39 protein-coding genes are annotated in these 53,545 nt (G+C 48.2%); 17 read left to right on the forward strand and 22 right to left on the reverse strand.

The window, feature by feature from the left end; translation table 11 throughout:
* Positions 1-199 precede the first annotated feature (199 nt).
* The 3 genes from JFC05_RS09700 to JFC05_RS09710 form a co-directional block, all read right to left on the reverse strand.
* Entirely contained in the window at positions 200-1,381 is a 1,182-nt protein-coding gene (locus JFC05_RS09700) for a thiolase family protein (RefSeq protein WP_192994417.1), read from the reverse strand.
* A 90-nt stretch (positions 1,382-1,471) separates the two neighbouring features.
* The gene (locus tag JFC05_RS09705) at positions 1,472-2,815 is read right to left on the reverse strand and encodes a homoserine dehydrogenase (RefSeq protein WP_198336751.1); all 1,344 of its coding nucleotides are present in this window, start codon (positions 2,813-2,815) and stop codon (positions 1,472-1,474) included.
* A gap of 272 nt (positions 2,816-3,087) precedes the next feature.
* The gene (locus JFC05_RS09710) at positions 3,088-3,939 is read right to left on the reverse strand and encodes a DsbC family protein (protein WP_198336752.1); all 852 of its coding nucleotides are present in this window, start codon (positions 3,937-3,939) and stop codon (positions 3,088-3,090) included.
* Between the two features lie 662 nt (positions 3,940-4,601).
* Here JFC05_RS09710 and JFC05_RS09715 point away from each other — a divergent pair.
* Entirely contained in the window at positions 4,602-5,528 is a 927-nt protein-coding gene (locus JFC05_RS09715) for a DUF808 domain-containing protein (protein WP_198336753.1), read from the forward strand.
* Positions 5,529-5,674: 146 nt separating this feature from the next.
* Here the strand turns inward: JFC05_RS09715 and JFC05_RS09720 are convergent, their stop codons facing one another.
* Positions 5,675-9,784, reverse strand: coding sequence for an Rne/Rng family ribonuclease (locus JFC05_RS09720; protein ID WP_198336754.1), 4,110 nt, complete (start codon positions 9,782-9,784; stop codon positions 5,675-5,677).
* Between the two features lie 523 nt (positions 9,785-10,307).
* Complete coding sequence (locus JFC05_RS09725; protein WP_172953039.1) at positions 10,308-10,475, reverse strand: hypothetical protein; 168 nt, start codon at positions 10,473-10,475, stop codon at positions 10,308-10,310.
* Positions 10,476-10,936: 461 nt separating this feature from the next.
* Here JFC05_RS09725 and JFC05_RS09730 point away from each other — a divergent pair, with 461 nt between their 5' ends.
* Positions 10,937-11,962: an RluA family pseudouridine synthase gene (locus JFC05_RS09730; protein ID WP_198336755.1), complete on the forward strand. Its 1,026-nt coding sequence runs from the start codon at positions 10,937-10,939 to the stop codon at positions 11,960-11,962.
* A gap of 278 nt (positions 11,963-12,240) precedes the next feature.
* On the forward strand, positions 12,241-12,981 hold the full coding sequence (locus JFC05_RS09735) for an HAD family hydrolase (RefSeq protein WP_198336756.1): 741 nt from the start codon (positions 12,241-12,243) through the stop codon (positions 12,979-12,981).
* Positions 12,982-13,303: 322 nt separating this feature from the next.
* Here JFC05_RS09735 and yihA read toward each other — a convergent pair whose 3' ends face one another.
* A complete protein-coding gene (yihA, locus tag JFC05_RS09740) occupies positions 13,304-14,068 on the reverse strand; it encodes a ribosome biogenesis GTP-binding protein YihA/YsxC (RefSeq protein WP_198336757.1) in 765 nt (254 codons plus the stop codon).
* A 386-nt stretch (positions 14,069-14,454) separates the two neighbouring features.
* On the opposite strand from yihA, the gene JFC05_RS09745 reads away from it, so the two are divergent.
* The 4 genes from JFC05_RS09745 (at position 14,455) to JFC05_RS09760 (ending at position 17,664) form a co-directional block, all read left to right on the forward strand.
* Entirely contained in the window at positions 14,455-14,787 is a 333-nt protein-coding gene (locus JFC05_RS09745) for a c-type cytochrome (RefSeq protein ID WP_198336758.1), read from the forward strand.
* Between the two features lie 317 nt (positions 14,788-15,104).
* Complete coding sequence (locus JFC05_RS09750) at positions 15,105-15,773, forward strand: c-type cytochrome (protein ID WP_192994403.1); 669 nt, start codon at positions 15,105-15,107, stop codon at positions 15,771-15,773.
* Positions 15,774-16,201: 428 nt separating this feature from the next.
* Positions 16,202-17,344 carry a hypothetical protein gene (locus JFC05_RS09755; protein WP_198336759.1) on the forward strand — a complete coding sequence of 381 codons (1,143 nt, stop codon included), beginning with the start codon at positions 16,202-16,204 and terminating at the stop codon, positions 17,342-17,344.
* The gene (locus tag JFC05_RS09760; protein ID WP_227679961.1) at positions 17,332-17,664 is read left to right on the forward strand and encodes an RnfH family protein; all 333 of its coding nucleotides are present in this window, start codon (positions 17,332-17,334) and stop codon (positions 17,662-17,664) included. The genes JFC05_RS09755 and JFC05_RS09760 overlap by 13 nt, the downstream gene beginning before the upstream one ends.
* Positions 17,665-17,683: 19 nt before the next feature.
* Here the strand turns inward: JFC05_RS09760 and JFC05_RS09765 are convergent, their stop codons facing one another.
* Positions 17,684-18,103: an outer membrane protein assembly factor BamE gene (locus JFC05_RS09765; protein WP_083608584.1), complete on the reverse strand. Its 420-nt coding sequence runs from the start codon at positions 18,101-18,103 to the stop codon at positions 17,684-17,686.
* 362 nt (positions 18,104-18,465) lie between these two features.
* Here JFC05_RS09765 and fur point away from each other — a divergent pair, with 362 nt between their 5' ends.
* Complete coding sequence (gene fur / locus JFC05_RS09770; protein ID WP_105244744.1) at positions 18,466-18,900, forward strand: ferric iron uptake transcriptional regulator; 435 nt, start codon at positions 18,466-18,468, stop codon at positions 18,898-18,900.
* Positions 18,901-19,054: 154 nt separating this feature from the next.
* Here the strand turns inward: fur and JFC05_RS09775 are convergent, their stop codons facing one another.
* Positions 19,055-20,176, reverse strand: coding sequence for a PilT/PilU family type 4a pilus ATPase (locus JFC05_RS09775; RefSeq protein WP_075101772.1), 1,122 nt, complete (start codon positions 20,174-20,176; stop codon positions 19,055-19,057).
* A 124-nt stretch (positions 20,177-20,300) separates the two neighbouring features.
* Positions 20,301-21,356, reverse strand: coding sequence for a type IV pilus twitching motility protein PilT (locus JFC05_RS09780; protein WP_198336760.1), 1,056 nt, complete (start codon positions 21,354-21,356; stop codon positions 20,301-20,303).
* 351 nt (positions 21,357-21,707) lie between these two features.
* Between JFC05_RS09780 and JFC05_RS09785 the strand changes: the two genes are divergently transcribed.
* Positions 21,708-22,403 carry a YggS family pyridoxal phosphate-dependent enzyme gene (locus JFC05_RS09785; RefSeq protein ID WP_198336761.1) on the forward strand — a complete coding sequence of 232 codons (696 nt, stop codon included), beginning with the start codon at positions 21,708-21,710 and terminating at the stop codon, positions 22,401-22,403.
* 34 nt (positions 22,404-22,437) lie between these two features.
* Here the strand turns inward: JFC05_RS09785 and paeA are convergent, their stop codons facing one another.
* The gene (paeA, locus tag JFC05_RS09790) at positions 22,438-23,712 is read right to left on the reverse strand and encodes a polyamine export protein PaeA (RefSeq protein ID WP_198336762.1); all 1,275 of its coding nucleotides are present in this window, start codon (positions 23,710-23,712) and stop codon (positions 22,438-22,440) included.
* A gap of 219 nt (positions 23,713-23,931) precedes the next feature.
* Positions 23,932-25,623, reverse strand: a complete 1,692-nt coding sequence (locus JFC05_RS09795) for an NAD+ synthase (protein ID WP_227697514.1) — start codon at positions 25,621-25,623, stop codon at positions 23,932-23,934.
* A gap of 835 nt (positions 25,624-26,458) precedes the next feature.
* On the opposite strand from JFC05_RS09795, the gene JFC05_RS09800 reads away from it, so the two are divergent.
* From JFC05_RS09800 to epmA, 3 genes are read left to right on the forward strand one after another with little or no spacing between them, the layout of a single operon-like run.
* Positions 26,459-27,586 carry an AI-2E family transporter gene (locus JFC05_RS09800; protein WP_105244748.1) on the forward strand — a complete coding sequence of 376 codons (1,128 nt, stop codon included), beginning with the start codon at positions 26,459-26,461 and terminating at the stop codon, positions 27,584-27,586.
* A gap of 39 nt (positions 27,587-27,625) precedes the next feature.
* Positions 27,626-28,801 carry a 4-phosphoerythronate dehydrogenase gene (locus tag JFC05_RS09805; RefSeq protein ID WP_198336777.1) on the forward strand — a complete coding sequence of 392 codons (1,176 nt, stop codon included), beginning with the start codon at positions 27,626-27,628 and terminating at the stop codon, positions 28,799-28,801.
* A gap of 43 nt (positions 28,802-28,844) precedes the next feature.
* Positions 28,845-29,903 (forward strand): EF-P lysine aminoacylase EpmA, encoded by a 1,059-nt coding sequence (epmA, locus tag JFC05_RS09810; protein ID WP_198336763.1) that lies wholly within the window; start codon positions 28,845-28,847, stop codon positions 29,901-29,903.
* Between the two features lie 131 nt (positions 29,904-30,034).
* On the opposite strand, the gene JFC05_RS09815 is transcribed toward epmA, so the two are convergent.
* The 6 genes from JFC05_RS09815 to JFC05_RS09840 all read right to left on the reverse strand — a co-directional run bounded on the left by JFC05_RS09815 (position 30,035) and on the right by JFC05_RS09840 (position 35,565).
* The gene (locus tag JFC05_RS09815; protein WP_198336764.1) at positions 30,035-30,673 is read right to left on the reverse strand and encodes an NAD(P)H-binding protein; all 639 of its coding nucleotides are present in this window, start codon (positions 30,671-30,673) and stop codon (positions 30,035-30,037) included.
* 452 nt (positions 30,674-31,125) lie between these two features.
* On the reverse strand, positions 31,126-31,575 hold the full coding sequence (locus JFC05_RS09820; RefSeq protein ID WP_198336765.1) for a YaiI/YqxD family protein: 450 nt from the start codon (positions 31,573-31,575) through the stop codon (positions 31,126-31,128).
* Positions 31,575-32,957 carry a 5-(carboxyamino)imidazole ribonucleotide synthase gene (locus tag JFC05_RS09825; RefSeq protein ID WP_198336766.1) on the reverse strand — a complete coding sequence of 461 codons (1,383 nt, stop codon included), beginning with the start codon at positions 32,955-32,957 and terminating at the stop codon, positions 31,575-31,577. The genes JFC05_RS09820 and JFC05_RS09825 overlap by 1 nt, the downstream gene beginning before the upstream one ends.
* 213 nt (positions 32,958-33,170) lie before the next feature.
* Complete coding sequence (purE, locus tag JFC05_RS09830) at positions 33,171-33,725, reverse strand: 5-(carboxyamino)imidazole ribonucleotide mutase (protein WP_105244753.1); 555 nt, start codon at positions 33,723-33,725, stop codon at positions 33,171-33,173.
* Positions 33,726-33,867: 142 nt separating this feature from the next.
* On the reverse strand, positions 33,868-34,818 hold the full coding sequence (locus JFC05_RS09835; RefSeq protein ID WP_198336767.1) for a metallophosphoesterase: 951 nt from the start codon (positions 34,816-34,818) through the stop codon (positions 33,868-33,870).
* 138 nt (positions 34,819-34,956) lie between these two features.
* Positions 34,957-35,565, reverse strand: coding sequence for a rhomboid family intramembrane serine protease (locus JFC05_RS09840; RefSeq protein ID WP_075101761.1), 609 nt, complete (start codon positions 35,563-35,565; stop codon positions 34,957-34,959).
* A gap of 679 nt (positions 35,566-36,244) precedes the next feature.
* On the opposite strand from JFC05_RS09840, the gene JFC05_RS09845 reads away from it, so the two are divergent.
* Both JFC05_RS09845 and JFC05_RS09850 read left to right on the forward strand, forming a co-directional pair.
* The gene (locus tag JFC05_RS09845) at positions 36,245-37,765 is read left to right on the forward strand and encodes a hypothetical protein (RefSeq protein WP_198336768.1); all 1,521 of its coding nucleotides are present in this window, start codon (positions 36,245-36,247) and stop codon (positions 37,763-37,765) included.
* 304 nt (positions 37,766-38,069) lie between these two features.
* Positions 38,070-39,662: an OmpA family protein gene (locus JFC05_RS09850; RefSeq protein ID WP_198336769.1), complete on the forward strand. Its 1,593-nt coding sequence runs from the start codon at positions 38,070-38,072 to the stop codon at positions 39,660-39,662.
* 135 nt (positions 39,663-39,797) lie between these two features.
* Here the strand turns inward: JFC05_RS09850 and nagZ are convergent, their stop codons facing one another.
* Positions 39,798-40,880, reverse strand: a complete 1,083-nt coding sequence (gene nagZ / locus JFC05_RS09855; RefSeq protein ID WP_198336770.1) for a beta-N-acetylhexosaminidase — start codon at positions 40,878-40,880, stop codon at positions 39,798-39,800.
* A 620-nt stretch (positions 40,881-41,500) separates the two neighbouring features.
* Here nagZ and JFC05_RS09860 point away from each other — a divergent pair.
* Positions 41,501-43,717 carry a carboxy terminal-processing peptidase gene (locus JFC05_RS09860; protein WP_198336778.1) on the forward strand — a complete coding sequence of 739 codons (2,217 nt, stop codon included), beginning with the start codon at positions 41,501-41,503 and terminating at the stop codon, positions 43,715-43,717.
* A 550-nt stretch (positions 43,718-44,267) separates the two neighbouring features.
* On the opposite strand, the gene JFC05_RS09865 is transcribed toward JFC05_RS09860, so the two are convergent.
* Positions 44,268-44,753 carry an FKBP-type peptidyl-prolyl cis-trans isomerase gene (locus JFC05_RS09865; protein WP_198336771.1) on the reverse strand — a complete coding sequence of 162 codons (486 nt, stop codon included), beginning with the start codon at positions 44,751-44,753 and terminating at the stop codon, positions 44,268-44,270.
* Positions 44,754-45,099: 346 nt separating this feature from the next.
* Between JFC05_RS09865 and JFC05_RS09870 the strand changes: the two genes are divergently transcribed.
* Positions 45,100-47,112 carry a M61 family metallopeptidase gene (locus JFC05_RS09870; protein ID WP_198336772.1) on the forward strand — a complete coding sequence of 671 codons (2,013 nt, stop codon included), beginning with the start codon at positions 45,100-45,102 and terminating at the stop codon, positions 47,110-47,112.
* Positions 47,113-47,222: 110 nt separating this feature from the next.
* Here the strand turns inward: JFC05_RS09870 and copM are convergent, their stop codons facing one another.
* Together copM and JFC05_RS09880 are read right to left on the reverse strand one after the other, a co-directional pair.
* Positions 47,223-48,092: a CopM family metallochaperone gene (gene copM, locus JFC05_RS09875; protein WP_198336773.1), complete on the reverse strand. Its 870-nt coding sequence runs from the start codon at positions 48,090-48,092 to the stop codon at positions 47,223-47,225.
* 107 nt (positions 48,093-48,199) lie between these two features.
* Positions 48,200-48,832: a pseudouridine synthase gene (locus JFC05_RS09880; protein WP_198336774.1), complete on the reverse strand. Its 633-nt coding sequence runs from the start codon at positions 48,830-48,832 to the stop codon at positions 48,200-48,202.
* Between the two features lie 507 nt (positions 48,833-49,339).
* Here JFC05_RS09880 and icd point away from each other — a divergent pair.
* On the forward strand, positions 49,340-50,599 hold the full coding sequence (icd, locus tag JFC05_RS09885) for an NADP-dependent isocitrate dehydrogenase (protein WP_100748861.1): 1,260 nt from the start codon (positions 49,340-49,342) through the stop codon (positions 50,597-50,599).
* Positions 50,600-50,781: 182 nt separating this feature from the next.
* Here icd and JFC05_RS09890 read toward each other — a convergent pair whose 3' ends face one another.
* Positions 50,782-53,001: an NADP-dependent isocitrate dehydrogenase gene (locus JFC05_RS09890; protein WP_198336775.1), complete on the reverse strand. Its 2,220-nt coding sequence runs from the start codon at positions 52,999-53,001 to the stop codon at positions 50,782-50,784.
* Between the last annotated feature and the right edge of the window lie 544 nt (positions 53,002-53,545).

Consider the following 53,545-nt stretch of genomic DNA (forward strand, 5'->3'; position numbering starts at 1 on the left):
ATAGACAGTATATAGCGTTAGACCATACGCCAGCATGAAAAATGTCCATTACACCACAGACATAAAAAAAACCGCAGAGCATATCGCCGTGCGGTTTTGATACATTTAAGAGCTTGATATATTAAAGAATAAGCAGCCTGACTGCTATTAAGGCTTATATTAATCTAAATAGGTACCTTATTAATCAGGCAACTGCTGATTAAGCAAGCTCAATGGCTACCGCCACGGCTTCGCCGCCACCGATACATAAGGTCGCCACGCCTTTTTTGCCGCCTGTACGCTTAAGTGAATTGATCAAAGTGACCAATATACGCGCGCCAGAGCATCCAACTGGATGACCAAGAGCACAAGCACCGCCTTCGACGTTGACTTTGGCATGGTCGATATTTAGCTCATCCATCGCCGCCATCGTGACCATAGCAAAGGCTTCATTGATCTCCCAAAGATCGACGTCAGCGATCGACCAGCCAGCATTAGCAAGGACTTTTTCGATGGCGCCAATCGGTGCAATGGTAAACTCGCTTGGATGACGAGAGTTAGATGCGGTGGCGATGATACGTGCTTGATAGTCACGACCTTCTTCTTTGGCTTGTGATTCTTTCATCAACACGACTGCTGCTGCACCGTCTGAGATTGAGCTGGCGTTTGCGGCGGTAATGGTACCGTCTTTGGCAAATGCTGGGCGCAGGGCAGGGATGCGCTCGGCGTTGGCCAGACCTGGCTGCTCATCGGTATCGACCGTTTGCTCGCCTTTGCGGGTTTTAAAAGTAACGGGTTCGATCTCATCTTTAAAGTGATCGTCTTTGATTGCTGTCAGCGCACGATTGAGCGATTCGATGGCAAACTCGTCCATTTGCTCACGTGTATAGCCTTTTTCGTCAGCCATTTCTTGGGCAAACATGCCCATCAGCTTGCCCGTTTCTGCGTCTTCTAAACCATCTAAAAACATATGGTCTTTGACTTCTTTGTGCCCCATACGGTAGCCTGCGCGCGAGCCTGGCATGATATAAGGAGCGTTGGTCATCGACTCCATACCACCTGCGACTGCGACCTTAAAGCTGCCCGCTTTGATGCCATCGTGAGCCTGCATGACTGCTTTTAGGCCTGAGCCGCACAGTTTATTTATAGTGACCGCGCCTGTTGCATCAGACAAGCCGGCGTTGCGCATCGCTTGGCGGGCAGGACCCTGACCTAAGCCTGCTGTCAAAATACAGCCCATAATGACTTCATCAATACTGTCGACATCGACACCTGAGCGCTCGACAGCGGCTTTGATCGCCGCCCCGCCAAGCTCGGTTGCGCTCACATCTTTTAGCGAGCCTTGAAAACCGCCCATAGGAGTACGGGCACCGTTTAAAATCACAATTGCATCATTTGACATCGTTATTATTCCTTTTTACGTATTTAAATGAACGTGTGGCACTTTTTGGCCAAACGCTGACAGGCTAGCAGCTATCCATCTTGCTGTTGTTTACGCTAGCTCATCTAGGCGAATGCGTACTACTTTATCAGTAATTGTGTCTAGTTTTTCGATTTTTTCGATGGCCAGATTCATGCGGCGCTCAACCACAGGCAGCGTCAAGATAATGACAGGCACCTGACCAACCTTGTGCGCCGGTTTCTGCAAAATCGCATCGATATTGATACCTGCATCGCTGAGGATACGCGTGATATCGGCCAGCACTCCTGGGCTATCATAAGCATGGACGCGCAAGTAGTAACCCGTGGTCATCTGCTCGGCGCGTAGGATCGGTGTGTCAGATAATTGCTCAGGGATAAACGCTAGGTGCGGCACATGGTGACCGTTGTTGCTTTTATCGTCGGCATCCTTGCTACCTAACACACGTACCAAGTCCATGACATCCGCCATCACCGCCGACGCGGTCGCGCCTGCACCGGCGCCATCACCGCAGTACAAGGTCTGCCCGAGTGGGTGTGAATTGACCAAGACTGCGTTTTTTACGCCATTGACATTGGCCAAAAGAGCGTCTTGCGGGATGAGGGTCGGATGGACACGCAGCTCGATACCAGTCGCAGCATCGTCGCCTGTGCCATCACGGCGCACCGCAAAACCTAAATGCTTGATACGATAGCCCAGCTCTTCGGCATAGTTGACGTCTTGTAAGGTGATACCTGTGATGCCTTCGCAATATACCTTATCAAACTGTAGCGGGATACCAAAGGCGATAGAGGCCAATAAGGCCAGCTTATGCGCCGCATCGATACCCTCGACATCGAACGTTGGGTCAGCTTCGGCATATCCTAACGCTTGGGCTTCGCTCAGTACATCAGCAAACGGGCGACCCTTATCACGCATTTCTGTCATGATAAAGTTGCCCGTGCCGTTGATGATGCCGGCCAGCCACTCTATTTTATTGGCCGCCAAGGCTTCACGCATCACTTTGATGATTGGAATACCGCCTGCGACTGCTGCCTCGTATGCCACATGGACATGGTGTTCTTCTGCAAAAGCAAAGATCTCATTGCCGTGTTCGGCGAGTAAGGCTTTGTTTGCGGTGACCACATGCTTACCGTTTTTGATGGCATGCATGATGACTTCGCGGGCGAGTGTGGTGCCGCCGATCACCTCGATCACGATGTCGACATTGTCGCTTGCCGCAATTGCCATCAAGTCACTGCTTTGCATGATATTGGGATCAATATCATCACGATGACGGCGCGTACCCACTTCGGTAATGGTAATGTCTTGGCCGCTGCGGCGTTTTAGCTCATCTAAATTGTCATTGATTAGATTGATCACGCCCGTTCCGACGGTGCCTAGACCAAGTATCGCTAGTTTGATGGAATGACTCACAGTATCCTCAAGAGGTTAAATATAAGACGCCCAGCATAACACTGCTATCAGATAAATGCGCTGGTCGTATCGAGCATACGGTGGGCGCAAATGTCGTTTGTGATAGGGTTATCAAGGCGTCATTATCGTTGAATAAAAAAGACTCACATTGATGTTTACACTACGGTTGTGTTGCTGATTTTTTATGACGCTTCATCGTATCATACCGACATGCAGTTGTGACGTCTACCCAAACTGACTGTCGCCAAAGTCAACGATATGACAGCAGCGTGTTAGCTGGCGTCAATCGCTGTTTGTGCCAGCTGCTCAGCCGGCAGATAGCCACCGATTTGCTGTCCAGACTCCGTAAAAATAGCTGGCGTACCGCGCACGCCCAATCTTGCGCCTAGTGCCATATGCGCTGCGACTGGGTTTTCGCAGCTAGGCGCTTGCACATTGGCGCCCATTTTTGCTTGATTCATAGCGGCATGGCGATCTTGGCTACACCAGATTGCCTCCATTTTGGGTACCGATGCTTGGCTACGAGGCCACGCCAAATAACGCACTTCAATACCGCGCGCATTGATATCAGCCATCTCTTCATGCAGCTTGGTGCAATAAGGGCAGTCGGCATCGGTAAACGAGTAAACCACCGCTTTGGTCTCACCCTTGGCTGGGTAAATAATCAGCTCATCTTTATCGACCGCTTGCAATGCTTTTTGGGCGGTATTGGCCACCAATGCGGCGCTGATATCGACCGGCGCGCCGTCACCGACCGCGATGATCTGACCTTGAATGATGTGCTTGCCCGACTTATCCGTAAAAAAAGACGGTAGCCCTTCAGCAGTCGCCCAATAGATACCGTCCATATCTGTCGGTACGGCTGAGAGGATAGTCTCCTCAATCCCCGAGGCTTTGAGGTTTTCTTGCAACGCGCTGACCACCGCTGCATCACTCGCTGCCGATACCGTCTTTGTATTTGCCTGAGTGCTATTGACCACATCGGTGTTGCTGGTAGCATCGGCGGCATTGTTTGAGCAGCCAGCAGCAATGGCGACCAATAACGCCCCCATCATAACGCGTGATAGGTGGGTTTTGCGAAATCCAATGACAGCGTGGGCTTTTTGGGTGATGGAGGATGACATATAAGTTTCCTGTAGGCATTGCGCCTAATCATAAATGCGTCGGCATAAAACAAATAAACGCTATTGCGTGCAGTATGGGGCAACGTGAGAAAAGTGCCGCCATCATGCCAGACTGTGATCGTGGATATAGCGCTTATCAATAAAAGTTAAAAGGTTCAATATAAAGGGGTTTTTCTCTCAAACGAGAAACGTCCCCACTTGATAATGCCGCTTATCTTAACATATTTATGATAAATAATAGCCATCGCTGAGCAGGTACAGCGATGGTCAGGTACGGCGATCTTATACACTTCTATGACGGCGCTAAATAAATACCATCAGCACGTGGCGCATAGTAGTTGTTGTGTCCGTTTTATTTAGGGCTGATGATATCTAAAATGACGTCGTCGCGGTGTTGAAAAACATAACGTTTATACACCTAAATTCAAAAAACACGATACATTTGTACTATGTAATATCAAAGCTTGGCTAGTTACTATCAATGTTTAGCTACCGTGCTAAGCCACAACATCTGGTTATGATGTTTGATTGTAATGTTCGAGCAGATAGTCTACTGCTAATGGCATTGTTTTTGCTAAAAATTTATATAAATTCTTTATATATGTCCCTTTAATAGTATTTATTTCAATCACTAATTTCAATGATTGCGCTAAGGAGCCCACATGGCAGGTGCCAGTTTATTAACCCTACTCGATGATATCAGTGTGATATTGGATGACGTCTCCGTCATGACCAAAGTCGCAGCCAAAAAAACCGCGGGGGTGCTGGGCGATGATTTGGCGCTAAACGCAGAGCAAGTCACGGGGGTCAAGGCCAACCGCGAGCTACCAGTGGTGTGGGCGGTCGCCAAAGGTTCTTTTGTCAATAAGCTAATATTAGTCCCAGCGGCACTTATTATTAGTGCTATTTACCCGCCTTTAGTGACATTTTTATTGATGTGTGGCGGGTTGTTTTTGGTTTATGAGGGTGCAGAAAAAGTCATTCATCGATTTTGGCCGCATGCTTTGCCGCATGATGAAGAGCAAAACGCTCGCCGGCAGGCCAATGCCGATGAAACCGTCGACTTAGTCGCCTTTGAAAAAGACAAAATCAAAGGGGCGATACGGACCGATTTTATTTTATCGGCTGAGATTATCGTCATTGCCCTAGGGGCAACGGCAAGCGCTACCTTGTTAGAACGCAGTTTGGTATTGTCCATTTTGGCAATTGGTATTACCATCGGTATTTATGGTTTGGTCGCTGGTATTGTCAAAATAGATGATGCAGGCCTACATCTGATGGAGCAAGAAAGTACGTTTAAACAAAAATTGGGTAAGGTGATGTTTGCCGCCGCGCCGAAGCTGATGAAGTTTTTATCCATCGCAGGGACATTGGCCATGTTCTTAGTGGGTGGTGGTATCTTGGTGCATGGTATTGGCTTTTTGCATCACGGTGTCGAGGATATCGCCCATTTGACGGGTATCTTTGAGAGCGTGACCACCGCTATCTTAAATGGGGTCATCGGTTTTATTATCGGTGCTATTATCGTTGGGATCTTCACTATCGTTGGCAAAATGCGTGACGACGATACAAAGTCAGCGACGCACTAAGCTTGCATGACGTTAAACAGATAACGCATTACTCAGCAAAGTGAAGAAAAATAAAAGCCCCGATAGTTCACTATCGGGGCTTTTGAGTATCTATGCTTGTACTGTATCTAATAATACAAGCGGTCTAATAGTACAAGCGACGGTGATTAACTGTCTGCTTGCTTATCGGCATCCTCAGCGTCTGTCTTTTCAGCTTGTGTCGGCTTTTTGTGCTCAGTCTTTGGCTTACGACTGCGCGCCTTAGGAACCTTTGGTGTGGTCAAGTTAAACATGCCAGTCTGTGGCAATAACTGCTCGGCCACATTTTCAATCATGTTTTTATAACTGGCGATCGTGGTTTTAGACTTGGCCGATTGGCTGTCTTCCTTTTCTGCGCCTTTGTCTGCGTCTTTAGACGGCGCCTCTGACTCAGATGTATCGCTTTGCTGGGCGACTTCGCTGTCAGACTCAGCCGTCTTTGTGCGAGTATCGGCATTGTCAACATGGTCAGTTGATGGACTAGTAGCAGGCGCCACGTTTTCATCGGCTTTTAGCAGCTGCTCACTTTCAGTGCTGACATCGTCTGCCTGTGCTTGATTGGCTAGGGCAGTCGCATCGACATCATGAGCGTCCACCTCGTCTGCCTGATAATCAGGATGCTGACCACGTGGGTCGTTGCTAGCACGTTTGCCGATCTCTCGCGGCGCGACCGCTGTTTTGCCTTGAGCGACAGCAAACTGACTAACGGCCTGAGTCATCGCTTCAAAGCGCGCCAGATAGTCTGCCGCCAATGGCTGGTAGCCATAGTTGCTAAAGTCAAAGTCTAGAGCCTGAGCGTCAGCAACTGGCAGCTGTGCTTGCGCGGTGTCAGCAGGTTTTGCTTGCTGTGAGTGCGCTTCGATAGCTGCGATAAAGCAGCGGATCACACCGTCATTTTTTAGACGGCTTTCGGCATCGGTGAGTGCTTGACGCACAAAGTCACCAACGCTACCACGCACCGTTGGTACAGGTGTTGCCGATTCTACCGCTGGCTGCTCAGTGGACTGGGACTGTGCCTGCTGACGACGCACGACACGTGGGTCGTTACTGGCCTGTCCAAATTTCTGAGCGGTGACGTAACGGTTGGCAAACAAGGCATCATGCGTGAGCAAAGGTGCTGCGCTAACGTCCGCATCGGCTTTATCCGCAGTAGGGCTGCTTTGGGCACTTATGCTCTGTGTGCCTTTGGCAGTGGCGTGCGTCTGTGTTGCAGCGTTGCCATTTGCATTGCCGGTATCACGGTCACCTGTGTTTGCCGCGGTGTCTTGCGACTTGGTGGCAGCAGCGCTATCAGCCGGCGCTGGGGCTGAAGCTGAGCGCGTAGTAGGGCTCTGCGCAGCTGATGACTCGTCGGCGGTCGGCTGTTTAGCAGTTGCCTGCTCGTTAGCGGTTGCCGCTTTGCTGTGCGCCGCTTTATCACCGCTGGTATCTGCCTGTGCCGTAGTGCCGTTTTTACCAGATTTCTCGACGCTTTGGCTATTTGCTGACTGCTTATCGGCAGGCGTTTTTTGCGCATTACCTTTGGCCGTAGTTGCTTGACCAGCGTCTTTTTTGCTCGCAGTGTCGTTTGCTGTACTGTCATTTGCTGAATGGGGCTTGTCAGCAGATGAGTGTTTGGCAGAGGCCGGCTTGCTATCATCTAAGGATAGGTGCACCACTTCTGGCGATTTTAGCATCGCTGGGGCTTCGTTGACCTGCAGTATGACTTCGTTTGGGTCTTGGTTACGGCGCGTGTTCGCGGCTTGTTTGCTGGTGTGTGCTTCGCCGTTTTTGCCAGAGGACTGCTTGATGCTATCAGAGGTAAGCGTCTCACCGCGTTCTAGCTTGCCGCGTGAACCGCGTTGGCTGTGCGATTTGCGTTTATTGAGCGGCTGCTCGTCTGCTGCCTTACGCTCACCAGTATCGCGGCCGTTGTCTTGGCGGTTGTTGCGACTGCGCTCACTGCTACGTCTATTGTCTTGCTGACGTTTATTTGGCTGCTCGTTTGCGCTTTCGGCAGCATCTGAGCTGCTTTGGGTCTCAGCGCTTACGTTTTGGTTACTCTCGCTATTTTGCTCTTTGCGTTGACGCGGCTTAGCAGAGCGAGACTTACGTGATTTGCGTCTTCTTCTGTCGTCGTTGCTCTCTTCGTTTTTATTGTCTGAGCTGCGACGCGCTTGCTGGCGGTTGGCGCTGTCTGATTTGCCATCGGTGTGCTGCTCAGGGGCTTGCGAGTTTTGCTCGGTGCTCGCGTTACGGCTTTCGACACTAAGCGCGCTGTTATCGATTTGACCAAAAGCGCCTAAGCTTTGTGCGCCAGTGTTGACCAAGGCTTCGATTGCCTCGGCAGCATCACGGCTGCTCACGGCAGGCGTGGTTGATGCTTGCGGTGCCTGAGCAAACAGGTTGGATAGCCAAGCAACGGCTTGCGGCTGGGCGGTGGTCACACTCGCTGATGGCGTGGCTGCTGGTTGAGGCTTATCCGCTTGCGGCGCGCGTGTCGCGGCCGCGGTGTTGGTGCTGTTGTTTTGACGACGATCGTTTTGATGACGGTCTTTTTGATGGCGTTCGGTTTGTTGTGCGCTGTTGTTTTGTGTTTGCGCAGGAGCGTTTGACGGTGTCTGGGCGCGGCTTTTGTTTTTCTGTGCTGCGCTTTTATCGCTGCTCTGGCGCGGCTGACGCGTTGGCTGCTGCTCAGGGCGTTCGTTGTCCGCCGTTTGCCAGTCGACATCGTAGCCCAAATCGCTGTGCTCTTGCTGCTGGGTGTCGGTGATACGCTCGTAGCTGGATGGGGCAAAACCGTCGCGGTTAAAATGTAGCTTAAAGTTTGGTGACTCAAGATGCGCGTGCGGCAAAATAGTAATACGCGTGCCGCTGTCTTGCTCCAGATAAACTAAGCTGTCACGTTTTTCATTCAACAAAAATGCCGCGATATCGGTCGGTACTTCGGCCTGTACTTCACCTTGACGCTCTTTTAGGGCGATCTGCTCGATTTGACGCATAATCGATAGCGATAATGAGCGCAAATCACGAATCATACCGTTGCCATGACAGCGCGGGCAGATATAGCCGGTTGATTCTTCAAGTGAGGGACGCAAGCGCTGACGGCTCATCTCCATCAAACCAAATTTAGAGATATCACCGAACTGCACGCGGGCGCGGTCGTATTTGGTCGCATCAATCAGACGTTTTTCGACTTCTTTTTGATGCTTGTTGTCATTCATGTCAATAAAATCAATGACAATCAAGCCGCCCATATCGCGCAGACGCAGTTGACGAGCGATCTCATCGGCAGCTTCTAGGTTGGTATGATAAGCGGTTTCGGCGACATCTGAGCCTTTGGTTGACTTGGCGGAGTTGATATCGATAGAGACCAGCGCTTCGGTTTGATCAATGACGATAGAGCCACCTGAGGGCAAGCGCACTTCGCGCTGATAGGCTGTCTCGATTTGCTTTTCGATATTAAAGCGCGAAAACATCGGCTCATAATCGGTGTATTTGCGCAGTTTTTCGGCTTGTTTTGGCATGACAGCATCGATGAAGCTAGCCGCCTCAACGTATGCGTTTTCGTTATCGATCCAAATCTCAGCGATATCGTCACGCAGATAGTCACGCACGGCACGGGTGACGACGCCAGCTTCTTGATGCACTAAGCGCGGTGATGGGTATTTTTTATTCTGTTCTTGGATGGCTTGCCAGATGTTGAGCAAGTGATTGAGATCGTGCTGCAAGTCTTCTTGAGTTTTACCGATACCAGCGGTGCGGATGATGACACTCATGCCTTTTGGCAAGTCAAGATTGCCTAGCATGCGCTTCATGTCTTCACGCAGTTTGCCTGATATTTGGCGTGAGATACCGCCGCCACGAGGGTTGTTGGGCATCAATACCAAATAACGGCCAGCGAGTGATACATAAGTCGATAGGGCGGCGCCTTTGTTACCGCGCTCTTCTTTTTCGACCTGAACGATTAGCTCGTCGCCTTCTTTGATGAGCTTTTTGATGTTTTCATCACGTGGGTTGCCGCTTAGATACTCAGCAGAGATTTCACGAATCGGTAAAAAGCCTTGACGCTGTGAGCCGTATTCGACAAACACCGCTTCAAGCGATGGCTCGACACGGGTCACGTGGCCTTTATAAATATTGGATTTTTTTTGTTCGCGGGTGCGGTTTTCTAGATCAAAATCGTATAGATGGTTGCCTTTACAAAGGGCGACGCGAATCTCTTCGTTTTGAGTGGCGTTGATCAAAATGCGTTTCATATTTTATCCTATGAGTACGCATAACGACGACTAAGCTTGGACTTTAGGAGGTGCCGGCAAGTGCTGCAAATGGCGACATCGGCGGCAGATATGGTGACCGGAGAACATAAGCAATCAGCCTCAAGGGCTGCTTTACTGTGATCTAAAGAGGCCAGCAGTGTCAGACAAGCTATATCAAACAAGCTATGTCAAACCATGCAAACGCAGATTGTTCTAAACATCTATGCATCAGCGTCTTAGGTAAGTTTTTGGTCAGTGGTTTTTAGGGTCATTATGACCGCGCACTGTGTCAGAGTGGGCAAGCCTTAGCGACGACTCTAAAAATACTGCTCCTAAAAAAGGCGCTGTGTTGTTGCTATGCATCCTCAAAGTCTAGCAATAATCGCTGTCATCAATACTATTATAAAAAAATAGCGCGATGCAGCATCTGTTAGATCAGGTAAAACAATGGGTCTTGCTTTATTTTTCGTTCTTTTGCGATTACGTCAATCATATCTTGGGCGTTTTGTTAGCTATGGTCGCATCAGTCATCGGCGGGGCGTACTTGGCAAACAGAGTAAATCACCGGCTTATCGGCACGGTTTATGTCTATGTCTTTATTGTCATCTGTTTGACCACCGATACTAAGGCGGCTATCGATATCTGTCTCGATGCTAAGGTAAAACGTCCCATACTTGCTTGGCTGCCTCACATAAAAGACTTTGATAATGTGTTATCAAAAACAGTCGTGATTATGCGGGTAGTAAATCAGTGTTATGGGGTAAATGGTCAATAAATAGGCGTTTTGCCAGTATTATTCACGCAATGGTATTTTGTGTCACTATCAGTTTTATCATACAAATAGCCATGCGGTAAAAAAACTTGCTTTTATCAAAAAAGAAGCATTCATGCCGCGTTTACAATTTATGGAGCGGTCTGAGAAGCGACGTCTATAAAAACAGCTTTACTCAGTTTATGCACCCTAAAATCAGATGAGACAGCCCATCTTGGCAGAAGCATCGCTAACCGCGCTTGGGCAATCACTCATAAAACCGTGATTGGCAAAATAGCGTTAGGCAATCTTTTGCAATAATGATTATTGCGCAGCTTCTGCTTAATTGGCGCTCAACATGCTAAACTATAGCAAATCTTTGTGTAAATACCTAACGAAAAATGACAAACTCAAAAACGACCGATGACGCGCCGATCCACGAAGCGCCTGCTATTTTCAATAGCAAAACACGCCCGCAAAGCGCTGACGATGAAATCAGCAACTTTGCCAGAGTCAATTATCTAGAGGTAACGCGCCATCAGCATGACCAGCGTTTGGATAATTTTTTGCTCAATCGCCTAAAGGGTCTGCCAAAATCGCATATCTACAAGATGATTCGCTCGGATGAAGTACGTGTCAATAATAAACGCTGTAAAGCGCATGATAGAGTGCAGCGTGAAGACGTCGTGCGTATCGCTCCCATTCAGCTGGCGACGCGCGAAAAGCCCATCATCAGCACCGAGTTTGCCAATAGCTTGCTGGCACGAGTGGTCTATGAAGATGAGGGGATGTTGGTGCTAAACAAGCCTTCGGGCATTGCGGTGCATGGTGGTAGCGGGTTGGATTTTGGTGTCATCGAGGCTATGCGTGAAGTCACTGGCAAAAAATATCTGGAGCTGGTACACCGTATCGACAAAGATACCTCAGGCTTGTTGATGATCTCTAAAAAACGCTCAACGCTAAAAGCCTTGCAGCAGCATCTGGTGGATAAAACCATCCAAAAGCACTATCTGTGTATCGCCAAAGGCCAGCCTGTGATGGGTGAGCAACGTATCGATGCGCCATTGTTACGCTATACGCTTGCTAATGGTGAGCGCCGTGTCAAGGTGGATAGCCAAGATCCGCAAGCCAAAGACAGCCAGACGGACATTATCATTCATGAGCGTTTTATGCTGGCCGGTCAGCCTGTGAGCTTGATTGAAGCCAAGCCGCTCACTGGGCGTACCCATCAGATTCGTGTACACTTAGCGCATATCGGTCACGCTATCTTGGGCGATGATAAATATAACGTGCACGACAAATCAGGCGTCCATCGTCTGTGCTTGCACGCGTGGCGCTTAGATATTCCAGGTTATGAGACGATTACTGCACCGTTGCCAGATGATATGGCCGACTGGCTGCCAGAGCAGAGCACACTGCGTGATTAGTATTGTCTCATTAATGTTGTCCCACTCTCGCGTATGATGACAGTGTGTCTATCTTACTTGTAAATGTTCAACACGCGCTAAGGACGGACGATAAAGTCGAATACGTGCGCTAAACGTCACGCTCGCTTATTTTTAATAAGTCGCCGTGACGTTTTTGTATTGACACTTGCCATTCATCATCGTTATTCATAGTCTTTATTCATAAAAGCCATCAAGTCACACGTCAGCTTATCAAGTATTAAAGGTCGTCAAGTCTTAACAGTTATCAAGGTTTATTTATGAGTTCACAATCTGCTGCCAGTATTGCTATTGCCGAAGCCAGCTCTCACGTATCCAACCCGCATAATCTGGCCGATAAGACGCTGATTATTTTTGATTGGGACGGCACCTTGATGGATTCGGTGGGTTTAATCGTGGAGGCCATGCATGTGGCAGGGGAGGCGCACGGGTTTCAAACGACAGATAAGGCTGTGCAAGATATCATCGGTCTTAGCCTGATGAATGGCATTGATATTTTATATCCGCAGGCCAGCGATTTACAAAAGCAGGGCATTCAGCAAAGCTATGCTGAGTACTATATTGCCAATAGCCACCGCACGCCGCTGTTTGCTCCGATAGAAAGCATGCTACAAACGCTACAGCGTCAAGGCAAACAGCTGGCCGTGGCCACAGGCAAAAAACGAAAAGGTCTAGATCGGGTGCTTGCAGCCTCGAGCAGTCATCAGTATTTTGTGATAACCCGCTGTGCTGATGAAGCAGGCTCAAAACCTGATCCGCAGATGCTCATTGATATATTACAGGCTACTCAGCAGGGTATTGCCGACGCTGTTTTTGTCGGTGATAGCGTCTATGATATCGAGATGGCGACGCAGCTGGGTATGAGTAGTATTGCGGTCAATTATGGTACAGCATCAGCGGCAGAGCTTGCCGCGCAGCAGCCTACCTATCAGGTTGAGACGCCGCAAGCATTAATGGCACTATTATGTGGCGAGAGCGTGTCTTCAAGTCACTCGCTATAGTCAGTTGAAAATAAAACTGGTATATAAATTTAAACGCGCTACTGGTATAAATTTTACTTGCGTGCTGCGTTCCCAGAGGCTGCGCAACCTACATTTAAAAACAGCATCCCAGTAGCGCTATGCGCTTTTTAGAGTGCATCGACTATAGTTATCTAAATGGGCTAAAAGTGGCCAAATTTTGTCAACCATCGTCAAATAGATGGTCTATATCCCGATATTAACGGCGCTATTTTCCTTGTTTGACCGCCATTTATCTTATTTTTATCACTATTTTTGAAATAAAGACATGCCCTAGGACGCCGCTCTATCCGCGTGGCGCAGCTTATTTAGCACCGTCTTTTGCATCATTCTCTTCTACAGATGTCGTCGGCTCGCCATCTTGAGCGTCGGCAGACTCACTGAGGCCGGTTTCAATGATTTTATCGCCATCGAGCTGATACTCATACCATTTGCCCATCACGCCAGCCAGCTCATCTAACCCTTCTTTGCGCAAGGCAGAAAACAGCTGAATGCTACAGTTTAACCCCAGTTTTTTTAGTCTTTTACGGGTATTGAGCAGGGCGTTTTTGGCGGCGCCGTATTTTAGCTTGTCCGCTTTGGTGAGCAAGATGTGTACGGGCAAATCTCCATCTTTGGCCCAATGCAGCATTTGCTCATCAAAAAACTTAAGCGGATGACGGATGTCTGTCATCAACACCAGCCCTGCAAGGCTTGAGCGCGATACCAGATATTCTTCTAGCTCAACCTGCCATTCTTTTTTCATCTCTAAAGGGACAGCGGCATAGCCATAACCTGGTAAGTCGACCAGTCGTCTGTCGCTATCACCGACGCTAAAAAAGTTGATCATTTGCGTACGACCAGGGGTTTTGGACGAGCGTGCCAGTTGGCGCTGGTTGGTCAGCGCATTGATGGCAGAGGATTTGCCCGCGTTTGAACGGCCTGCAAAGGCGACCTCTAAGCCCATATCGGCAGGACAAAGGCGAAAAGTCGGCGCTGACATCATAAAGGCGGTTTGTTGAATTTTCTGACGAGACTTGGTGTTAAATAAGGCTTGGTCGGTGGCGACATCGGTAAACGGGGTGCTCATAAGTGACTCATTAATCTTAAAAAATTGGATACAGTGGTAAGGCGTTGCGTCGTTTAGACCAGTGAGAGGCGACAGTAGGGCATAAGCGTCACATAACGTTTATAGCAGTCGGCATGGCAGACGACTTGATAATTGCTTATTCTATACTATTCGTCCGCTTACTTATTGAAATAACGGCAATTAATATCATATAAATATCACAGGCCCTCGTATATCGCAGGCTATCATGGTAGTAACACCAGTCATCATTAGGTTACCAAAGCCAAACTATATTTATCTGTATTTATATGACATACATTGTTACAATATTTGCTAAGAGATAGTTAGCGACACACGTTTACTCAAAAAATAGACTAAACGAATGTCATATCCAAAGGAGGTGTTCAATGTTTTTAATCACCACACTTTTCGACCGTGCTCAGCGTTTACTCATAAGCGGCGCGGCGGCACTCATCTTAAGCAGCACGATGATAACGGGCGCTGCTGCTGATATCGCAGCGACCTATAATAACTCATGTGCAGCCTGTCACGATAGTGGCGCACTCAATGCCATCAAAAAAGGCGACAGCGCCAAATGGCAGCAGCTCATCAAACAAAAGAGCATGCCGACCTTGATAAACTCAGTAAAAAGTGGCATGACGCAGATGCCAGCGGGTGGACTCTGTGACAGCTGCAGTGATGATGATTACCGTCAGCTGATCGAGTATATGAGCAAATAATCAGTAGAAAATCAATAAGTCATGCCATCTAAAGCGCTGGGTTTTATTGCCCGAAAGCGCTTTTATTTTTTTGCAAGCAGTATGATAAGCTGAATAGAAAAACTGGTGGATGTGACGATTAAGTAGGCAAATGCTACAAAGTCTTGCTATAATAATCGAAAATAAACCCTGATGTTAGTAAGTACTTTCAGATTGCTTGTGGCCAAGACCTTAAATTATATACTTGCCTCGCTGATTATAGGGCGGTCGGTATCAGGTATCTTATCAGTACAATCACTCTAAATAATGCTTACACCGAGTTAGTAGGATTTGTATCAATGAAAAAGTTAATCGCTGCTGCCAGCTTATGCGTTGCAAGTTTCAGCGTACAAGCTGCTATTATTGTTCCTGAGCATGATGTCGATGCAGGCAAGAAAATTGCAGAGACCGTCTGCGCTGCTTGTCACGGTGTTAATGGTGTTAGCGTTGTCCCTGCGCAGCCTAACTTGGGTGGCCAAAACGTAAAATACCTCTATAAGCAGTTGGTCGAGTTTAAAACAGGCTATCGTAAGAATGGTATCATGCAGTCGCAAGTCGCCAACTTATCTCAGCAAGACCTAGCCAACGTGGCAGGTTATTATGCCAGCCAAGCTCCTTGGGGTGTCGGTTTTGGTAATCCTGCGACCAACCAAGAAGCCACCAAACTCTATTTGGGTGGTGATAAGTCGCGCGGCGTGATCGGCTGTGCAGGCTGTCATGGTCCAGATGCCGCTGGTAACGAGTGGGCAGCATTTCCGCGCTTAGGCGGCCAGCATGCCGAGTATATCTCAACTCAGCTAAAACTGTTCCGCGCCGCAGGCCGCGCTGATGATATCGATAGCGATGAGCAAAAACGTATCAACGACGCTGCCAAAGAAGGCGAGATGGGTATGATGCAGACGGTAGCATCGAAGCTATCAGATCGTGATATTCGTATCCTATCAGACTATATCAGTGCCGTTCACTAATTTGTAGCAATCACGGCACAGGCCACAGAGCGCGGTTGTCCGTTGATTTGATAATGAGTGCCTGATAGCCAGTTGTTATTATGTGATAATGAAGCATTATTTAATGATTAAACCCCGATTTCGGGGTTTTTTTATAACTGCTACTCCCTTATATTATCACTATCATGACTTTATAAAGATAAAACCCCTCATAGGGGCTTATCTTTATAAAGTCATGATGTTGTATCGTGATAAATTACTGTTCCTCACTTAAGCGCGTGTCGTCAATGAGCCTGTTGCGATCGATTGTAGGCCTACTATCATGAAAGTTTGCCTGTTTAAAGCTTCGTTGTTTTAAGGTTTGTTGTTGCAAGCTCAGTGTTTTGCACCTTAGCTATATAGTCAATGACATAAACGATGACACGCCCTAGCTCATTTGGATTTAAATTATGATGATCCGTTATGCTTCTTACTTCATTGCTGCCTTGCTGCCGTTACTGTTGTTTCGCTGGTTTGCTCCTGCCTCAGTCGGTGAGATAGATTTTTGGCTATTGTGGCTGCTGGCGATGGTATTGGTATCGCTACCTGTGGTGTATGCAGAGATAGCGCTGGCGTATCGGAGCGTCGATGCGCCACTGGCTGGTATGCAAAAGCTGACCCGCGAGGCGGATGCCAGTCCGATATGGCGCAGTTTTGGTTGGCTTGCGGCGCTGGTGTCGATTGTCATCGCTGCGCTGGTCATCTCGGGCGCTAGTACAGGTATCTTGGCGGCTTTGACGGCGCTTGATAGCGCGCCTGCGCTACCGAGTTTTGCAATGGCGGCAGGTCTGATGGTCATCGCTGTATTGCTGAGCTTAGTGGGTGTCGCGCCGTTACCGATTGGTCTGGGGCTGATGGTGGCCGGGCTACTGCTGGGTGCGGTCAATGGACTGCCAAATATTGACTTTGCCATGACAGAGGTGAGCTTAGGCGAGTGGGCGCGCGCGGTTGCCTTGGCGCTGGTCAGTGTGGGGGCGGGTACGGGGCTGTATTGGTTCGGTCAAAGCTTGGCCAGCAAGCAGTCAGTGACCGCCGTCGGCGTGGACAATCACAATGCCCAAAAACCTGCTCGTAGCCGTCTGGCCGCCGAGCCGCGTGCGACCAAGCTGGTGCTACCGATTTGGATACTGCAACTGCTAGTCGGGATGATGGCTTTGTTTGTCAGTGGCATGGCATTGCCGCCTATCGCTCAGCTATTGTACTGGGTAGGGGTGCTATTCGTTGTCAGTTATTTGCTGCACTATAGTACCCAGCAGCTGGCGCATAAGTTTGGGCTGGTGGTGAGCTTGGTAATCACTTTGGTGGTGGCATTGGCGCTGGTCGTTGTGATTCCTGCCACTTGGTTAGTCGGTATCTTGGTAATTATCAGTAGTATCGCGGTGCTGCTCCTATCGATATTTGCTGGCTGGCAAATGAAAATCAGTCATTTGCGCAAGTCGCTTAATTTCGGTAGTGAAGGGTTTTATAACTTGTGGCGCGTGGCGATACGGTTGGTGGTACCACTGGCTCTGATATTGGCATTACTGGGTTGGGTGCTACAGTGGCTGAGCTAAATAACGACGCTATCACCGTATATCTGGCCTATGCCGAGGATGCCACGCGTCAGCACTACAAGTCACTACAGGTGCGCCCTGATACTACGCTGTATGAAGCGCTATCGCAAGCAGGGTGGCTGACGCAGTTTGCCGCTTTGGCCGCGTGGTGCGAGGAGATGGCGGAGGTGGCAACCCCAATGGCAAAGCGCTGGCATGTGGGTGTCTATGCAAAAAAACAGCCGCTTAGCTATCGCTTGCAGCCTTTTGATCGTATCGAAGTCTATCGTAGTTTGAGCGCTGATCCGATGTCTCAGCGCAAAAACAAATCACGAAGCTAGCGGCTTGTCAGCCCTCACGTTACGACGCAGGCAAGCTCTCTATACCCTCGATGCGGCTGACCAAACCATTATCATCAAAGTAGACAATCAGGTGCTGGCTGGCATTTTTGACATCAGCAATGCCTTGGCGTTGGCCTTCAGTGCCCGCTTGATAGTCGTAGATATAGTCCCAGCGCTTTGGCTCTAGGGTATCTTTAATCGCAGGACTGCCGAGGATGTATAGCACTTGGTTTTGGTTCATACCCACTTGCAGCTTTTGTGCTTGGGCTTGGGTGATGGCAGTGCCTTGTGGTAAATCAATCTTATAAACACTCAGTAAAGAGCAGCCGGACATCGCGACGGTAGCGCTGAGCATACTGGTTAGAATAATGTTACGTAATGCGCGTGCAGGGCTGAACGGACGAAAAGTTAATGTCTTTATCATGGTAAGATGACTCATAAGAAATGGGTTAGGTGCGGCCACCATCAATGCTAAGGTATCTGGCCGACTATCTTGAACAAATGATACGTCATTTACTTGCAATTGCCTACCACTTACGACATTATTTACCAAACGCTACCAAGGTGATTTGGTTATTTGTTTTTTAAATTCATAGACTTGCATTGATATTTTCGGCGAAATGATAGACCATATAGGCGTTAAAGATAAGCAAGGGTCATACGCGAGATATCAATGAATTGCAAAAGGCATGTTTGGCATGTCTTAGATAAAACACGCTTTATAAAGTAATTTATTAGCTTATCTACCTCCTATTTTTTGGTTCTTTATTTGCTAAGACTGTCACAGTTATAAGGGATATTATGGCTTCTTTTACCAATCAAGATTTACGCAAAGCAGGGTTGAAGGTCACCTTACCACGTATCAAAATTTTAGAACTGCTAGAAAATGCAGAGCTGCATCATATGAGTGCCGAAGAAGTGTACAAGGCGCTGATCGACCAAGGCGAAGATGTGGGGCTGGCCACGGTGTATCGAGTATTGACCCAGTTTGAACAAGCGGGCATCGTCGAGCGTCATAACTTTGAAAACAATCTATCGGTGTTTGAGATCACCCAAGAAGAGCATCATGACCACTTGGTCTGTGACAACTGCGGCAAAATTATCGAGTTTCATAATGAAGCTATCGAAGAGGAGCAGCTCAAAGTTGCAGAGTCGCATGGTTTTAAATTATCGGGTCACTCACTGGTGCTATACGGTATTTGTGATGATCAAGAATGCAAGGACAGTGTCAAATAACAGCGGTTAAGTTATCAAAGTCTGATAAGGTTTTATCACCTTTAACCGTTTTGTTGATTGTTTAATGTTTAAACACTCAAATACTAGCACGCAGCAAAAAGCCCTCACGATTTTTTATGAGGGCTTTTTTTATGGCCTTGATTCAACCGCCAGCTTATGTGATATCTAGCGACAAACCATCTGCGCCTTCGTCTAAAAGGTGGGCGCTGTTTTTGCTACTGAGCTTGATTTTTAGGCGCAAATCGTTTGGTGAGTCAGCATGCAAGATCGCTTCTTTATAGGTAATCTCGCCGTTCTCATATAAATCAAACAGTGCCTGATCAAAGGTCTGCATGCCGCTCTCTCGTGAGCGCTTCATCACATCTTTAATCTCATGAATCTCGCCTTTACGGATATAGTCGCTGATGAGCTGGGAGTTTAATAAAATCTCAATCGCTGCGCGTCGCCCTTTGCCATCCGGTGTTGGGATGAGCTGCTGGGCGATGATCGCTTGCAGGTTGAGCGACAAATCCATAAACAGCTGGTTGTGACGGCTGGTTTCAAAAAAGTGAATGATACGATCAATGGCTTGGTTGGCGTTGTTGGCGTGCAGCGTGGCAAATACCAAATGTCCTGTCTCAGCATACTGAATCGCGTAGCTCATGACCTCGCGGTTACGAATTTCACCAATCAAGATGACATCAGGGGCTTGGCGCAGGGTGTTTTTTAAACCTGCTTCAAAAGAGTGGGTGTCGATACCGACCTCGCGCTGGGTGATGATACAGCCGCGATGCTTGTGGACAAACTCGATCGGGTCTTCGATGGTAATGATATGGCCTTGCGAGTTCTGGTTGCGATGGCCGATCATGGCAGCAAGCGTCGTTGATTTACCCGTACCTGTCGCACCGACCAGTAGGATGATGCCGCGCTTTTTCATCGCCAGCTCTTTGAGAACAGGTGGCAGGCGCAGCTCTTCGACGGTTGGGATTTTGTTTTCGATTTTACGCAAAATCATCCCAGCCATGTCGCGCTGTACAAACGCGCTGACCCGAAACCGTGCCTGCTTGGCTTCATCAGTGATGGCAAACTGACACTCGTTGGTCTCTTCAAACTCTTGCTGCTGACTGGCCGTCATGACACTTTGGACCAGTTTTAGGGTTTGGGCAGGGGTCAGCGGGGTCTTACCCACAGGCAATATCTTGCCATTCACCTTCATCGAAGGTGCCACTTCAGCAGTAATAAAAAGGTCAGAGCCGTTTTTATTGATCATTAACTGCAATAGTTTATCAATGTCCATGTTGTACCCGCTTTCGATGTCAATCGCCTAAAAAAATATCTAAAATTATGTGATCCGTGATGCCCGCAGTGATGCTGATACTACAGAGCACTGCGTCAGTGCTGTCTTAATGGCAAATCACCGCCTATAAAAAAGTCTCAGGCTGCTTGGCATAAGGGCGCGCCACGTCTTTGCTGATGGTGCCTTTGGCCACGAGGTTTTTTAAAGTCTGGTCAAGGGTGATCATACCGTCGCCTGCGCCTGTTTGAATCGCCGAATACATCTGGGCGATTTTGTTTTCGCGAATGAGGTTACGGATGGCCGGCGTACCTAGCATGATCTCGTGGGCGGCGATACGGCCACCTGCTTGACGGCGCAGCAAGGTCTGTGAAATGACTGCCTGTAGCGACTCTGAGAGCATGGCGCGAATCATGTCTTTTTCAGCGGCAGGGAACACATCAATCACACGGTCAATGGTTTTGGCCGCTGAGCTGGTGTGCAGGGTGCCAAAGACTAAGTGGCCGGTCTCAGCTGCCGTTAGTGCCAAGCGAATGGTCTCAAGGTCACGTAGCTCACCCACCAAGATAACGTCGGGATCCTCACGCAGTGCCGAGCGTAGGGCTGGCTCAAACCCCAAGGTGTCGCGGTGTACTTCGCGCTGGTTGATGAGACTTTTTTTCGATTCGTGGACAAATTCGATCGGGTCTTCTATGGTCAAAATATGCTCTTTGCGGCTCTCATTGATATAATCAATCATGGCTGCCAGCGTCGTGGATTTACCAGAGCCGGTCGGGCCAGTCACCAGCACCACGCCGCGTTTGAAGTCTGACACGCGTTTGAACACATCGCTCATGCCCAAATCTTCCATCGTTAGGACCTTAGAGGGAATGGTACGAAACACAGCACCTGCGCCGCGGTTTTGATTAAAGGCGTTTACCCGAAAGCGGGCAAGATTGGGAATCTCAAAAGAAAAGTCCGTCTCAAAAAACTCCTCAAAATCGGCGCGCTGCTTGTCATTCATGATGTCATAAATCAGCTGATGCACCGTTTGATGCGTCATCGCTGGCATATTGATGCGCGTCATCTCGCCATCGACACGAATCATCGCGGGCATACCGGCTGAAATATGTAAATCAGATGCTTTATGTTTAACCGTAAAACGCAACAAGTCTTCGATGCTTAAGGTGTTTTTTTCAGCCATAATCGGATAGTCCTATCAGTCAAAAAAGGTCAAACAAAAGATGGTAAAGGCCAATGATGGTGTGATGCTAATATCTGGCGCAGCAGGACGCAGCCTTAGGTAAAGCGATCTGCCAACCTACCTTGTCTTTACCATGACGCTTATATTCAGTAGCATATGTTAGACCATGTAACAATATCATAACAAGACTGCCGGCATTTAACCATCTGCTGCCCAAAGAAAATGTAAAATTTGTCTAGCGTTGTAGGTCGTAGATGGGGAGCGAGACAGATAATGTTAGACGCAATTGCTAGACCTAACCGCAACGGGCGAAGCTTATAAACAAACTTATATAACAACAGCGAAAATACTATGGATAAGCAATACTTAATCGACAATTGGCAACGCGTTCATGCACAGGTGGTGGCAGCTTGTGAGCAAGCGGACTCTCCAGCCGAGCAGGTAACACTACTGGCCGTCTCCAAAACCAAACCTGCACAGATGATCGCGACTCTGGCGCAGCAAGGTCAGCGCCACTTTGGCGAAAACTACTTACAAGAGGCGCTCGAAAAAATCAATGAGCTACAAAGTCAATCTGACGCTGAGCATATCGTTTGGCATTACATCGGCAGTATTCAGCGCAACAAAACCCGTGACATCGCTGAGAATTTTGATTGGGTACAAACCGTCGAGCGCAGCATTATCGCCAAGCGCTTAAATGATCAGCGGCCAGAGGGTTTACCGCCCTTGAACGTATTGGTGCAGGTCAATATTGATGATGAAGACAGTAAGTCAGGCTGTCTGCCAGCCGAGTTGCCTGAGCTGATAAGTGCCATGAAGCGCTATGAGCGTCTCATACTGCGCGGACTGATGATTATCCCTGCCAAGACAGATACCAATGCCTTTGCCCGTACCCAGCAGTTGTTTGAAGACATTAAAGATAAGCATCCAGACTTGGCGCATTGGGATACGCTGAGCATGGGCATGAGTGGGGACATGGCGGACGCCATCGCTCATGGCTCGACGATGGTGCGCGTGGGTACCGCCATATTTGGGTCGCGAGAGTAGATGCCGTCCTATCTTTTCTCTAACTATTCTCCAGCTACCCTGTCTCATCAAGTCTGGTAACCAGCATTTGGGTGATTTTGAGGTTGTCGGTGGCGATGATCTCAAAACGATAGTTGGCATATTCGATAGAGTCGGTCTTTTTGGGGATTTTGCGCAGCATATACATCATAAAGCCGCTGATGGTTTCATAGTTTTGATTGCGCGGCAGATTGACGATATCGAGCGCGCGCACCACATCTTCGATAGGCGTCATACCATCGATCAGCCATGAGTTGTCAGTGCGCTGAACGATAGGCTGCTCCTCTAATGTCACAAGCTCGCCCATGACGATGCTCATGACATCCCTTAAGGTAATGACGCCCACCACCAAGCCATATTCATTGACGATGACAGCAAAGTCAGCACCTGTGGATTTAAACATCTCCAGCACTTCAAACAATGACAAGGTATCTGGCACGAACAGCGCCGGTTTTATCAGGGACTTGTCCGTGAGGCTGACTTCTTGCTTATTGAGTACCAATGCCAAAAAACTACGAGATTCGACATAGCCGATGATATGCTCTAAATCATCGTCATGACAGACCAAAAACTTATTGTGCGGCTGTTCAATCATCGTCTCGACGATTTGTTCGGTACTCATTTTTGTATCGAAGTACACGATATGCTCGCGAGGGTTCATCACTGAGGTGACGGTACGCTCCTGCATCTCAAAGATGTTTTCTATCAAATGATGCTCTTGTTTTTTGAGCACGCCTGCCTCGGCACCAGCATCCATCACCGCATAGATGTCTTCTGGCGTGATGTCATCTTGACGACTGGTGGAGATACCAAAAAACTTAAACAACATATTGGCCGCGCCGTCAAACACCCAAATAGCAGGCTTAAAGATAAACGTCAGCGCCATCATTGGCCGCACCAAACGCACAGCAAAAGCCTCGGCATTGGACATCGCCAAGCGTCTGGGCATCAAGTCCGCGAGCAAAGAAAACAGGCTGGTGATGAGAACAAAGGAGATGATTGACGAGACGGCTTCGTTTTTGACCACCAATTGAAAATAAGGGCTGATAGCAGACTCACCGATAGCACCTGCGGAGATGGCAACGGCGTTCAACACCACCTGCACCACAGTGATAAAACCACCAGGATTGTCTTGCATATGTAGCACATCAAGGGCGCGTACCTCTCCTTCTTTTGCTATGATTTGTAGCTTGATCTTGCGAGCAGCAGCAATGGCAATCTCAGCGCCAGAGACAAAGGCACTCAAGGCAAGTAATAAAAGCAAAAACACACTAGCGGTTAGCAAACTCATGACATACTCGGTAAAAGATAAGATTCATTAAAAATAATGCAGGATTAGCATAAAAATAAAAACAGTATGGGTATAGAATCCTTATGTATAAAAACCAAAAAAGCTGGGCAAGCACCCAGCTAATCATAAGGCAGTAAAATAGTATGAAGCGCTGCTCTTGCATCTAAGTTGGTATAAGTTGGTAAAGACTTAGATGCTAAAGGCGCAAGCGCTGAGCGTTTAGCCTTTGATTGACCACTTATTGACCAGTGGATAGCGGCGCTCACGGCCAAAGGCTTTGTGGCTGATTTTGGTGCCGATTGGCGCTTGTAGACGCTTGTACTCGCTGTTATCCACCATCTTGATGACCTTAGCCACCATAGCTGCCTCAAACCCTTTATCGACGATTTCTTGATAGCCCATGTCTTCATCGATATACGACATCAAGATGCTGTCCAATACATCATAATCAGGCAGGCTGTCTTGGTCTTTCTGGTCAGGACGCAGCTCAGCGGACGGCGGACGTGTGATGACGCGCTCTGGAATCACAGGTGTGTCCTCTAGGCGGTTACGGTAGCTTGCCAGCTTATATACTTGTGATTTATAGACGTCTTTTAGTACATCAAAACCGCCTGCCATGTCGCCATATAATGTTGAGTAACCAACTGCCAGCTCTGACTTGTTGCCAGTGGTGATGACCAGATGACCAAACTTGTTGGACAGTGCCATCAGCACCACACCGCGCGCGCGCGCTTGGATGTTTTCTTCGGTGGTATCAGCAGGCGATTTGTTAAACAGTGGCGCTAGCGTATGACGGATACCTTCCACCGCATCAAAGATTGGACAGACAGTATAAGAAACGTTTAAGCGGCGCGCTTGTGCTTGCGCGTCCTCTAAGCTGATCTGTGAGGTATATTCGTACGGCATCATCACTGCATAGACTTTATCTGCGCCCAGCGCGTCGACCGCGATACAAAGCGTCAAGGCAGAATCGATACCGCCTGACAGGCCGACGATGACACCTGAAAATCCAGAAAGATTGACATAATCACGTAGCCCCACTACCAATGCTTGATACATCTCCGACTCGCGGCTCAAGCTCAGTGGCGCTTTGGTTTGGCTGTCGAACTTGGCTGTTTTGACATCTAAAGTGGCCAGCAGTAATTGGCTCATAAAACGCGGCGCTTCGTGGGCGACGCTGCCATCTGCTTGTATCGCCATCGAGCCGCCATCAAACACCAAGTCATCTTGTCCGCCCACGGCATTGATATAGATAATAGGTAAGTTGTTTTCGCGGCTGCGTTTGGCCAGCATGGTCTTGCGGTTTTCTTGTTTTTCGATCTCAAACGGCGAGGCGTTTAGGCTGACGATCATATCAGCGCCTTGTTTTTTTAGCTCAGCGACTGGGCCTTTTTCCCACAAGTCTTCGCAGATGAGCAGACCGATGGTGATACCTTTATAGTCAAACAGTACTTGATTGCGGCCTTTATCAAAGTAGCGGCGTTCATCAAACACGCCATAATTTGGCAAAATTTGCTTATGATAAAAGCCTTTTTGATGACCATTATGTAAGATGGCCGCTGAGTTGAAAGTACCGTGATGATCGACGTGCGGATAGCCGACAATCATAACGATGTCGTCGATATCGCTTAGGGTAGATAGCGCGCTTTTGACGCGGCCTGACAAGCTTGGACGCAGTAATAGGTCTTGTGGTGGGTAGCCCAATAAGGCCAGCTCTGGAAAGACGATAACGTCAGCGCCTTGCTCACGTGCTTGCAGCGCTAAGGTACGCATTTTTTCGGCGTTGGCGTTGATATCACCGACCAAAAAGTGTGACTGTGCCAGTGCAAAAGTAACGGTCTCTGGCGGCTTGCTGGTATGACTGGCCTCGCTCGAGGGGGTTAGATTGGGATTATCAGTGTCTTTTGACATTGTTATTTTTCCTATCGATATAGTATTTAAAATGTGGTCAGGCAGTGTGGGTCTAAAAATCCAACATTCATTCAAACAACATTTATGCAAAATAATGCGGTTATACAGCACTGGTATAGACCGCTTGATTATTAAATCATACAGCGCCTAGATGAAACTTTCGCTTTGAGAGAAGGCGTAAAGCGGCACCTGATACGTGCGCCAATATCCTGCTAATCTCTCAAATTAGCGTCATCGATAACACGACGCTAACCTCTTGATTTGATATCAAAATGGCGATGTCCATGTGATAGCGGCTTTGTAACGGTCTTTATTTTATGGTGGATTGCCATTGATGCGCCCAAAAAGCGTAAAATAATCGCTTTAGTATAACATCAATTACCGTGACAAATAGAACGCGCCGGTGAATTACCTGATGAGATATCTGCTGCAAATGGGTAGAAGCGCGCTGCTGTCGGTGATGGTTTTTATCGACCAAAACCCTATGATGCAGTGTGGTTATTGTGCTCATAGCTCGGTAAGATTGTATAGAGAAAGTTGTAAGTAAAGATTACAACATAGCGTTATTTATTTGAGATATTTTATTGCATAATGAGGGGTGATAACCGCTTTGATTTTGGTGTGTTTTTATAAAAAGAATGGCCGCTAAATGTGTTACGGTATCATAGAACTTGCTACTGCTATCGCGATGGTGTTATCGCTATGAATGTTGGACAAACCCTCGCTTGTGAATACGACTTATGGACATGATCTATAGACGGATATTCATCACCCATTTATAAACTTGTCAGCACAGCTGTGATGGTCTTTGCTGTCAGCCCTTGGTTTATACGCTATGATTGAAAACTGGACAAAAGAATTTATTATTCAGCGCCTGCTGGCCATTACCTTATTGGTTGCGTTATTTGTACTGTGCTTTCAGGTGGTACAGTTTTTTATTGTGCCGGCTTTGTGGGCGGCGATTTTGGCGTATGTGACGTTTCCTATTTATAGTTTTTTTCATGAAAAAGTAAAGCTCAGTCCAGACTTTAGCGCGGCGATTATGACCGTGAGTATCTCACTTATCATCGGTATACCGTTGGTCATTGGGGTTTTTATTTTACAACAAGAAGCGTTGAGCCTTATTAGCAACTTGATCTATCGTATCAAGGTGGGCTATCTGGATGTGCCAGAGTCCATCAAGGACCTGCCAGTTATCGGTCAGCAGGTCAAAGATATCTTGTGGCGCATCAATAAAAACCCAGAAGGCACGCTAGAAGCGTTTCGGATGTGGGTGCAGTCACATTTATATTATGGCAAAGTCGCCTTCGATGTGGTGTTTAGTGGACTTGCCAAGCTGGGTATGGCATTGATGACGTTGTTCTTTTTTTACCGAGATGGCACCAGTTTGGTACGGCAAATACGCCAAGCCCTGCGCAATATCATTGGCAATCGCATCGATGGCTATATTGATTCGGTCGGCACGACGACGCGAGCGGTGGTCTATGGCATCGGGCTGACCGCGCTGGCGCAGGCTTTGCTTGCTGGTATTGGCTATTATTTCTCAGGCGCGCCCAGTCCTATTTTGTTGACCATTGTTACCTTTATTATTGCCTTGATTCCGTTTGGGACGCCGTTTGTGTGGGGCGGAGTGTCGGTCTGGCTGCTAAGCCAAGGCCATACAGTTGAGGGCATCGGTCTGGCACTGTGGGGGATATTTGTCATTAGCTGGGTGGACAATTTGATTCGGCCTATCGTCATCAGCGGTGCAACCAAGATTCCTTTTATCATTATATTTATCGGGGTGTTGGGCGGGCTGACAGCGTTTGGCTTTGTCGGTTTGTTTATCGGGCCTGTGGTGCTAGCCATCGGGCTGGCCGTGTGGCGTGAATGGATATCTCAGCATAAAAATGAGATATTTGCTCAGCAAGACGTGGTACTGTCTGAGACTCAGACGTTGCCAACTGTGACTAAATCAGAATAGAGATACACGACCATGTTAAATAAGAGCGCGGATGTGGCAATGGAAAATAAACCAAATGCAGCAACAGACCTCACCATCGTGGCCGATAGCAATATCGCCAGCTTGTCTGAGTTTTTTAATAATGACACGCTCAGTGGGACGACAGGACGGCGCGTGCGTATGATCAAAGTGGCAGGGCGCGATATCGATGCGCAGCTATTGGCGGATACGCAGCCCAATGTCTTACTGATACGCTCAGTGACCCACGTCAACGCAGATTTACTGAAAGACAATGACAGTGTGAGGTTTGTCGGTTCGGCGACGATTGGTACCGATCATGTCGATCAAGATTACTTAGCGGCGCGTCGTATTCACTTTGCCAATGCGGCAGGCTGTAGCAAGCACTCTGTGGCGCAGTATGTGCTGAGCGCTATTTTGACCTTGCGGCCTGAGTACTGGCAGCGGTCATCGACGCCGCCCACAGTGGGCATTATTGGACTGGGCAATATCGGTAGTACATTGGCGCAATATGCCAGTAATTTGGGCTGGCAAGTGCTCGGCTATGATCCGCTGCTACCAGCCTCAAGCCTCAATAATGCCAGCTTTGCGCAAGTCATCGAAAAAAGCGATGTGGTCAGCCTGCATGTGCCTTTGACTGACAAATCGAGTGCGACCAGTGTGGCGGACAGTACTTATCATCACAATCATGCCAGTCATAGTAGTCATGCCCATGAGTATCCAACGCGGCATTTAATCGACAAAAACGCTCTGGATGCGATGCCAGCCAGTACCTTATTGATCAACAGTGCTCGCGGGCCCGTCATCGATGCCGCTGCCTTGCAGGCGGATATTGAGCGTACCGGTCGGCAAGTGGTGCTCGATGTCTTTGAGCATGAGCCGCAAATTGAGGAAGCACTGCTAAGCAAACTGGCGATTGCCACCCCGCATATCGCTGGCTACACCTTGGAAGGTAAGCTGCGCGGCACTCAAATGATCTATGATGCGCTCTGTGAAAAACTCTCAATCAGCCCTGCGCAGTCGATGCATCAGCTGCTACCGCTCAATATGTTTTTGTGGTCTGAGCTACAGGCACACCCTGATAGGCTGGTTAAGTTTTATGACATCATGCAAGATGATAAGGCGCTGCGAGCCACGCTCGCTGAGGGTCAGGTAAAGGCCGCGGCTTTTGATCAGCTTCGCCGTGACTATCATTTGCGCCGCGAGTGGCAGTTTTAGGCGTATTTTCCATAGGTTTTTATAAAAGTTGTAGTACATCATCATGAGTTCCAAAGCATCAGTCACATCAAACCCAAACGCTTGCTCCCAGTCCAGTTATGCGCCGACCATGACGCTTGCCATGGCACAGCAGCGCGCGCATTTTATGAGTAAGGTGCGGCAGTTTTTTGCAGCGCGGCACGTATTAGAGGTACAGACGCCGCTACTGTCGCAAGCGGGCAATACCGATACTTTTTTGCAGTCGGTCGCCGCGGCGGTCACCTATCAAGACAAACCGCGCACCTACTATTTACATACCTCGCCTGAGTTTGCTATGAAGCGTTTACTCGCCAGCTGGCAAGTGCCGATTTATCAGATCTGTCCTGTGTTTCGAGACAATGAGATAGGAGCGCGGCATAATATCGAATTCACCATGCTGGAGTGGTATCAGCCCCATTATAGTCTTGAGGATATGGCCGCCGAGCTGGGAGCGCTATTAGAAGCGCTATATGGTCATGCAGTGGTGCTAAGTCATTATCGCTATGTCGATGCTTTTATGGATTTTGTCGGGATTCATCCGCTGACCGCTAGCCTTGCGACGCTACAAGCAGTTGCAGAGGATAAAGGGCTGATGGGGTTTGATTTTAATGCGGGCATCAATAAGGCCGAGAAAAACGACGCCGGTCAGAGCGAGGAGAGCATCCGCCAAAGCTGGCTTGACTTGCTATTTAGCCACGTCGTTGAGCCAAACTTAGGTCATGATCTGCCGACGCTGATTATTGAATATCCACCAGCCACGGCAGCACTGGCAAAGACCGCGGTGGATAGAGAGGGTAATACCGTTGCCAAGCGTTTTGAGCTGTATATCAATGGCATTGAGATTGCCAATGCGTATGATGAGCTGGCAGATGGGCCAGCGTTACGCCAGCGTTTTGAGCAGGACAATGAGCGGCGTCAGCAGCATGACCTACCAGCCATGCCAATCGATGAGCATCTATTGGCAGCCTCTGATGCATTGATGCCTTGTAGCGGCATCGCGGTTGGTATCGATCGGTTATTGATGGTAACAACAGGGGCGCGCAGCTTGGAGGAAGTGATTGCCTTTCCTAGTGGTTTGGCGTAACTGGGCTGTAAATGCATTGTAAGTGCAAGCGTTCTGATATTATGTCTTCTAATAGACCATCATAAAAAAGCGAGTCAAGCAAAAAGGCTGACTCGCTTTTGTCTTTTTTAACTATAACGGTCGTTAATCTACTACAACGTAGCGATGGCTTCGTTGATGGCGGTCTCACCATTGTGCAGACTAAAGACTTTTTTGATGGTATTGTTTGCGTCCAATACCGCAGTCAAGGTCGCCGCCACATCTGCAATCGCATTTTCGCCTGCATTGTCATTGTTGATGGTGATTTTGCCAGTCCCTGCACGCTCCTTTAAGGCCCCTGCTTGTACGATGGTATAGTCAAGCGTGCTGTCGTTGACCAGCCACTGATCGGCGTAATGCTTACAGATATAGTATTCTTTTAGATCAGCAATGCCAGGAGTGTCCCACTTGTTGGTGTCTAACGAAAACACCGTGCTTAGCATGATATAGCGTTTGATGCCTTTGTCTTCTACCGCTTGCATGGTCTTTACAGCGCCATGTAAATCCACTTCTAAAACGTCTTTGCCGCCTGAGCCTGCAACAAAATAGACCGCATCGATATCTTGATCTATTTGCTCGGCGATGGCGTCTTTTTCGGCGGTGATATCTAAGTCTAGCTGACGGTAATTGTCGTTATCAAACAGTTTTTTATCCTGACGCGTGGTACCGATGACCTGATGGTCGTCTGCCAATAGTTGTTCGACCAAATCTGTACCCACACGGCCACTTGCTCCAATCACTAAAATTTTCATATGCATTCCTATTGTTATATATTAACCACGATGACGTCTGCGCTTTTATCATAGCGCTTTGACAACACAGTATTTTGACTAATTTAATGATTTAAATGATACAGGGCTTTAAACAATATAGTAAATTCACTCTAAAAATGACATAGCGCTGCTGGGATGAATTTTGCGCAGCCTCTGTGATAACAGCACGCAAGTAAAATTTATACCAGTAGCGCGTTTAGATTTATAACAATTTTAATTTGAACTGACTATATTGCGTTTTGCCGTTTTGCCGTTTTGCCGTTTTGCCAATGTCATCGCCTTATCAAAGCGTGTCTGAAAAAGCATATCTTAAAGACTGTATATAGACTAACAACAACAAACGGCACACTTCGTTATAAAGCGTGCCGTTTGCATAGTGTTTGGTTGTAGAGTGTATAGGGTTTGCAAGATCTGCAAAAATACGCGGAAGATCAGCGCACCAGCTTATTTAGACCATCGGCAAAGGCTTTTTTGTCACGCTCGCCATAAGGCTTTTGTACGCTCATCTCTTGTGGCTCTAAGACGCCAGTGCCGCGCATGGTATCCATAAAGTCACGCATGTTCAGCTTTTGCTTAATATTTTCTTTATTATAAATGATGCCGCGCGTGGTAAGCACCAACGCGCCTTTGTCCAAAATATCATTGGCCAAAGGAATGTCGCTGGTGATGGCCAGATCGCCTGCCTGTATTTGCTCAACGATATAATCATCGGCTTTATCAAACCCCGATGGTACCACCGTCATGGTGAGCAGAGGTGAGCGGCGCAGTTTAATCGGCTGATTGGCGACGAATATCGCCGCCGTTTGTGTGCGCTCAGCAGTCTTGATAATCAAGTCTTTGGCAATGGATGGTACCGAATCTGCATCTACCCAAATCTGCATTATTTTTTGGCCTGTGTGGTTTTGGCCTGTGCAGGTTGCACCTTCGTCTCATTGTCCACCTGGCGGTCTGTAGCTTGGGGTGCAGCGTTGTTCGCGGCCTTGCTATCGAACGGCTTGGCGTCTTGGGCGGTGCTGTTGGTTTGTGGACTGGCCAGCTCTTGAGACTTTTGGACGGCAGCGTACTCTTTATCCAAACCGACTTTATTGGGTAAGATGGCGATCAGCTTGGCCATCGAAGGCTCTAAGTCAGTGACGTCATTGGGCATCAAGGTGATATGAGCGATTTTACGATCGTCGCGTTCAGTCTTGTGGTAGCTGTGATAATGGGCACCATCGATAGCCAGTACGTCGCTGATGTTAGGGTATTGACCCAGCACATTGACCATAATCGCTGGATGGACGTTATCAGTATCGCCTAATGGCAAATCGACCACCGCGCGGATATGGTTTTCAAATTGACTGGTAATCGCCCCTTCGATGCTCCAATGCCCAGAGTTGTGTACCCGCGGCGCGATCTCATTGGCCAGCAGATAGTCATGACCGCGCGCATCCTTGGTGACAAACAGCTCAAGCGCCATCACGCCTACATAACCTAAGTGGTTCATGATCGTGGTGATGGCTTCTTTGGCTTGGCTAAAGATATGGCTGGTGCCGACAGCAGGCGCTTGGGTCTTGGCCAAAATGCCATGATGATGGTGGTTTTCGACCAAATCATAACAGCGCACACTACCGTCTTGGGCGCGAGCCGCAATGATAGATACCTCGCGGCTAAAGTTGATAAAACCTTCGGCAATCAGCGGCGCTGGGGTAGGCGTTAGGCTGCCTTTACCGCTGACCGCGTCTTTGAGGTCGTGCCAAGCTTTGGTGATGTCGCTGTCTTGTTTGATGACATACTGGCCTTTGCCGTCATAACCGCCGCGGCTGGTCTTTAGAACGATAGGTAGCCCTAATTCATCGCAGGCTTGCTTTAACTGAGCCTCAGAGCTGACTTCTTGAAAAGGCACCGTGGCGATTGCTAAGTCATTAAACATCTGCTTTTCTTTTAAGCGATCTTGAGCGATATCTAAGGCCACTGGCGGCGGAAACATGCCTTGCTTGTTGCCTGATGTTGAGAGGCTGGCCAGTTTTTCGACCGTGGTAGTTGGCGTGTTTTCGAACTCTAAGGTAAAAACATCGGCCGCTGCGATAAAGTCATCGAGCTGCGCGCTTGAAAACACCGTACCATAAAGGCTGGCTGGGCAGTCCGCATTGTCCTCTAAAAACACGCATTGATAGCCGAGCGGTAGCGCAGCTTGGGCGAGCATCATGCCCAGCTGACCACCACCTAAGATACCGATGGTACGGATGGTTTGAGTAATAGGATAAGCATTGGCTGTGGTCATGATAGTAACTCTTTGAATAAATAATGGATGAAAACGAGCGTATTAAAATAGGAAAAGGCGCAATGTCTGCACCTTATTCTTGGGTGAACCCGCATGCTAAACGCGCATTTTAGAACAATCGCTAGACGCGCTAAGATGAGTGATCGCTTGGCTTTGCATGTTTTTGCATGGTTGTTTCGTATAATTAACCATCAGCCCAGATACTATAGATCGCTAGGCAGATTGATTAATGATACCTGGGGTTGGGCTGGCAAGGATGGTATCGGTTTGCGTCTGACGCAGCGTATCGAGTTTGCTGGCCACCGCCTCGTCATGTAATGCCAACACTTGAATCGCTAGCAAAGCGGCGTTATATGCGCCTGCCGTCCCAATAGCGAGAGTGCCGACCGCCACGCCTTTTGGCATCTGTACGATAGAGAGTAGGCTGTCCCAGCCGCTGAGCATGGAGGACTTGACCGGTACACCAAAGACAGGAAGCGGCGTTTGGCTGGCACACATACCAGGTAGATGTGCCGCCCCACCAGCACCCGCGATAATCACTTGTAGGCCATTGTCTTTTGCACACTTGGCGTAGTCAAACAATCTATCAGGCGTACGGTGCGCTGAGACCACTTCGCAATCAAAGGCAATATCAAAGTCGGCTAGTAGCTGGGCGGCGGCGCTCATGGTGGCCCAATCAGATTGTGAGCCCATAATGATGCCGACTTTTGGCTGGCCAGCAGGAGAGGCGATAGGATTAGGTTGAATCGTAGCTGATTGGGTGCTCATGATGCGATATCCTCAAAAAGACCATCATACAAAAGTTTTGCCGCATTCGTAAAGCCAAGATTGAGGTTTCTCCATACTATCGCGTTTTTGTCCCCTCAGGCATCACAGAAGCGTCAGCAGGTAGCGCGCATCATACGCGGTCTTAGCGCTGATCGTGACGATACTGTACAAAGCTATCTGCTGTGAGTGGTAATGGTTTGGTCGTATCAAGCTGATAGCACGTCAGATAGCCGCTGTCTACGGCGGCAGAATAATCTGTGCAAGCGACTTGCGCGCTGAGCGGCTCAGGCGTACCTGTCAGCCAATAATGCCCGACAAACACAGGTTTGTGGGTTTTTAAGGCAAAATCGATATTATCAGCCAAGACGTCTTGAGGAATCTGCGCCAATGCCGAAGCGGGCGCGCGAGCAACTTCATACAGCGTGCGCTGGTTCAACGCATCCAGCCACCAGCGTACCCGTACCCGCTTGCGCTCCGTGCCTTCTTTATCGACCATTACTAAGCCGTCTGGCAAAGGTGTCTCTACACCTTTTAGCACTCGCTCTAGCGCATCAAAGGCCGGACTAAACTCACGCGAGGTCACCTCAAGCGCATGCGGCGTCAGACAATTATCTGCGGTGAGCAACGGCTTTAGCACAGCCATGCTATCTACATCCCAGCAAGCATGGACAAAACAGGCATAGTCAGTCTCGAGCCACAACGGAATCTCATAAAAACGCTTAAGCCAGTACTGATGCGCCGCCGAGCCAAAAGGCACCTCTGCCAAAAACGCCTCGTGTTGACGGGAATGCACCGCATCGTGCGAGCGCAGATACTCGCCAGGCACGTCCGGGTCGGGTGTGGCAAAAGCCAGCGCGTTATACTCATGATTGCCCATCACCGCGTCGGCGACATCAGCGTCTAGCATGGCAAACACAATCTCCAACGTCGCCACTTGCTGGGGCCCACGATCCATCAAATCGCCAATAAACAGCGCTCGATGGCCCTCTGGCGGCACAAAGTATTGACCATTATGGACATAACCCAACTGTTTAAGCAAACCGACAAGCTTGTCCGCGTAGCCGTGAATATCACCGATAACATCTATAATCATAATAAAACAACATAAAGGAGAGGTTGTGCGCTTATAAAAACGCAATACATAAAAAGTCAAACCATCAATGAGATGATTGTCTATCGGTCATTATCAGCCATAGCCATAGCCATAGCCATAGCCATAGCCATAGCGGCTCTAAAAACCTGGCGACAGCAGCGCGTTGATAAAGTGCGGCAAGACACGCGGCTCTAAAACAATCGTGGCCACCACTCCAAACGCGCCGCCCCACATATGCGCCATATGATTGATGTTTGAGCCGCCGCGCCTATCTGCATAAATACTATAAGCCACATATGCTACTGCAAACAAAATCGCCGGAATCGGAACAATGGCGAATAAGTAAAGGCTTTCCCACGGTGCCAGCAAGATAAAAGCAAACAGCACCGCTGAAACCCCACCTGACGCGCCAAGACTTAGATAGCTGGCATTGTTTTTGTTTTTTAGATAGCTTGGCACCATAGCGATAACAATGGCAAGCACATAAAACACCACAAACCCATACCCAAACAAAAACGGCTGGTATAGCCCTTCGATGGCGCGACCAAAAAAATACAGCGTAAACATGTTAAACAATAGATGCATGCTGTCGGCATGGATGAAACCATGCGTCACAAAACGATCCCACTGTCCGTTGTTTACCGCTGGCGGATAAAAAATAAAACGGTTAAACAAGCGTTTGTTTTGCCATGCCAACAAGCTGATGATAACCGTAATAATAATGATAAGAGTGGTATGGTTTAACAAAGAAAAATCCTTAGGCCGCGCCTGATGTATAACAATGCGAGAAATGACAACGTTCAAAGCCTAAGCGTTACGGCTGCATAAAAACTGACGATCGTTACTAGGGCGTGTTCTCAATTCAATCGATAGCCATCTAAATGGGTTAAAAATGGCTAAATCTGGCCAAACGGTGTCAAATAGCTGACGAATATCTCGATATTATCTGCGCTATTTTCCTTGTTTGACGGCGATTTATCTCATTTTTATCACCATTTTTAAAATGAGGATAGGCCCTAACTTCATAAGCCATACTTATCCCAGCCATGCGCTAGTGGTGTTATGTTTTATAGTGAACCAAATTATCGCTGATCGAGCACCGAGGTAAGCCATAATATTAACAGTAGTTGAGCCAATGCCAAAACCTATTATGTGACAAAACGCTGCGTTTTTATGCTTTTCTGGTGAATAATGTAGCCATGCAATGATTGATAGCAGTCAAACCTGACTTAGGTAGCGTTTGAGCTGGCATGATAGGTCATCAATGTCGACGTGGTTTTGCGACACTGGCGCTGTTATTGAAAGCATACAGCCAGTACTTTTTCTGTACCGATACTGCTTTTCAATAGCGTCAACCCTAGTCATAATAAAATATAAGCTTGTTACTTTGTAAATTTCCATCAATGGCCGTTAGAGGCAGTCATCTATGAGTATCATCGATCAACTAGAGCAAACCGTGACCCCAGCTGTCTTAGGTGAGCAGGCGAGTCACCAAAGCGTGGCTTATGTCAGTTTACTTGAGCAGTTTTATGCGGTTTTAGCTGCCCGTTTGGCGCAGCCAGATATATACTCTGAGCTATTGCGCAGCGATGAGACAATCAGTACAGATGCGGCTGTAGAGCGTCCGTTTTTTGTGCAGCTATGGCCAGACTCTGCCGTACAGCAAGTGATGATACAAGCGCTGGCGGCCGATCATCATATTGATGAAACTGCGACCAAACAGCTACTGATCAATGCCGCGCCGCTGGTCTATCGCGAGCTTATGATCTTGGCAAATGGTCAGTTTTTGCCCGCATTTCTACAGCAGCAGACGTCAGCGCTGCGCCAATATTTACCGATATGGTCAGCACCTATCATCACCGCAGCAGCCAGCGGCGGCTTAACGAATTTTGAGACGGCTACCAAGGCGCCTATTAACCCAAACGATACCGATGACTCTGACGCACGTGCCTATGATACAGATGGTTCTGAAGGGCATTTTGATAAAACAGGTAGCGCTATCCATGCCAGTCCAGCGGCGCATCATCTGGCCAAAAACACCAGTCTAAAGCAAGAAAGAGTACGCAGCCGTAACCTGCGCCGTGACTTGTTGGTGCGGGTGTTTTTGTTGTTGTTGGCGGTGGCTGCGCTTGGTCTTGCTTTGTGGGCGTTTGTCCTAAAACCCAATAGCGCGCCGCCAGCCGAGCCAATTGTCACTGAGTCTGTGACTGTGCCGCCTGCGCCTGAACCAGTCGCCGCGCCGACGCCTGTTGAGCTTATCGTAGGGGTGGACGATAGTGGCAGTCTATACACTTGTAGCGCGATTGTCGGTGATACAGCACTACAAAACACCCTACAGCAAGCGCTCAGATCAAGCTTTGGCGAGCAGGCAGCGATCTGTCAGTTTACTGTACAACAAGGGGTTGCCAACAGTATTGCCAACCTACCAGCAGAGCTATTGCCCAATGTGTTGACGATGCTGAGGTCCACGCCCTTTGCCCGCTTGCATCTACAAAACGATCGACTTACGCTAGAAGCGCCAGATGCCATGCTGCTACAGCGCTTGCTCAGTGAGATGCGGGCTTTGGTGCCAGCCATGGTCATCGATAGTACCGCGCCCATCCCTTTACCTGATAACCCGAACGCGGCAACCAGTGAATTGGGTGATGCGGATAGTCTGAGCAATGATGTATACCCCAATGACCAATACCCCAATAATGCTACTGGTGCTGGCGAATATCAGGCGGCAGACGATGAAACAGGCGATAGCGTCATGCCTGCGCCCAACAATAATGCCAGTATACCTGCCGATCTGCCCAACACCGCCCCTAATAACTTGCACAGTAATATACCGTCTAACAATACGTCTAATAACAGCCAAACTAGGCCGTCAGGCCCTATTTCGCTATCAGAGGTAGATGAGATGGCAAGTAGTGTGATCGTCGCCGAGCCAGCACAAGTCAGGTAGCAATGTGAGGCTACAGATGGATCGTTTTACTAAAAAATTGTCTCTGTGTTTTCCTTTAAGTCTTTTTCTAAGCTTTTGTCGGACAGTCGCATTTGGGCGGGCTTTAGGGTGAGATAGTTACGTGTCTCAACTGAAACATTACTTAACGTAGCATTTGCACAACAACCTGTTGATTGTGAACGGATACTTAATACTTTTATAATAACAAAAGTTGAATGTATGAGTTGAACCTACAAAGTATTGTTAAAAAAAGCATTGCGAAGAGTGTAATTATATAAATACGTATTAACGGAGGAATTATCCAATGGATATTATCAGTCATCTAACACGGACCGTTAGCCCTGCAGTACTAGGAGATGATCACAGCCCAGCCAAAGAAAGCTTGCTTGAGCAGTTTTATGCTATCTTTGCCGCGCGCCTTGCTGATCATGATACTTATGGACGCTTTGCAAATGAAAACATCGCCCGTGACGATCAAGGGTTTTATGACCGCGTCTGGACAGAAGGCGCTCACCGCGATCAAATCTCGCGTGAGCTGGCGGGCCAGCACAATGTCGATGCTACCGCCGCTCGCGGCTTGATTGCGATGGCAGCACCGCTCGCATTTCATGAAATCAAAAGCTTAGCAGGCACCACGCCTGTGCCGCAGTTCTTAAATGATAATTTGGCCAGTTATCAGCATCATATTCCTGCATGGGCAAGTACGGTCTTGCCAGCTGGCATGTTGGCGGCTAACCCAGCTGCGGGTACTCGTATCTCTGATACCACCAGCACCGCGCCATTGCAGCATACCGAAGAAGAAAAAGGCAGCTTTATGAAAGCGCTGTTACCGATTATTGGTTTGATCATTTTGGGGGCGCTGGCATGGGCGCTACTCAGAGGTTGCCAAGAAAACCCTGAACCTGTTGCCACACCAGTTGCCAGTGAGCAACAAGCAGCAGGCGATGAGCAAGTGGCAGTTGCAGCAGATGTAGAGCCTGCTTCACTGCGTATCGCGACGGGCGAAAACAATGAGCTGTATGCCTGTCGTATGAATGCCGGTGACGAAACCCTACAAAGCAAAGTGATGAACGCACTAACAGCCGCATTTGGCGATGAAGCCAATAAATGCCGCGCAGACGTCGATGATAACTTTGCCACCGATATGCCAGCCGCCGCTCAGCTTGCTTCTATTTTGCCCATCGTCAAAAACGTACCAAACGCCAGTATGGTCATCAAAGGTGATACCATCACCGTCAACGCCCCAGACGAGGCAGCGTTACAACAGCTAGTGACCGATTTACAAGCGGCTGCGCCTGCCATGACTGTCCAAGCGGAAGGCCCACTGGACTTACAAGGTGAGATTGACGACAGTCTAACGGCCGCTGATGCCGCTATGACTAACTTGGGTGACAATCCAGACCCTCGTGATGTGGCGCGCGCCTTGAGTATACAAGTGATTAATTTTGAATTAGACAAAGCGATCATCCCTGATGCCAACAAAGCGCTACTGAACCGCGCGGCCACAATCATCAATGAAGTACCAGATATGGAGCTGCTGATTATCGGCCATACAGATAGCCAAGCGTCTGACGACTACAATATCGAGTTGTCACAAGAGCGCGCCGATGCTGTCAAAGAGTATTTAGTCGCCCAAGGGGTCGATGCCAGCAAACTGTCCACCAAAGGTATGGGTGAGTCAGAGCCAGTCGCTGATAACTCAACTGAACAAGGCCGTTTCCGCAATCGCCGTATCGAGTTTGTCGTAAACGATGAGATCAATGTGGCAAATGAAGGCATGATAATCAGTAACGATGCGCTTGATCCGGACTTAAACCCATTAGATAGTAACAACGATGACTTATTGCCAGATGGTGATGATGTCACTCAAGGTAGCGCTATCGATCCAGCAAACTAATATCAGCTGTGCTCAAAAAAACCGCTTCTTATTAAGAAGCGGTTTTTATTTATCACAAATGTAATGATCACAAAACAAAGTATTGAATCTAGGGCGTGCCCTCATTTTAAAAATGGCGATAAAAACGAGCTGCGATTATTTATAAGCGGTGGGGTCTATTGAGTCACTAGCAGAATGATTAGCAGGTGTCTCGGCCGCTGCAAAAAACGCCTGCATCACGTTTTGCTTGGCTTGCTGCCAGTAGTCAAACTGCTGACAAGTTGACTCAAGATCGCCTTGCCATGCTGGTATCTTGCCGGACATGGATTTGACACGGTTTTGGTTAGGATAGGGCAGATCTTGCGCTGCTTGGGCGGCTTCATGAGCCGCGATACGGTCATTACAGACCAAAGCAATATCGCAGCCTGCGTTGATGGCCGCTGTTACTCGTGCACTGACATCGCCTGCCGCCTGCGCACCTGCCATCGACAAGTCATCTGAAAACAGCACGCCATCAAATTTTAAGTGCTCACGGATGATGTCTTGTAGCCAAATCTTTGAAAACCCTGCAGGTTTATTATCCACTTGCGAAAAAATCACATGGGCGGGCATCAGCGCATCGAGCCATGGCAGGGTTTGGGCAAAAGGCTGCATGTCACTATTGATGATCTCATCCAAGCTGCGATTATCAATCGCTTCTGCCACGTGTGAGTCAGGTGCGATGGCACCGTGCCCAGGGAAATGCTTGCCTGTGGTCGCCATGCCAGCCGCTTTCATGCCGCGCATAAACTGAGAGGCCAAGGCAATGATGGCTTGCGGCTCTTGATGAAAACTGCGATCGCCGATGACTTGGCTGATACCGCCTCTATCAAGCACAGGCGCAAAGCTCAAATCAATCCCCACGGCCAGCACCTCTGCTGCCATCAGATAACCGCAGTCATAAGCGAGGCTCAGCGCCTGCGCCGGATCTTGCTCAAACCGCTCACCCAGCTTGCCCATCGCTGGCAAAGGGCTAAAGCCGTTGCGTAGTCGTGCCACGCGCCCACCTTCTTGATCGACGCCGATCAAGATATCAGGATTGTGGTAGCGTATGTCATCACACAGCTGGCGCACTTGCGCGGCGTCAGCGACGTTGCGGGCAAACAAAATAACACCACCGACTTGTGCTTGTTTGATTAAGCTGACATCTTCAGCGGTCAGAGCAGTACTATCGATATCAATCATTAAAACGCCATACATTGCGTTATCCTTTTTGGTTATTACTTGATAAGTGGTTATCTTAAAATGCGACTGTTACTGTTATTTAATAAAATTGACAATAAGGAGTACTAAGGTGGGTGACGGTGTTTGTGAAGACTGTACCGTTTAAGTCCCATCGTTTAAGTTCCTTAGGCTTGCGACAGACACGCCTTAGTATATTGTGTAGATGGCCTTATTATGACAGTTATTAGGCACGGCGTATAATGTGCCAGATAAATGGCTTTAAATTGATGGGCTTATGGGGTTTAATGAGTGATCTCGTCGATGTACAAAAAGCGCTAGTAGCGCAAAGATGGACTGCGATAAATATGACAGAAAGTTTGGTACAGAGCGGCGTAGCGTGTAAGATTGTTTATACAGTTTAAGACAGTTTTATATGGATGCTCGTGATAATATTGATTAATTTTTCACGATATTTTAATGCTATCTCGTCACTTCTGTATAGAATGCCGTATAGGTAGTCAACTATTACAATCACTACAATCTACGATACTAATGATTGTAATAACAGAGAGGGTATCAAGATAGCAGCAGAGCAAAGCCTTCTGGATTTTTACAATAACGATATTATTACTCACTTAAAAAACTAGGTATATATGATGAAAAAACAACCAGCACAGTGGTTACTCAGTGCAGTGTCAGTGGGCATCGCCGGTATTATTTTAACCCAAAGCTATAGCACTGCTGTGGCAGAGACCAGCACCGAAGGCTTTGTACCGACGCCTGAACAAAAAGTCACCACGCGCCAAGTCGCCGCCTTGCTAGATCGGAGTCATTATCTCAATCAGCCACTCGATAGCAAAATGGGTAGCGAGATTTTATCGATGTATATCGATAGCCTAGACCCCAATCACACCTTATTTTTGCAATCTGATGTCGATGAGTTTAAGAAAAAATACGCCGACGAGTTTGGCGCACGCCTCAAGCGCGGAGATTTGTCGGCGGGGGTAGAGATATTTGAGCGTTATCGCAAGCGCTCAAGTGAGTACTTCGCCATGGCAAGTAAAATGCTCAAGACCGATATTGATTTGACAGGTGATGAGACCATCGTTTTAGACCGTGAAAAGCTTGGGCATTTTAAGACCAAAAAAGAGCAACGTGACTATTGGACGCGGCAGCTAAAATTTCAACTGATCAGCATCACCTTGGGGCAAGAAGACGAAAAAGCCAAAGAGCAGGTGTTTTTAAACAACCCCGATATCACGCGTGGTCAAGACCTCGTCCGTGATGACAAACGCACACCAAGTGAGATATTACTCAAACGTCTCACACGTCAGCAAGAGCAGTTTAAACGTCTCAAAGACGATGAAATCATGGAGACGATCTTAAATACAGCGATGCTGACTTATGACCCACACAGCAACTATTATGCGCCTATTCAAGCGACTGAGCTGCAAATTCAGTCAAGCTTGCAACTAGAAGGCATCGGTGTATCGATTCGCCCAGATCGCAAAAACCCAGACTATACGCGTATTGTCACGCTAGTCGATGGTGGCCCTGCAGCCAAAACTGGTCAGATAAAACCCAATGATTTGATCGTCGGTATCGCCAAAGACGGCAAAAACATGACCGATGTGGTCGGCTGGTCGACGCGAGAGATTGTCAGTTTGATTCGCGGTAAGCGCGGTACCTCAGTGACTCTCAAACTACGCCAGCCCAATACGCCAGACTCAAGTGCTCGCACCGTGACGGTGGTGCGCGATATCATTCAACAAGAAGAGTCGGGCGTCAAGCAGCGCGTCGTCGAAGTACAGCGTCCTAATATTGACAAAACGTCCAAACGTATCGGTGTACTTGAGATACCAAGTTTTTATCTCAATTATCGCGCACGGCGCAATGGCGAAGACTATCGCAGCGTCAGTATCGATACCGAAAAGGCGCTAAAAGCCCTTAATAAAGAAAATATCGATGGACTTGTGGTGGATTTACGCAACAACCCTGGCGGCTCTTTGGATGAAGTGGCCAAGATGCTGGGCTTTTTTATCAAGAGCGGGCCGCTCGTGCAGATTCGTGACAACCGTGGCAACATCCAAGTCTACCGCGACAACGATGGCGGCGAGCAGCTGTATGATGGCAAAATGGTGGTACTGACCAACTTAGCATCTGCCTCGGCCAGCGAAATCTTTGCTGCCGCTATCCAAGACTACGGACGCGGACTGGTCATTGGTAGTACGACCACCGGTAAAGGCTCTGCTCAAATCCAGCTTGATAGTCTAGCGCTTGGGACAGCGACCTTGACCCAGCGTAAGTTTTATCGTGTGACGGGCGGCAGTACGCAAAACAAAGGCGTCGTCCCAGATATCGAGCTGGTCAATATCTATGATGATGCGACCTTTGGTGAGCGCTCGCAGAAAAAAGCTCTGCCTTGGGACACCATCAAAACAGCGCCGTACAAACCTGAGGGCAAGTTTAGCAGCGACACCTTGGCGACACTTAATCAACAATCCAAGATTCGCCAACAGCAAAACCCGCAGTTCGTTTATCTCTCAACGCTCAATGATATCCGTGATATGGAAGATGAGAAAAAACCCATTCGCTTAGATATCAATAGCCGCCGCGCCAAGATGCAGCTGATCGAAAAACGCTCGCTTGAGGCAGAAAACAAGCGTCTGATTGCAACGGGCGAAAAGCCTTATAGTGATTGGAATACCTATCAAGCGGCGATGGATGCAAAGTTTGAAGAGCGCAGTCAGATGAAAGCCAATGAGCGCCCAGAGCTGCCAGAGGATGAAGCCTTTATCAATGAAGCTGCCTATATCATGCTAAGCGCAGAACCAAAGCAGCTGCTGAGCCCTAAAGAGGTGCTAGAGAAATGACGAGTGCTATCGAAACAACAATAGTATGTAAGCATATGCTTACACCGATTGACGTTTCGACCTCTTACTAACGATAGGGCAATCTGCGATTATAACTGTACGGCACGATTGAACGGAACGGTTCATGGATACTAGGGATTGGTATCTTAAAGGTCGCATCAGGGATAGGTGGTTTGCTGATTAGGGATGATAGGAATGATAAGGCTGGATGCCTGTCAGTTATGAGATACCCCGGGATTAGGTATTTGATAACATTAACATGGATGGTTAGTGATAAAAGCCGCATAATGCTTGTCGTTATGCGGCTTTGTTACGTCTAAAGGATGGCGATTTAGTGGTAAGCCATTGCGCCGCTCTCAATGACACTTGGGCTAGCATGGTTCGGTCAGCTGCCCATAACGCTGCTCCCACAAACGTACCGTATAAACGAGCAGGCACAAAACAGCAGGCATAAAAAAAGCCGACTCAATTGAGTCGGCTCTGTTGGCCAGTTGGCTGATGTATCTCATAGCCACCAAACCTTTTACTGCTTACCAAATGCAAGTAGCGATTAGTGCTGAACGCCACCAGCGCCATGTACATGGCCGTGGTTTAGCTCGTCTTCAGTGGCAGCGCGCACTTCTTGAATCTCAACATCAAACGTCAAACGCTTACCAGCCAATGGATGGTTGGCATCAACAGTGACTTCTTTGTCGTTTACTGCCGTGACGGTCACTAGCATCACTTGGCCACCCGCTTCTGACTGGAACTGCATACCAGGCTGAATATCGTCGACACCTTGGAAGTTTTCACGTGGCACATGCTGTACCGCTTGCTCTTGGTACTCACCGTAGCCGTCAGCAGGCTCTACGACAGCGTTTACTTTTTCGCCAGCAGATTTGCCTTCTAGTTGGTTTTCTAGACCTGGAATGATATTGCTGTGACCATGTAGATAGGCAAGTGGTTGACCTTCTGGTGACTGGTCAAGGATGTTGCCTTCGTCGTCTTTTAGCGTGTAATTGAATGTGACGGCGGTGTCTTTTGCGATAGTAGTCATAAAATATCCTAAATATATCGATGTAAAAAATTAAATACGGTTGCAATAAACCTAAAAAAGCCAATCAGCCAGCCAAATAGCCACGTCATTAGTCAATTATCATCAGTTTATTTCGGTTTATAAAAGTAACTTTAGCAGTTAGCATCTTTAATTGAGATGGCTTTGATAACTTTCAAGGCAAAAAACAGAAAAAATGCCAATTAATCACGTTAAATAGCTATTTTTTTTGAAATATAAACGGATGGACTCGCCAGATGCCTGAACGCTCCAGTATAAAACGTTTGCCAGTTGCGTTTTGTCTGTCGGGCTTCTACCATAATGATAACCATAAAAATGAGACAAGAAAATGACACAGATTACCTCAAAGACCAATGAGCAGCCAGCCAACTATGATGTCAACGTACAGAGTACAGCAGACATCGATATTCGTTATCGTTTTGGTTTTACCCGTTTTGCTGAGCATTTGGTGGATGTGACGCTGAGCTTTACCGCCAGCACTGATGCGCCGCAGCTTTGGCTACCTGCGTGGATACCAGGCAGCTACTTGATGCGCGAGTTTGCTCGCAATATCACCGCTGTCCATTATCAGGTGCTAGATGAGCAGGATACAGCTCTTGATACGTCGTCACAGCCTTATCGTGGCCAAAAAATAGACAAGCATACATGGCAGCTCCCGCAGATAAAAGCAGGGCAGAGCGTCAGCGTTCAGTATGAGGTCTACTGTTATGATCTGTCGGTGCGTACCGCCTACGTCGATCAGCAGCGACTGTATGGCAATTTTACCTCGCTTGCATTGGCTGTTGAAGGGCAAGAGCAGCAAAAGCTGCAAGTGAGTCTTATCGTTCCTGCAACGTTTTTGGCAGATAAGGATGAGGCGCGTGTTTGTCTGGCGATAGGCGTGGACTACACAGAGCTGCAGCTAGAGGGGCAGCTGTGCTTTGCGCTACAAGTGCCCAGCTATCATGACTTGATTGACTATCCGTTTGAGATTGCCGAGCAAGATAGGTTTGATTTTATTATTCAAGACAGCGCGCATCAGACGCTACGTCACCGTTTTTATCTGTCAGGCAAGCACAGCAGCAATATGGGCAGGTTGCAGCAGGACATCACCCAGATCTGTCAGAGCTATGTAGACTGGCTAGGCGATGCACCTTTTGCAGATTATACCTTTATGACCTTTGCCAGTGGGCAGGACTATGGCGGGCTTGAGCATATCAATTCTACCAGCCTGATCACCCCGCGCCGCGACCTGCCAAGTGTCGATGAGCCAAAAATACCCAGCAGCGATTATCAGCGTTTTTTGGGCTTGTGTAGTCATGAGTACTTTCATGCATGGTGGGTCAAGACGGTGCGCCCCGATGTGATGCTCGAGGTTGATTTACGAAAGGAGGCCTTTACGCCTTTGCTATGGGTGTTTGAAGGATTTACCTCTTATGTGGACGACTTTATGCTGCAAGCATCAGGTGTTATCGATAAAGCCAGCTATCTTAAACTGCTGGCTGAGCAAATCAATCGCTACTACCAGACGCCAGGGCGTGCATATCAGAGCGTGGCTGAGTCGAGTTTTGATGCTTGGATTAAGCTGTATCGCAATGATGAAAACACAGGTAACGCAGGTATCAGCTATTATAATAAAGGCGCCTTGGTGGCGCTTTGTTTGGATCTGACTTTGCTTGAGAAAACCAAGGGACGCTATCGCTTGTTTGATGTGATACAGGCATTCTATCGACAGGCCAAGCAAAATGACAAGAAGCGCATCGGTATCAGCAGTGCCGATATGGGCGCGGTCATCAGTCAGTTTATGTCGCTTGATGTCTGGCAGGACTTTGAGCGCCGCTACGTCAATGGCGTTGAGGCGTTGCCGATACAGAAATTGCTGAGTGCCAATGGTATCAAGTTACATGTCAATAGTAAGGAGACGGTGGACAAGCACATGCCTTGGGGTATGCGCTGTAGCGACACCCCAGCAGGCCTCAAAGTCAATCGAGTCCTGCGCGGTAGTGCAGCGGCGCGTGCGGGTATCTCCGCCCATGATGTGATCGTCGCCATCGACGGTATCAAAGCCGATGCCAAACAGCTATCGTCTCTGAGTACGTCTGCGCGCAAGATTGACTGTCATTTGTTTCGCCGAGATGAGCTGATGTCGGTCACCGTATTACCCAAAGCGGCCGCTGAGAAGAAAAATGCAGCGGCAGATATTGAGCAAAATGGCCTTTATCAAGACAGCCTCCGTCAAGATTGCACTTATAAAGTCACTTTGCATCTTGCAACACCCACGAGCGCATCGCCCAGTGATGAGGCGGCATCGCCGACCCAGGCAGGCTGGCATACATGGCTAAATGTGTGGGCAGATAGGTAGGCTAAAGTCGCCCTTTCGTTGTTTGAGAGTAGATTAGAGGCTAAGGGCTGTTCGCTGTGTCGCCAGAGAGAGGCTTGGTGACACAGCTGGCTTGCTATGTTTGTGTGTATTTACGACTCACCATCTTTGGCGGGTGCTGTAGCCGGCTCCTTAGACGGCTGAGATTGAGACGGTTGAGCATGATCGTCTGACGCCTCAGTCGTAGAGTCCGCATCTGCATTGGTATTTGTCTCAGCGGCGTCCGCGCTACGGCTTGCAATCCAGTTTTGCATCAGCTCAATCTCAGCTTGCTGGGTGTCGATGATACTTTGTGCCAACTGGCGCATCTCTTCGTCAGTGCCGTACTTGAGCTGTACGTTGGCCATATCTACCGCGCCGATATGATGCGGCAGCATACCGCGAGCAAACGCCATGTCTGGCTGCGGGTCGGCGATACCAAGCACCATATCACCGTGTAAGACATCCATGCTTCTGGCATAGGCCTGCTGCATGGCTTCTGTGTGCGGGTTGGTTTTGACGGTGTCGGGATGGCTGGCAAGCCATTTATTTAACGTATCAATCTCTGGCTGCTGGGCATCAATGACGTTTTGCGCCAGTTGCCGCATGCTATCATCTGTCCCGTATTTTAGCTGGATCTTTGCCATCTCGATCGCTCCGCGATGATGACCAAGCATGGCTTTGGCAAACGCGGTATCAGGATCGTTATAACCCATACCGATCATCATCTCATCGTGCATACGCGTCATCGCCCTCGTATAGTCTCTGAGCATATCGGTCATTTGTGCTTCGTTTGCTGCATCTTCTTTAGCCAGCACATCGTTCGTTTGCGCATCAGATGGATTGATCTCTAGGTCGGTCACGGGCGGCGTTGCGGTATCGCTAGACGTCGCCTCATCCTCAGTCGCCGGCTGACAGGCACTTAATATCAGCGCAGCAGCAATACTGATGGCAAGCAAAGAAAAGCGACGAGAAGCAATCATGACATATTCCTATTATAAAGCGGCAATGATAAAAGATGAGTGATGAGATAATATCCGTAATGTGCTGAATCTTAACAGATAAACCTTACCAGTTCGAGATATGATGTTTAGAGCGTGTGCCCAATCCCTAATTGTCGACAGCGCTCGTCATTTAGATGAATACGGACAAACTCACCGACCCCCAAACGCCCTAACTCAAACCCTGCAACAGACCAGCGTATCAAACGCAGACAAGGCAGACCTACATGAGCGGTCATACGCCTGACTTGGCGGTTTTTGCCTTCGTAGATGGTCAGCATTAGCCAAGACGTTGGGACGTTTTTGCGCTCACGTATCGGTGGGTTGCGGGGCCATAAATCTATTGGCAAGTCCGCCTCTGTGACCATCTGGGCGAGCGCAGGTAAAGTTTTACCGTCCTTTAAGTGCACGCCTTTGCTCAGGGCTTGTAGCTGTGCAGGCGTTGCGATCCCCTCGACCTGTACCAAATAGGTCTTGCCTTGCTTATGCTTGTCTTTTTCAAAGCTCGCCGCCGATGGTGGCTGGGTAATGGCTTTGTTGACGCGGCCATCACTGGTCAAGATCAGTAGCCCCTCTGAGGTTGCATCAAGCCGGCCCGCCACTCGCAGCGACTTATCGGTAAAGTATGGCGATAGGGTGGCGTGGTCATTATTACTGTCGTCACGGAACTGACTTTGCACCCCATAAGGCTTATTGAACAAAATGAGACTAGAGCTCGGCATGGTGTAAGCATTCCTAAAATAAACTGATAAAGCGGTCAAAGGGCACTATGAAGTATAAAACAAGTATAAAAATTGCCGCTTGTAACCGTTGATGTGGTATCGGTTTTGAGTGCTGCGACTATAACACCGTCCCATTAGCGAATAAATACCATGTTATTATTATGGTTTTATATCTTTGATATCCCGATAGGCGCTATAGTCAATCCGGTATAAAAATAATCTGATAGCCACGTATCCGATTTTAAACGATAAATGGCGAAGCAGCATACAGTAACACCTCATCAAAACCCTAGCATATAACGCCTTTTGATTTGTTAATACTGTATAAACTATCTTTATAATTATGCTCGTTATGGGCCAATTGTGTTTTTATCCTCTATGGTTTAGGCAAGTTTTGCAGTATGGTAAATGACATAAGGCGTTACTCATCAGATTGGCAAAATTACGATAAATAACCAAGATATATAATTAAATAACTCATAATTAAATCATTAAGGAGTGTTACCCATGTCCTACGATAAAGTGATCGTCCCAAGAGACGGCGAAAAAGTCACGGTAAATGCTGACTTGTCTTTAAATGTGCCCAATCATCCGATTATCCCTTTTGTTGAGGGTGATGGTATCGGAGTCGATATCACGCCTGTGATGATAAAGGTCGTCAATGCAGCAGTAGACAAGGCTTATCATGGCAAAAAATCCATCATTTGGATGGAAACCTATCTCGGCGAAAAAGCGGCAAAAGTATACGATGGGGATTATTTGCCCAATGAGACGCTGGAGATTTTAAAAGACTATGTCATCAGTATCAAAGGACCATTGACGACCCCAGTGGGCGGTGGTTTTCGCTCGCTCAACGTCGCGGTACGCCAAGAGCTCGACTTGTATGTGTGCCAGCGCCCCGTGCGCTGGTTTGAAGGGGTGCCAAGCCCAGTGCAGCACCCCGAGCTGACAGACATGGTGATCTTCCGCGAAAACTCAGAAGATATCTATGCTGGCATCGAATGGAAGGCGGGCAGTGATGAGGCTAAAAAAGTCATTAAGTTTTTAAAAGAAGAGATGGGCGTCACCAAGATTCGCTTCGATGATGACTGCGGTATCGGCATCAAACCTGTCTCAAAAGAAGGCTCGCAGCGCTTAGTGCGTAAGGCCATCCAGTATGCCATCGACAATGATTTGCCTAGTGTCACCTTGGTGCACAAGGGCAATATCATGAAATTTACCGAAGGCGCGTTCAAGGATTGGGGCTATGAGCTTGCCGCCGAGCGCTTCGGTGCCGAGCTATTGGATGGCGGGCCTTGGATGACGATGAAAAACCCAAAAACAGGCAATGACATCGTCATAAAAGACGTCATCGCTGATGCCTTTTTGCAGCAAATCCTCATGCGCCCTGCTGATTATTCGGTGGTGGCAACGCTCAACCTAAACGGCGATTATATATCCGACGCCCTCGCAGCAGAAGTGGGCGGCATCGGTATCGCACCAGGTGCCAATAAAGGCGGCGCAATCGCGGTTTATGAAGCGACGCATGGTACTGCACCCAAATACGCTGGACAAAACAAAGTCAACCCAGGGTCGCTCATCTTATCAGCTGAGATGATGTTACGTGACATGGGCTGGACGGAAGCGGCTGATTTGATCATCAGCGGCATCCAAGGCGCTATCGCTAATAAGACAGTGACCTATGATTTTGAGCGGTTGATGCCAGATGCCATTTTGCTGAGTACTTCTGAATTTGGTAAAGCCATTATCAAGCACATGCACGCTTAAGCGTCGGGGCATGTCTGCAACTTAATCAATGCTCTTTACATAAGGGCGCATCCTAAAAGTAAGCATAAAAAAACACCCCTGAGATTTCAGATCTAAGGGGTGTTTTTTATGCTAAAAGTGGGCGTAAAGGCTTAAATACATCCTTTACGCCCAGCGCTCAGGCATATCAGCGGCGCATCAGATTATAATGAGGCGATCGCTTCGTTGAACAACGTGCTTGGACGCATCACTTGCTCAGCCAGTTTTTCATCAGCTAAATAGTAACCTTTGATATCTACCGACTTGCCTTGGGCATCATTCAACTCTTTGATGATGGCCGCTTCGTCACGCTGTAGTTGTTCTGCCAGCGGTGTAAACTGCGCTTTTAGCTCGCTATCTTTGTCTTGAGCCGCCAGCTCTTCTGCCCAGTACATCGCTAGGTAGAAGTGGCTGCCACGGTTGTCAATCTCGCCTGTCTTGCGCGAAGGTGACTTGTTGTTTATTAGTAGTTTTTCTGTGGCTTTGTCGAGGGTATCTGCCAATACTTGCGCTTTGGCATTGTTGTCGTTTTTGGCCAAATGCTCCAAAGATTCGGTCAAGGCTAAGAACTCGCCTAGTGAGTCCCAGCGCAAATGGTTTTCTTCTACCAACTGCTCGACATGCTTTGGTGCTGAACCGCCTGCACCTGTCTCAAACAAACCGCCGCCTTTCATGAGTGGTACGACCGATAGCATCTTGGCACTGGTACCAAGCTCTAAGATAGGGAACAAATCTGTTAAGTAATCACGCAAGATGTTACCAGTAGCAGAGATGGTGTCTAGACCGCGAGCGACGCGCTCTAAGGTATAACGCATGGCGCGAACCTGCGACATGATCTCGATATGTAGGCCATCGGTGTCATGGTCTTTTAGGTACATTTTGACTTTTTTGATCAGCTCGTTTTCGTGCGGACGGTATGGGTCTAGCCAGAAGATCACAGGTGTGTCTGACTCGCGAGCACGGCGTACGGCCAGTTTGACCCAGTCTTGGATCGGGGCATCTTTGGTCTGACACATGCGCCAGATATCGCCTTTTTCGACGGCTTGCTCCATGAGGACTTCACCAGTATCCACATCTACGATACGCGCGATACCAGCGTCGCTTGACTCAAAGGTCTTGTCGTGTGAGCCGTATTCTTCAGCTTTTTGAGCCATGAGGCCGACGTTTGGTACTGTACCCATGGTGGTTGGGTCAAAGTTGCCATGCCATTTGCAGAAGTTGATCATTTCTTGATAAATACGCGCAAAGGTAGACTCTGGCATGACCGCTTTACAGTCATACATTTTGCCATCTGCGCCCCACATCTTACCGCCTGAGCGAATCATCGCAGGCATTGAGGCATCGACGATCACATCGCTTGGTGAGTGGAAGTTGGTGATGCCTTTTGATGAGTCAACCATCGCCAGACGTGGACGATGCACTTGACAAGCATGCAAGTCGCGCTCAATCTCTTCTTGTAGAGAGGTTGGCAGCTCTTTGATTTTGTCGTAAAGTGATGCCATACCGTTATTGACGTTGATGCCTAACTCATCAAAGAGCGCACCATGTTTTTGAAAAGCGTCTTTATAATACGTTCTGACCGCATGACCGAAGACGATTGGATGCGAGACCTTCATCATCGTCGCTTTTACGTGCAATGAAAATAAGATACCTGCTTCGCGGCAGTCTTCCATTTCGCGCTCATAAAACTCAAGTAGCGCTTTTTTGCTCATAAACATCAGATCGATGACTTCTTTGTCCAACAAAGCAATCTCTGGCTTTAGGACTTTGGTGGTGCCATCTTCGAGCAACAGCTCCATACGTACGGTACGAGCCTTGTCGAGGGTCATCGATTGCTCGCCGTCATAAAAGTCGCCGCTGTGCATGTGTGAGACGTGAGTGCTTGACCACTGTTTCCACTCACCCATTGAGTGCGGATGCTTACGTGCGTAGTTTTTGACCGCTTTTGGCGCGCGGCGATCAGAGTTACCTTCACGCAGTACGGGGTTGACCGAGCTACCTAGTGCTTTGCCGTAGCGCTTACGGATACTTTCTTCTTCCTCAGTTTTTGGCTCATCAGGGAAGTCAGGTAGGGCATAGCCTTTGCTTTGTAATTCCTTGATAGCGGCTTTTAGCTGCTGTACTGAGGCACTGATGTTCGGCAGTTTGATGATGTTGGCGTTTGGGTCTTGGGTTAGGCGACCTAGCTCTGCGAGGTTGTCAGGTACGCGCTGCTCCTCAGTGAGGTACTCAGGGAATTCGGCCAACACACGCGCGGCCACAGAGATATCGCTGATATCGACAGAGACGCCTGCTGTATTGGTAAAGGCTTTGACAATCGGCAAGAATGATAAGGTCGCCAGCGCTGGGGCTTCGTCAGTTTTTGTATAAATAATTTTTGACATATTAGTAGAATATTCCTATAGGCTGTAGTGAATAATAAAGCTCAAATATAATGCTACAAATCGTTAAACGACATATCGTTAAATAATACTATGCAATAGCAAACGCTATGGTTCGATCCCGTACATTATATGTAGTCTCTTGCAATGGTTGAGGCTACTTAAGTTTCTTGTTGCTGTTGGCTAGCCTTTATAACCGTAGTGGCTAGCTTTGATTGGTTTTTATTCAAAAGGCGCTTGCAATGATGATATCACCATCTAAAAAAAGCGACCTAAAAGCAAATGGCTAAGAGTATATTATAAAGGATCCACTATAAATTCGATACGGTGTCAATCCTATATCATGAACTAAGTATACTATTTTCGCTTATGTCCTATGCAACAGAATTATATTAAGCTAAGAACAGCGTTATTCTACCAGTCATCCGCTTTTATATCATCCCTTCCCAGCGATTACTGTCATTTCATGGGTGCTTACCCGTTATCAATTAAACCCCACTCTCAACTTCGAAAGTGATTGAAAAAAGAAGAGCACCTCACTAATCTA

The sequence above is a fragment of the Psychrobacter celer genome, assembly GCF_016107555.1.
Taxonomy (GTDB): Bacteria; Pseudomonadota; Gammaproteobacteria; order Pseudomonadales; family Moraxellaceae; genus Psychrobacter; species Psychrobacter celer.

Excerpts from the sequence above, each read along its gene's own strand:
- JFC05_RS09700 (WP_192994417.1), bottom strand. The coding sequence starts at position 1,381 with ATGTCAAATGATGCAATTGTGATTTTAAACGGTGCCCGTACTCCTATG.
- JFC05_RS09710 (WP_198336752.1), bottom strand. The coding sequence starts at position 3,939 with ATGTCATCCTCCATCACCCAAAAAGCCCACGCTGTCATTGGATTTCGC.
- JFC05_RS09715 (WP_198336753.1), top strand. The coding sequence starts at position 4,602 with ATGGCAGGTGCCAGTTTATTAACCCTACTCGATGATATCAGTGTGATA.
- JFC05_RS09720 (WP_198336754.1), bottom strand. The coding sequence starts at position 9,784 with ATGAAACGCATTTTGATCAACGCCACTCAAAACGAAGAGATTCGCGTC.
- JFC05_RS09730 (WP_198336755.1), top strand. The coding sequence starts at position 10,937 with ATGACAAACTCAAAAACGACCGATGACGCGCCGATCCACGAAGCGCCT.
- JFC05_RS09735 (WP_198336756.1), top strand. The coding sequence starts at position 12,241 with ATGAGTTCACAATCTGCTGCCAGTATTGCTATTGCCGAAGCCAGCTCT.
- yihA (WP_198336757.1), bottom strand. The coding sequence starts at position 14,068 with ATGAGCACCCCGTTTACCGATGTCGCCACCGACCAAGCCTTATTTAAC.
- JFC05_RS09745 (WP_198336758.1), top strand. The coding sequence starts at position 14,455 with ATGTTTTTAATCACCACACTTTTCGACCGTGCTCAGCGTTTACTCATA.
- JFC05_RS09750 (WP_192994403.1), top strand. The coding sequence starts at position 15,105 with ATGAAAAAGTTAATCGCTGCTGCCAGCTTATGCGTTGCAAGTTTCAGC.
- JFC05_RS09755 (WP_198336759.1), top strand. The coding sequence starts at position 16,202 with ATGATGATCCGTTATGCTTCTTACTTCATTGCTGCCTTGCTGCCGTTA.
- JFC05_RS09765 (WP_083608584.1), bottom strand. The coding sequence starts at position 18,103 with ATGAGTCATCTTACCATGATAAAGACATTAACTTTTCGTCCGTTCAGC.
- fur (WP_105244744.1), top strand. The coding sequence starts at position 18,466 with ATGGCTTCTTTTACCAATCAAGATTTACGCAAAGCAGGGTTGAAGGTC.
- JFC05_RS09775 (WP_075101772.1), bottom strand. The coding sequence starts at position 20,176 with ATGGACATTGATAAACTATTGCAGTTAATGATCAATAAAAACGGCTCT.
- JFC05_RS09780 (WP_198336760.1), bottom strand. The coding sequence starts at position 21,356 with ATGGCTGAAAAAAACACCTTAAGCATCGAAGACTTGTTGCGTTTTACG.
- JFC05_RS09785 (WP_198336761.1), top strand. The coding sequence starts at position 21,708 with ATGGATAAGCAATACTTAATCGACAATTGGCAACGCGTTCATGCACAG.
- paeA (WP_198336762.1), bottom strand. The coding sequence starts at position 23,712 with ATGAGTTTGCTAACCGCTAGTGTGTTTTTGCTTTTATTACTTGCCTTG.
- JFC05_RS09795 (WP_227697514.1), bottom strand. The coding sequence starts at position 25,623 with ATGTCAAAAGACACTGATAATCCCAATCTAACCCCCTCGAGCGAGGCC.
- JFC05_RS09800 (WP_105244748.1), top strand. The coding sequence starts at position 26,459 with ATGATTGAAAACTGGACAAAAGAATTTATTATTCAGCGCCTGCTGGCC.
- JFC05_RS09805 (WP_198336777.1), top strand. The coding sequence starts at position 27,626 with ATGGAAAATAAACCAAATGCAGCAACAGACCTCACCATCGTGGCCGAT.
- epmA (WP_198336763.1), top strand. The coding sequence starts at position 28,845 with ATGAGTTCCAAAGCATCAGTCACATCAAACCCAAACGCTTGCTCCCAG.
- JFC05_RS09815 (WP_198336764.1), bottom strand. The coding sequence starts at position 30,673 with ATGAAAATTTTAGTGATTGGAGCAAGTGGCCGTGTGGGTACAGATTTG.
- JFC05_RS09820 (WP_198336765.1), bottom strand. The coding sequence starts at position 31,575 with ATGCAGATTTGGGTAGATGCAGATTCGGTACCATCCATTGCCAAAGAC.
- JFC05_RS09825 (WP_198336766.1), bottom strand. The coding sequence starts at position 32,957 with ATGACCACAGCCAATGCTTATCCTATTACTCAAACCATCCGTACCATC.
- purE (WP_105244753.1), bottom strand. The coding sequence starts at position 33,725 with ATGAGCACCCAATCAGCTACGATTCAACCTAATCCTATCGCCTCTCCT.
- JFC05_RS09835 (WP_198336767.1), bottom strand. The coding sequence starts at position 34,818 with ATGATTATAGATGTTATCGGTGATATTCACGGCTACGCGGACAAGCTT.
- JFC05_RS09845 (WP_198336768.1), top strand. The coding sequence starts at position 36,245 with ATGAGTATCATCGATCAACTAGAGCAAACCGTGACCCCAGCTGTCTTA.
- JFC05_RS09850 (WP_198336769.1), top strand. The coding sequence starts at position 38,070 with ATGGATATTATCAGTCATCTAACACGGACCGTTAGCCCTGCAGTACTA.
- nagZ (WP_198336770.1), bottom strand. The coding sequence starts at position 40,880 with ATGTATGGCGTTTTAATGATTGATATCGATAGTACTGCTCTGACCGCT.
- JFC05_RS09860 (WP_198336778.1), top strand. The coding sequence starts at position 41,501 with ATGAAAAAACAACCAGCACAGTGGTTACTCAGTGCAGTGTCAGTGGGC.
- JFC05_RS09865 (WP_198336771.1), bottom strand. The coding sequence starts at position 44,753 with ATGACTACTATCGCAAAAGACACCGCCGTCACATTCAATTACACGCTA.
- JFC05_RS09870 (WP_198336772.1), top strand. The coding sequence starts at position 45,100 with ATGACACAGATTACCTCAAAGACCAATGAGCAGCCAGCCAACTATGAT.
- copM (WP_198336773.1), bottom strand. The coding sequence starts at position 48,092 with ATGATTGCTTCTCGTCGCTTTTCTTTGCTTGCCATCAGTATTGCTGCT.
- JFC05_RS09880 (WP_198336774.1), bottom strand. The coding sequence starts at position 48,832 with ATGCCGAGCTCTAGTCTCATTTTGTTCAATAAGCCTTATGGGGTGCAA.
- icd (WP_100748861.1), top strand. The coding sequence starts at position 49,340 with ATGTCCTACGATAAAGTGATCGTCCCAAGAGACGGCGAAAAAGTCACG.
- JFC05_RS09890 (WP_198336775.1), bottom strand. The coding sequence starts at position 53,001 with ATGTCAAAAATTATTTATACAAAAACTGACGAAGCCCCAGCGCTGGCG.